Raw genomic sequence first — 53,911 nt, 5'->3', positions numbered from 1 at the left:
TTTGTCTGGCACCGGCTGACCTGCCCGTTGCGCTGAATCTGGACGATACCAAGCGACAATAAGGCAGAACGCCCCTCGGAAATGACTCAATTGGGAAATGACTGTGAACAGCTTATTCAGAGTATTTCCGATTGCCGTGGTTGCTCTGGGCAGCTCAACGCCATGCCCCACCGTTCATATCTGGAGATGGACGAGACTCGCATCCGTAAACAGGCAAAATCACATTGTAATACGCACATTCCGCATGACGAAGTGGCTTCGGGGTAGTGCCGGCAATCGGTCCCAGGTGATTGATAGATCTTGTTCGGGAACCTCATATTGGAGCGTGCGAGCCAGAAAACGGGCAGCAACGCTCATCAAGGCGACGGCAACGCCTTCTCCTGGACAGCGATGGTTAACATGCGGGTCGCCTGGTCCTTGCGGGATGAAGCAGTATGGCGACGGAGAGTTGGATCGAAAACGCTCAGGCTTGAAGTCATCTGCGTCTTCCCAGAGGAGGGAGTCGTGATTGGTTCCGTATAAATCCAGCAGAACTGGGGTGCCCCTATGAAAGGCATATCCTTCCCATAGAAAATCTTCTCTCACGCGAGCGCTCACCGCTGGGAAGAAGGGATAGAAACGCCGTACTTCCTGCACAAAGCAATCTATATCTCTTTCATCTCCCGACTGCAGGTTTCTAAACTGCGCGTGGAGATAAATCGGTAAGGGTCTCGCAAGAAGGCCCAAGTACTGTCCAATCCGGTGTCACGCGGTATGTATGGCATCGCTTGTTCTCCCGTTGAGACTCCACCCGTTCTAGCTACGTGTTGCGGCTTTCATCCTGCTCTGAAGAATTGTGACCGCCCGGGTAAGCAGATGTTGGACGAAGAGGATCAATAAATTGCCCAAAATAATCTCTGGGGTAGTCCTTTTCATGCAACCCAACCTCAGCTTCGCCCAGCTTCCCGGCGCTGTCGTAGAAGGTTCCGAACATCCGATCCCACACAGTTGAAAACTCACCGAAGTTGACCTGAGCGTCTTCGAAGTCGCGCTTATGGTGCCAACGATGGACCTCAGCAACCCCGAGCACATGCCGCAGCCAACCCACGCTGTAGTCCAGGTTCGAATGCTGAAAGGCCAGATGGACGGTCAGGATGCCGAACCACGTTGCGACTACGGCAGACGGAGCCCCAGATATGAGCAAAACCACTAGCCCCGGCCCGGCCATCAACGCCGCATGCAGAGGATGTCGGCGTTCTCCGTTCATCCAGTAGAGCCGCTCAGCGCTGTGATGGATCATGTGAAAGCGCCACAACCAATGCACCCGGTGGCTGATGCGGTGCATCACATACAGGCTCAAATCGAGCACGGCGGCGACTAGTAGCAATTGCAACCACAATGGGCTCTCGATCGGAAAGAGCCGAACCGAAGCCGGTACCGCATCGCCTACCTTGGCCAGGAATTCCGCAGTGAATTGGATGACAGACAGGTTTACCAGCATGTGCAGCAGATCAGTCAGGGTGTCCTGATGATCTTCCAGCCAGGCCCGCCGAAAAGGCTGGATGCGCTCCAAGCCAGCAATGAGTAGCAGCCCCGCCGCGGCGACTATGGGTGTGGCGGGCCAATACGGTACTCCTGCATACAGCGCCCAGATCATGAAGGCGACACAGCCGCCAAACACAAGTGGATAGCTCAGCCACCGTATGGCGAATCGCAGGGAAATAGGCATCGCTCAGCTCCTGAGTAGGGAGTCATGACTGTATGTGGGGAGGTCCGTTTTTGACTTGAACGAAAGAGCTACGATTCCTGAAGATGGACTTCAGCCAGGGCAGATGAGGGATCGATGCCCAGCAGCGTCCGGAATGTCCGGGAGAAATGCGCCGAGTCAGAAAAGCCCGCCTCATGAGCCGCTTCGGTCAGCAGCCCCCCTTTGGCTAGATGCTGTAGGGCTTGTGTGAGACGTAACCATTTCGCATAGCTGCGCAGCGGCAAGCCTGTCTGTTCCACGAACCAATGGGAAAACCGTGTAGGGGATAAATGCACCAACGCGGCCATTTCTTCGCGCCCCATTTGGCCTCTATGCAGCGCCTCAGTCACCTTGGTCAAGCGAGGATCTGGAATCGGTGGATCGGGTAGCCGCAGTGCCTGGCGCACCCCCGCCCTAACCTGGAGAGCGGTGTGTCCTGTCTCGCGCAGCACGTCGATAATCGCCACCACGTCCGTCGGGGCGATCACAATCACCCCTTCGGTGCCACACAAAGCACGCGCCTCATCGGATAGCGCATCCAGATAGATCGATAGCACTCGGTTGGCGCTGAGCTGATGCTGCAATCCGGCGGGGATGAAGATGGCTGCCCCTGTTTGAATGCCCAACGGGGTTTCAACCGATACAGGTGAATCGAGGCCAACTGAAGTCTGATGCGCCTGATGGTGGTGCCAATCCTGGTGGCCGGCACGACCATGAAAGATGCCGATGCCGGGCCCCACCCAGGCATGGCCTGCCCAGCGCACCGTATCCGTTGAAGGCGAGCCTTTCATTCTCTGGCTCGGCCGGCTTCCGCATTTGGGTTCAGCAAACTGCTCAGGATCAACATGGCGGCGCCACCGACGATACCAATATCCGCCAGGTTAAACGCAGGCCAATGCCAGGACTGCCAGTAAAAATCCAGGTAGTCGATTACATGGCCTCGAAATGCGCGATCGATCAGATTCCCAACTGCCCCGCCCAAGATAAGGCTATAGCCCAGGGCTTCGCTGTTGGCTCTGGGTTTACGCAATATCAGAGCCAGCACCATCGAAACGACCAGAGCTATGACGATGAAGAAGTAACGCTGCCAACCGCCCGCGTCAGCCAGGAAGCTGAACGCTGCACCGGTATTCCAGAAATGAACCAGATTGAAGAACGGGGTGAGAGGAATCACGGTGCCAACCGAGAGTGAGCCCGCAACTGCGCTCTTGAACACTTGGTCGGCCGAGGCAACGGCCAACGATAGCGTCCACCAGAGCCAGGGAGCAACGAAAGGTGACCTTTTCGGCGAAGAGCTCATCGCGTCTCTCCTTGAAGAAGTCGCTGCAACTCCGGTGAGATGGGCATCGGCGCAAAAGCACTGACCCTGGGGCGCCCGCTGTTTCCGGGCGGCACCCAGATCTTCGAGAACAGCAGGGCCGCCATGATTCGCGGTACTTGGCTGAGCACCTCCCGAAAGTCGCGCAACTGCCAGCCGGCCCTCAGCATCAGCCAATGGCTCTGAGCATGAAGAATAGGCATTCGCTGGCTCAATATGTGGGCTCGCTCCAGCCAGGAGAAAGCCTCGGTTGGTGCCTCTTCATTGAGTGCTTTCCTAGCTCGGAAGAAGGCCTCATCGATGGTAATGCGGAGAGCGGTATTCATCTGGTTCTCACTTACGCAGCAGATGGGCCAAGTGAACACCCTATAGCCGCTATAGGGTCAAGCGCTATGGATTGAGGCGACGCGAAAAATGACTTTAAGCCGTGAACTACGAAAGTGGTTTGTCACCCTCCAGCAGGCCCGAAAGTATTCCGCAGTCCAGGCTTTGTCGTTCGTTATCGCAGCAGCCCCGCAACGTCACCAACTGGTTTTCGAGAGCATGTAAGGATGCAATCTGAGCCCTTACCTGGGCGATATGTCTATCAAGGAGCTCATTGATCGCAACGCAGGGTTGCTGCGGCTGTTCCTGATAGCTCTGCAAAACACCAATTTCTTCCAGGGGGCGCCTCAGAATTCGGAAAAAATCGTACGCTAAGCTTCGCGAGTTCTCGTAACCAATTCACTGTTTTTCAATGTGTGAAAGAAAATGGCGAAAGCTGCTTGACAAGCGAACCGTCGACTTCCATTCTACCTACCAATTAGTCGGTATATGAAAATAAAGCCATGAAACTTAATTCAGATCTTTCGCAGCGTGTCGTCGTCGAGCCTTCAAGCTTACAGTGGGTCGATTCGCCAGCGACTGGGATTCAACGCCAGTTACTGGAGCGTGATGGCGACGAAGTGGCGAGGGCCACCTCGTTCGTGCGATATGCGCCAGGATCGAGGTTCAAGCGCCATGTTCATCACCTGGGCGAAGAAATCCTCGTTCTTGATGGTATGTTCACCGATGAGTCCGGAACCTTCGGGCCTGGGACTTATATCAAGAATCCACCAGGTTCTTCGCATGCACCAAGCTCCGCGACGGGTTGCACGTTGTTCGTCAAGCTGCGCCATCTTGATCTAGCCGACAGCCAACGCACCGTGGTCGACACTCGTAACGGACCCTGGTTTCCAGGCCTCGTGCCGGGTCTGTCGGTGATGCCACTTTCTGAGTTCGACACCCAACATACGGCTTTGGTGCGCTGGGCTCCGGGGACACGATTCAATTCGCATCGTCACTACGGCGGTGAAGAAATCTATGTGTTGGAAGGCGTCTTTGAGGATGAGTTCGGAAGCTACCCTGCCGGCACATGGATGCGCAGTCCGCATTTGAGTGCTCACCGCCCCTTCAGCAATGAAGGCTGCACTATCCTGGTCAAGACAGGCCATCTGCCAGTCGCTGAATCAAATGAGGCACTTGCATGAAGCATTTCTCCGAAATCTCGCCGACCGCCGAGCGCGTGGTCGATGCCGCTGAAGGCTTGGTACAGCGGCATGGCTACAACGGCTTCTCATACGACGACGTGGCCCAGTTGGTAGGCATCAAAAAACCAAGCATCCACCACCACTTCCCCAAGAAGGGAGAACTCGTGGCCGTGGTCGCACAGCGCTACACGCACCGGTTTCGTGAGGAGTTGCTGAGCATCGAAGGGCAGCATGCGAAAGCGCCTGATAGGCTAACTGCGTATGCGGCACTTTTCGAACGCACCTTCGCCAAGGACCGGCGCCTTTGTGTCTGCGGCATGTTGGGTGCCGAGTCGGACTCGCTGCCGGACGCCGTTGTGAGCGAGGTCAAGCGATTCTTTAAAGTCAATCTCGACTGGTTGACTCTTGTCGTTGCCGACGGTCAGCGTGCCGCGCTGATCACCTCAAATTCCGCCGCAGAGGCTCTCGCAGAGGCGTTCTTGTGCGCGTTGGAGGGCTCGATGGTGGTGGGCCGTGGCATGCGATCGCCACGCGGACCGGCCGATGTTGGAAACACTTTTCTTTCTACCGTGTTGACCTAAGGTCGGCACTTTTTGCTACATGATCCTACCATTTAGTTGGTAGTTTAAGAGGTTATTATGAACACTGAATTTAATGGCAAGAAGCTGTTGGTCATCGGCGGCACTAGTGGGATGGGATTGCAAACTGCCCGCATGGTTCTCGAGCAAGGCGGAAGCGTCGTCATCGTCGGTCACCGCGAAGACAAAGCCGAAGAGGCCCGCAAGGAGCTGTCGTCGTTGGGCGCCGTGACAGCCCTGACTGCCGATCTCTCGCGGGTCGAAGATGTGAAGCGACTCCTGCATACCATCGATGAGAACCACAAGGACATCAATCTTCTGGTCAACGCTGCTGGGGTGTTCTTCCCGAAGGCGTTTCTTGAGCACACGGAAAGTGATTACGAGCAATATTTGTCGTTGAATAAAGCGTTCTTCTTAATCACACAAAAGGTCGTGGCCAACCTCGTGGCCAGCGAGCGTCCCGGCGCCATCGTGAACATCGGCTCGATGTGGGGCAAACAGGCGATCGCGGCTACGCCGTCGTCCGCGTATTCGATGGCAAAAGCAGGTTTGCATTCGCTGACCCAGCACCTTGCGATGGAGTTGGCATCCAAACAAATCAGGGTCAATGCCGTTTCTCCGGCGGTTGTCGAAACGCCGATTTACGAGGGTTTCATACCCAAGGCCGAGGTTCATGGCGCCTTACAGGGATTCAACAGCTTCCACCCAATCGGCAGGGTTGGGACGCCACAAGACGTAGCCGAGGTCATCATCTTTCTGTTGTCGGACAAGGCAGCATGGGTGACGGGCGCAATCTGGGACGTTGACGGCGGTGTGATGGCCGGGCGTAACGCATAATGGGGGAACGAGAAATGAACACAAACATTAAAGGAACGCCCGACAACGGGATCAACGTCGGTACATTGCGGGAGTTTGCAGATCAGGTCGCAGCAAAGCCCGCCGCAGGCATCGCGACGTTTGGCGTCGTGACAACCTGGAAGGGGGGCACCCGGACGCGTGCGCGAACCATGCCGCTCGTCCTGGGTGACACAGCCTTGGCGCGCGGCTTTGTCATCGACGCGGACGAACCGGCAGAATTGCTCGGTACCGACACGGCCGCTAATCCACAAGAGTTGATCATGGCTGCGTTGAACGCATGCATGACTGTGGAGTCGCACTGCCTGAAGCGCCAAGCATCCGCATCAAGGGCAGGGGCGATGTGACTTTGTATGCCCTTCAGCAGGCTGTGCTCGATCTCCGTGTCCAAGGATCGGGTGACATCACGGCCTTTGGCCAAGTGGATCTTCTGGTCGCCGAGATGGCCGGTTCGGGCGATGTCGATGCCAGTGAGCTGGTGGCTAAGTCCGCCAAGCTGTCGATGGTTGGCTCCGGCGATATCGACGCTTATGTCAGCGACTCCGTGAAGGCCAGAGTGATGGGTTCTGGCGACATCGTGATCCGCGGTAACCCACCGATCCGCGATCATCGGTTGCCGGCTCAGGCGACATCAAGTTCAAGAAGAAGTAACGCTCCAGCCGGAAGTGACTGTTACAGAACGCCGGCAGAGCATCCACTTTGTACCGACCATTGATCAGGAGTAACCCGATCATGGCAACTACCGCAAAAACCCGATCTGTCACGGCTCACGTCCCTGTGCAACTGGCCGAAAAGGTCGATTTGATGGCTGAGCGCCTGTAGCGCTCCAAGAACTGGATCGTCAAGCAGGCCCTGTCCGCCTGGATCGACCAGGAAGAAGAGCATAGTCATCTGACCCGTCAGGCTTTGGGCCAATGTGGATGCTGGCCGCGTGATTGATCACCAGGCTGTCCAAGCCTGGGCTGATAGCCTTAGCACCGACACGCCGTTGCCTGTACCGCGCTGATGGAGCTGAAGTGGACAAACAAGGCGCTTTCCGCCATTGCCAGGCTGTACGAGTTTCTGGCGGCGGTGAATCAGCCTGCTGCCGCACGCACGGTACAGCAACTCACGGCTGCTCCGACCACGCTGCAGGCCAATCCGCGCATTGGCGAACGCCTGGAAGAGTTCGACCACGGGATGTGCGCCGAATTCAGATCGGCCACTATGAAATGCGCTATGAGATTGCAGACTCTACTATTTACCTGCTGCGTTTATGGCAAACCCGCGAGGACCGCTGATGATCGCAACTGTAGGGTTGCAAGCTGCTTAGCCAGAAATTCATGCTTATTCCCAAGGATCCTCATGTAAGCTAGGCTCGGTGTTCGAAGTAGCTGCTCGTGAATACACTGTCAAAATTTGGTTTATTAGGGTTATACCATGAAAAAATTAGCTATTTTAGGTGCTGCTTTGTCAATTTCCTGTCTTAGCGTTGATGCGGCAGAGCTGACCAGTGCAGTCGGCGCCACAAGTCAGGGCGGCGGAACTGCTCGTCTTGCCCTTGGGTTCGACTGGGAAAAATCTTGGTTTCAAACTTCTATCGGGAAAGTAACTGGCTATTGGGATTTAGGATATACCTACTGGCAAGCAGGGGACCAAGCTGGCGGCCGTCATAGCGTATCCTTCGCGCCGGTTTTTGTGTATGAGTTTGGCGAAGGAAATATTAAACCTTTTATTGAAGCAGGAATTGGCGCTTCTATATTTAGCGGAACTAATGCTGGGGATCAGAATTTTGGTTCAGCTTTTAATTTCGAAGACCGCATAGGGGCTGGGTTAAAAATAGGTAATACACAAAAAATCGGTATTCGCGCTATTCACTATTCAAATGCCAGTATAAAACAGCCAAATGATGGAATCGAATCTTACTCACTCTTTTATAGTCATTCGCTTTGAATAAAACGGAGCGCAACTGACTGTACTATTGGAAGTCGTTGCGCTTCGAAATTATTTTTTCTATTAAAAGCATGCTATTCCTAGACTAGCGGCGATTAACAAAAGGATCAGGCCACTAAGGCCTGTTATTTCTAAAGGCCTAGATAGGTCGATTTCATCATAGCTGGCATCATTCTCAATTATTCTGCGTTTCATACTGTAGTCCTCTGCATTCACTGTAGATCCTTTCTTTCGAAAGTTCAGAAGAGTAGACAGCCAGGCAAAATACACGTTCGCGTTATTTTAATGGCGATTTGTTATTTTTAGTATAGCATATATAGCTTTTAGATATATGCGAGAAGAGGGAAGCCAAAGAGAGAAACTCTGTACTACAGATGCTTTTGGCTAAAGTGCTGAGGCCAGCGTTTGGCCTGAGGATTCCCCTGACGTGACCATTCTGGCTGACGTTACCTCCGCTGCCTCCGGTGCGTTCTCGACCGAGCAAACTGGCCGGATGACCGTCTTATAGAGCGCTACCTGCTGAGGCGCTGTAACAGAACCACATGGAGCATTGCCGTTCGCAATGCTTCGTGAAGGGTCAATCAGGGCTAGCAAGGAGCAGTAAAGGTAGGAGTACCGAAGCAGATTTAAAGACATATGAACCCATCGTTGTAGGCATGGGGAACTAGAGCAAAGCACAGGAATCAAAGGGTAAGAGAAAGCCGGAATCAGCCTCCATTACAAAATCAGAAGGACGCTATGAAAATTAAAAATCTTAATATAGTTGCTGTGTTTTTTTATTGTGTATTACTGGCCGGGTGTTCTACCACCACAGTGGTTACCCTTCAGGACGGCACACAATATATCACCAAAGATATACCAAAGACCAAAACAAAAGACGGTTTCTATGAGTTCGATGATGTGTCAGGTAAACATGTGAAAGTGAGATCTGATGAGGTTGCTACGATAAAAGAAGAGGATTAATCTATCCGGACTATGATGTTGTGCTTATGGCAGTAACGCTATGTGATTATAGTCGCTTCAAAGCAAAAGTCTCGCCTCATGCCTTCATTTGAGACCGGGAGTTATGCATATGAGCTATGTGGATATCCCCTGCTGGAAATGCATTTGATCGGGTGCCATCAGCATCACTCGATGGAGTCAGAAACATGTGCTGCCCCGAACGGATAGAGCGCCAGTTAAAGCTGGCGGAAAATAGTCGATGAAAGTTCGATGCTGGTAAGAAATGGCGAATCAACCAGACCCCGAGTCATGCATGTTGCACCGTGAGGTGCAGGGTGAAGCGTTGCCAGGGGAAACCGCTGGGCCAGCCGTTGAGCCGCGTAATCAGGAATCCGGGATGCCGATGCTGTTATCCGAAGCAGAAGGCAATACGGGGCATGGCGATATACGCCAGTCATGCTCTGATCCCGCGCGGTCGGAGACCCTGTGCACGTCGGGAAGTCCTCCGCCCAGGAACTGGGTGATCACAGCGGTGCCCGGTGCGCACGCACACACCGTCAGCCGAAGGCAACTCGTGCTCCGCCAGAACAGCGGACAAGCGTTTCATCACGGCCAGGCCTTGCGGCAGACTGATACCAAACACGAGCAAGAAATCATGCATTTGATTGACCGTCTTGGTGCGGTCTCGGATCAGCGATTCGCGCAGCCGATGCAATTGTCTGTTAGTGCAATTATATGCGGCATCTGGAGTTCTAGAAGGGCGCGTTGGCAGACTGGGTAAGATCGCTGCTGACATGGCGGCAATCCAACGTGGTTGCCTGCGCGCTGGCCAACAAGCTGGCCCGCATAGCCTGGGCAATTTCAGCGCACCACTCCCAATGCGAAGAAGGGCCAGACGCGCTGAACGCCTGACGCCGCGGTTGTTGCTGTACCACGATTCACCTTTCAGGTTTTGCGATAGCGGAACAACAGATGATGTGCGCGGCCAACCGGCCTGGGGAAGATCCTGGATAAACATCTGGCTTTTGAAGCCGCACGGTTTTTTCAAAGAACGCCAGGCGCGACTCTCACCGCGGCGCGGGGCTTGCCCCAACAGACGCCGGATAGATTTAAGCAAGCCACCACACCGCCCCTTAGTCAGCACTGGAAAAATGGGTGGTGACCATAGAATGTTTATGACTAACAGCAACGATAAGAGTGGTGAGCTTTTGGGCCAGGAGCGGGGACGCCGCAACCGTACGCGCGCGACGTGAAGTCGCACCTGTTATTGCTGTAGTCGGGACTTCGCGGCGTCACTAGGCCTGGTGTCTAGGCAGTACAGCAGGTGGCTAAGCCAACTTGTTGGGTATCAGCAAGCGGGGCGACAAGAACCTGCGACGTGCTGCAGCGCCTGCACGATCATTTCGTCTACCTGGACGAGCAAATCAAGCAATTGGATAAAGAACTGGCTGACAATGATCTAGGTCGTCGCTGCCTCCGCGAAACCCGGGGCGGTTCAAAACCTTTTAAAGGGTGAGAAAGGCGGTGTTATCACTAAACGCTGCCCGTTCTGGATTAGCTATGTAGATGGTAAGTTCGTTCTGAACGAACATGCAAAATCGGCGACCCCGTAGGGGGAGTAACTTGGCAGATTATCCATCAACGCACACTAGCTTGCTCGAACAAAAAATCAGTTAAGCGTCAATATAAGAATTTCACCGCTGTTCTGTATAACCACTTCTCTCCCAACTAAACGCCCAATTTCTTTGTAAAATTTAAAAAAAGATTTATCAATGAGGAAATATTTTTCCGTATGTATTTTTTGATGTTAATCGAACCGATATAATACATTGTCAATCATTGCACCTATGTCTACTCCATCTTTAACTACAAGATAAGGATTCGAGGGGGTATAGATAAATTCAATTTTCATAGCGGTCAAACCCTTTTGATTGGCTCTGATTCAACCTAGCACCCCCTTTACATAACGCACATTTTCACACAACCGCTTATCGGATCATTTGGATTTATCGCCGTTGATCAGAGCAGCATTAGCTAACCGGACCATTTCCATCCACGTCTGGTTTGTTATCAGCCCCTCTGCGTTGAGCCTGTCCGCCGCGAGCAGCGCCCGCTCATATTGACATTCGTTAAGAGTTGCTCCCTTAAGATAATCTTTCCGCCAAATTTGGAAGGTGTGTTTAGGTGGTTTGAATTCCATTTGTTTAACCACATATTTTTTATGGAAATAATGGCAATTTGATACTTTATTCGTAAGGCTTGTCAAGGAGAATGTGCATGGCACTGTGCCAGAGACTTCCACAAATTCAATCTGCTTATTGCCAACATAAACGTCTGCTATTACCTGAATATCCTATAGATCACTTCAATTATGAAAGATTGGAATGGCTATCGCGCCGTTCTTTTGATTACGTTGGCGAATACGAGAAACAACAACCCGATGTTGTGCGTGGTTGACTACACTGGACGGCGTAGCTGCCAGGACTGGCCATCCGATACCAAGACGCATGAGTGATTGTCTTGGCTGTGACAGTGACCCGCTTTGATTGCTGTATCAGCATCCACGCGAAGAAAACCGCCCAACACGATGAGCAGCGTGCGGCAGCAGGCTGATTCACCGCCGCCAGAAACTGGGGTTTGGGGAGCAATGGAACAGAAAGTGCACTTAAGCCCTACCAGCGCCGTTCAGAGCCTTCTTCCCAGGCATCGGCTTCGATAAAGCAGTTGCGCATGTCGGCTTCCTGGCTGATCTCGGTCAGCAAGTCATGCACGGTCTTGTCCAGCTCATCGTCGCTCCGATACGGAATGGCCAGTTCGTAGTTGCCCGACTCCAGCCGTTTCATACTGTAGGGCTCCAAGCAGTAGCGCTCGATATTTTCCTTGGCCCGTTTCCGGCCGCGAACGAACTTGCTGTTGTTCACCACCGCCAGGCGCAGCGTGACGGTGGCCACCTGCTCGGCGGCGGGCTCTGCCGGCGACGCGACATTGCGTTGCTGACCTCGCGGCTGGGCGCTCTTCTGGTGTGCGCCGATCTCAACACCACGATGGCGCAGGTAGCTGTACAGCGTGCTCTTGGAGATGTGTAACTTCTCGCCGATGGCGCTGACGCTCAGGCGGCCCTCGCGGTACAGCGTCTCGGCCGCCATGGAGGTGGCCTCGGCCTTGGCTGGGAGGCCCTTGGGACGGCCACCGATCCGGCCCCGCGCCCGCGCGGCCGACAAACCCGCCTGAGTCCGCTCGCGGATCAGCTCGCGCTCGAACTCGGCCAGCGAGGCAAACAGGTTGAACACCAAGCGACCTTGGGCGTGGGTGGTGTCGATTGGGTCATTCAGGCTCTGCAAGCCGACCTTGCGCTCTGCCAGCTCGCCGACCAGCTCGACCAGGTGTTTGAGGGAGCGCCCGAGGCGATCCAGCTTCCAGATCACCACGGTGTCGCCCGCTCGAACATGGGCTAGCAACTTGTCCAACTCCGGCCGGGCGCTTTTCGCGCCGCTGGCGATGTCTTGATAGATGCGTTCGCACCCGGCCTGTTTCAGGGCATCGACCTGGAGGTCGGCGTTCTGATCCCGAGTGCTCACCCGCGCATAACCGATCTTCATCAAAAGTACCGTTTACTCGACTACGTTAGTAATAGTTGAACTTTGATTAAGCGTACCAGTTATTTGAACCGTAGCGCAGGTAGGTTAACCAGCCGATTCCTGTCCACTTAAAGTTCGGCAAAACGAAGGTTTTTTTGAACCATTGCATAGCCCTTTGTGATTGGCGTATAAACACACAAACACCTACTAGCGGGGAACGCCATGAATACGATTCGCTGGAATGTCGCCGTCTCGGCCGACACCGACCAGTCGCTTCGGATGTTTCTGGCCAGCCAGGGCGGTGGCCGGAAAGGCGACCTGTCGCGCTTCATTGAAGAGGCGGTGCGGGCCCACATCCTGGAACTGACGGCCGAACAGGCCAAGGCCGCTAATGCCCATCTGAGCGAGGCAGAGCTGACCGAAGCGGTTGACGAAGCGCTCGACTGGGCACGTAAGCGCTGATGCGGGTCGTGTTGGATACCAACATCCTGTTCAGCGCACTGATCTCGCCGCATGGCGCGCCCGATGCGATCTACCGTGCCTGGCGGGCGGCGCGTTTCGAGGTAGTGACCTCGCGGATGCAGCTCGATGAAATCCGCCGAGCCAGCCGCTACCCCAAGCTCCAGGCCATCCTTCAGCCCGCCAAAGTGGGAGCCATGATCAATAACCTGCAACGGGCTGTGGTACTGGAGCGTCTGACCATCGAGGTCGAAGCCGATGATCCGGATGACTCGTTTCTGCTGGCCATGGCCCTGGCAGGCGATGCGGACTACCTGGTGACCGGTGATCGCCGCGCCGGCCTGCTGCAACGCGGGCACATCGAACGCACGCGGATTGTCACGCCCGCCGTGTTCTGCGCCGAGGTGCTGTGATCGATGCCGGTCGGTTTTCTGACCCAGGAGCAACGCGACGGTTTTGGCCGCTATGTCGATGCCCCCAGTCGTGAGGAGCTGGAACGCTACTTCCACCTGAGCGACGACGACCACAAAATCCTCCTACCGCTGCGCGGCGAGCACAACCGCCTTGGCTACGCCACCCAACTGACCAGCATCCGCTACCTGGGCACTTTTCCCGACGACTTTTCAGCCGTCCCCCAAGAGGTGCTGCAAGCGCTCAGTCGCCAGTTAGGCATTACCGATCCAACTTGTATCCTGGCCTATGCCGAAACCCGCCAACGTCAACGTCATGCCGCCGAGATTCAGGAGCGTTACGGCTATCGGGTGTTTGCTGATTCCAGCGTCGGCTTTCGACTTGCCCGCTGGCTGTATGCGCTCTGTTGGACAGGGACAGATCGTCCTGGCGAGTTGTTCAATCGGGCGACGACCTGGTTGCTGACGCACAAGGTTTTACTGCCCGGCGTCACCGTTCTGGAACGGTTCATCGCCCAACTGCGCAGCCGGGTCGAAGAACGCCTCTGGCTAACCCTTGGCCGCAGTGTGAGCGAGGCGCAACGGCAGCAGCTACAGGACTTGCTGCTGGTCGCCGAAGGCAACCGCAGTTCCCGGCTGGATCAACTGCGCTCCGGCCCGGTGATGGTCAGTGGCCCCGCACTGATTCGGGCGCTGCGCCGGCTTGATGACGTGCGCGGCATCGGCATCGCCTTGCCAGCGGCGGCGCACATCCCGCCCAGCCGTATCGCGGCCCTGGCTCGCTTCGCCAACACCGCCAAGGTCACGGCGATCAACCGGCTGCCGGCGTCGCGGCGGATGGCGACACTGGTGGCGTTCGCCCTGTGCCTGGAGGCCACCGCGCACGACGACGCCCTGGAGGTCCTGGAAGCGCTGTTACGCGACCTGTTCAGCAACGCGGAGAAGGCCGACAAGAAAGCCCGCATGCGCAGCCTGAAAGACCTGGATCGCTCGGCGGCGACGCTCGCCGCCGCGTGCAAGGTCGTGCTGGACAGCTCAATCAGCGATGACAACGTGCGCGCCCGGCTGTTCAACGACCTGCCGAGGGCCTCGCTGGAGAAAGCCCTGGAAGATGTCAATGCGCTGATCCGCCCGGTTGACGATGTGTATTTTCTCGCCCTGGAGGCGCGCTACCGCAGTGTGCGCCGTTTCCTGCCCGACCTGCTCAAGCACATCCGCTTCGGCTTCAGCCCGGCCGGCAAAGGCGTGGTCGCCGGCCTGGATTGGTTGCAGCTGAACCTGCCCCGCCGGAAACCGGAGGATGACGCGCCGCAGGAGATCGTGGCCAAGGCTTGGCAGAAGCACATTACCCGCGAGGATGGCTCCCTCGACATGGGCGCCTATGTGTTCTGCACGCTCGATGCGCTGCGCACGGCCCTGCGCCGGCGCGACGTGTTCGTCTCGCCCAGTTGGCGCTATGCCGACCCGCGTCTCGGCCTGCTCGACGGTGCCGAATGGCTGGCGGCGCGGCCGATCATCTGCCGCTCGCTGGGCCTGACCATTGACGCCGGCACCACCTTGGATGCGCTGAGCGCCGAGTTGGATGCGACCTGGCAGGCGGTCGCGGCCCGCCTACCCGACAACCCCGCGATCCAGCTGAGCGAGAACGCCGAGGGCAAGACCGAGCTCTCGCTCGGCACACTGGACAAGCTGGAGGAGCCGAACTCGCTGCTGCAACTGCGAGCAGCCGTGGCTGATCTGATGCCGCGTGTCGATCTGCCGGAAATCCTCTTGGAAATCGCCGCTCGCACCGGCTTCGCCGAGGCCTTCACCCATGTGTCCGAGCGCAATGCGCGGGCCGACAACCTGGTCACCAGCCTCTGCGCGGTGCTGCTGGGTGGGGCCTGCAACACCGGCCTGGAGCCGCTGATCCGCACCGACAATCAGGCGCTACGCCGCGACCGGCTGTCCTGGGTCAGCCAGAACTATATCCGTGACGACACGCTGTCAGGGGTTGTAAGCCGGAAACCCAGAAATTTCCGTCAGCCGATCAACATGGCTTGTCTCGCGCTTGGTCGATGAGTTCCTGCATCGCCCGCATGACTTCTTCGTGGGTGTATGTTGGCGCTGATGGAAAATTGACCCACCCTGCCGATTGAAATTTGACCCAGGGCGGATTGCTGATTTTGTTACCAGCAACTGTGGATAAGTCTACCAGCGCAGCTGCTGTTGCCCCCACTCCTTCGCTAGCCCAGTTCAGTTGTTTAAGACCTGCCACACGCAGCCATGTAGCAGGCCGTCGTCGCCATGAAATCAGAACGGCTCATCGTCCTCCGGTTCCTGGCTGCCCTTACGCTTTCGCTCCCGTGATTTGATCTTGGCCTGGGCCGCCAAGCTACTGACTGCCACATCGCCACCAACTGCGCCCGCAGAGCCCCGGTGCGGTTGGATTTACCTTACAACATTGTAATGAAGTTTTTCGAAACGGGCTCGGTAGGAGCGTGTCATAATTCAGTGTCTGCTAACAGGCTGATGAGCCGTATCGGTCAGTAGGCACCGACGACATACAACTATCGAACCCTGGAGAACGCAATGACAAACTCAATGTTCGCTTCCTGTATCCAAGCTTGTTCGAACTGCGCCCTTGTGTGCGAAACGTGCGCCTCTGCTTGCCTGCGTGAGGATGACGTAAAAATGATGGCACGCTGCATCGAGCTTGACCGCGACTGCGCGGACATTTGTAGGTTGGCCGCCATACTGATGAGTCGCGAAAGTGATTACGCTAAAGAATTTTGTGCCCTTTGCGCCAAGATCTGCCGTGCATGCGGAGAGGAATGCGCGAAACATCAAGTGGATCACTGCCAAGAGTGTGCCAAAGCGTGCATGAAGTGCGCTGAAGAATGCGAGCGCATGGCTGCGTAACATTCGCGACTTGCTGCTCTGGCAAAGCTCGTCATCTCGTTGCCAGAGCAGCTTCGCCGGAATGACCTTATATCCCAGCATGTGCAGTTGAAGCTAAGCCAGCTGACTTGCTAGCAGAAAAGGCCTAGATATCCGCTGGCCGAGCTCACCCAAACCGTAAGCGTTCATTCCACGACGTACTGGACTTACTTTACGTCCCGAAGGGGCCTTAGCAATTCCGGTGAGACCTTGTACTGTTTCGTGCCGTTCTCGGCCAGGACGATCACGCTCTTGCGGTTGATCTTGGTGACGATCCCCATAGTCAAGCCAGTTCGGCTTTCGAAGGTCACCTTCAGCCCCACGTGCAGCCGACTCAGCGCCTGCAGGTTTTCTTGATCTTGCAGTTCATCAATGCGCCGGCAGATCATTCGGTTCAGCTCCAATAGCTGATCGATGCTCATGTCTTCAATGCGCATGGAGGGTGCCCTTTGGCTGTGCGGTCTGTCGATCAGAATGGCGCGGATCGATCAGCGAGCGTAACGGATTATCGGCGAACCGGGTCTTCCAGAGCCGAGGCGTCAGGTCAGCGACCTTGCTGGCCGGGTGCTGACTGATGCGCTGCAGCACGTCCACCAGATAGGTGTACGGGTTGATGTCGTGCAGTTTGCACGTAGTGATCAGGCTCTGGATGATGCCCACGTGTTCCGCGCCGAGTTCAGTCCAGCAGAACAGCCAGTTCTTGCGTCCCATGGGAATGGGGCGCAGGGCCCGTTCCAGGTGGTTGGTGTCTGGCTGGACGTCTGGGTCTTCCAGGAAGACGGTCAGGCTGGCTTCACGGCTGAGCACGTAGTTCAGTGCTTTGGTCAATAAATCACTGGGCAGCAGACCGCCCTGTGCCAGTTGATCCCGGCACCATTGGAAGAAGTCGCTGACCACCGGCTTTGAGTGGAGCAGCCGGTACTGGCGTTTCTTTTCGCCGGTCAGTTGCTGGACGCGGATCTCTTCTTCGTTGGTGTATAGCTTGGCAATCTGCTGAAGGGCTTCGGTGGCAGTTATCGGGTGGTCCTTCTGCGCCTCAATGAAGTAACGACGACTGTGCACCCAGCACTGCGCGTGGATGATGTTCTGCTGTGCGGCGGCATAGCGGGCATAAGCAGCATAGCCGTCACTGATCAGAGTTCCGCTGAACTGTTCGTTCAGTACCTGCTCGATATGGGCTCGGCCTCGACTGTTCGAGTAAGTGAACACCACTTCATCGGCATCGCCGTATAACGGCCAGAACCAGCCGGATTTCATCTTGCCTTTTTGTGGGCCTGCCCGACCCTGGTGGCCAGCTTTAATCGGCGTCTCATCCATCGCCAACACCCGGCTGCGCAGAACATTGTCGGTCTGGGCATCCACGATCGGCCGCAGCAGATCAATAGATCGCTTGATCAGATTGGTGAGGGTGCTGCGGCTGAGGGTAATACCCGCTTGCTGGATGCGTTGGTGTTGGCGATACAGCGGTAGGTGAAACTGGAACTTGTCGACCATCAGACCCGCCAACAAGCTGACGTCGGCCAGGCTGTTGTCCAGTACGTTGGACGGGGCCGGCGTGGTCACGGGCTTGTCGCTGCCCTTGCGCCGAAATACGGGGCGTTCCACTTGCAACACCACGTAACTGGACGTCCGCTGGGCCAGCCGATAGGTCGTTTTGGTGCCAAGGATGTCGTACTGGTCGGCGTCGGGGCCGCTTAGCTCCGGCGGCAGGTGTTCAACAACTTCCACTGGCACGTCCGCTGTAAAACGCAGACCCGTATCGTTCAGGCAGTCGTCGTCCCGCTGTTTCTTTCCGGTGCCTCGCTGATAAGCCCGAACCGGGCGTTTCTCCGCATCGAGAGGCTTCTCCGGGCTAGCCGCATCATTCGATTGGAACAGGCCGCCCTGCTCCGGGAGGTCATACACCTGCTTCTCGGACTTGGGGCCGAACAGCTGCTTCTTGAACCAGTCCAACTGCCGCTGCATGACCTGTAGCTGCTCACGCAACAGGGCATTCTCCTCGGCCAGTACCGAGTAGGAAGGGGCGTTGGAATAGGACGCGGAAGCCATTGAATTCATGGCCGATATTATACCGGAACACAACCCGCTACGTGCCCCGAAAACGCTTGAACTGACGGTACTTTTGCACCTCGATACCGTCAATCAGCAACTGGAGATCAGTCAGGTTTAAGGGGCGCTGTCCCGAAGAAGACGGCCGTACCCGGAACTGCCCCTGCTCCAGTCGCTTGGCCCACAGGCAGTAGCCCGTGGGCGTGAAATACAACATCTTCATTTGGGTCTTGCGACGGTTAACGAAGACAAAATACTGCCCGCTGAGCGGATCTTGCTTGAGTTGATTGCGGACCAGAGCGCTCAGCCCCCGGAAGGATTTGCGCATATCCGTGGGCTCGGTGCACAGCCAGATCCGGGCCTGGCTATCCAGACCGATCATCTGATCTGGCTCAGCCTTAGCTCAACACCATTACCCAGGCTCAGCACGATATTCCAGCCGCTTCCGGGAGAGGCCGAGTCATCCATCAGCGATGACAGATCCAGGAAGCTGGCATAACCAGAATCCGCAGCCTCACCGACCGGCTGACTCAACAGGCGCTTGCGCCAACTACAGAAGCTGGCATAACCGAGTTTGTGCTCCTTGCAGAACTGCGTGGCCGACAGGCCGCTGTCACGCTGCTGACCGATTAGGACTTGCCACTGTTCTGCGGTGCGGTGTTTTCTCATGGGGTTGTAAGCCGGAAACCCAGAAATTTCCGTCAGCCGATCAACATGGCTTGTCTCGCGCTTGGTCGATGAGTTCCTGCATCGCCCGCATGACTTCTTCGTGGGTGTACGACTTGGCGTTGGGGTCGTCGGCCTCTCGGAGAGCTTCCTCGACCTCGCGGGTCATCCGCGCATATTCTTCCGGCCACAGCGCTTGCTCCATGCGCAGCGACGCCTGCCCAAGCAGGTGCAGCAGGCCGAACAGCCGCATGTCATTGGTGGCGACGACGTGCTCTCGAATCCGCTCCTGGATCACCTCGCAGGCCCGATGCGCCTCTGGCGTCGCCGTGCCCTCGTAGCCGGCTGGGAGTTCTGCTTCTTCAGCGATTCGCGCCCAAGCGATAGCCGGTGGACAGGTTCATTTGCTCATCCACTTGCGCAGCAGACGCTTTTTCAGGGAGGCGCGCTCTTGCGGATTGCGTCCCTTGTGGTTGGCAATGCGATCCGCCGTGGCGGCCTGGCGCTTGATGGGCCAGTAGGAGCGGCCATCCTTACCCATCGACCAGACGTTGCTGACCTGGTTTTCCAGTAGAGGCAGATGGGCGCATAGAGCTTCCGGCGACGCGCTGGCCAGCGCGGTGCGCTCGTGAGTTCGCCAGCGCTGATGCCAGAGTTTCTTGTCCTCGCGCTCGCTACGGCAGGTCGTGTGCCCAACGATGGGCGTTTTGCGGCGGCTGCGGCTCATGATGTGGTTGTCTCCAAGAACATTCAGGACAGGCTTTCTGGGTAGAGCGCCGTCAACCGGGACAGGGTTTCTTGCACTTGTTCCAGCGAGGTCATCAGATGATCAACCTGATCCTGAAGATCCACGGCGAGATCAAATAGCTCAGCCACTCGGCTGCGTGATCCCTCGTTGAACGCGGCCATTGCCAGTTGATGCAGCTTCAACAGGTCGGTGCGCAGTTGCGGAGGTGCGCCGTCTGCGCTGTCATTCAAATCGCCGCGCAGCACGTCCACGGCATCGACTGCACGCAGCAGTGCCGTGGTATCGAAATTCTCGGGAGTCAGTTCGTCCCATTCGTCGTCGGTGATGCGGGCTGCCATCAGGAGGGCTCCGATTAAGCGGTTGCGAGCGTTAGATGCCCGATCGGCTCGGCTGCTGGCCGTACCTTGATTTCGATGTCGTAGCCGAGGCGATTCAGACAATCCATCAGCTTGCGTTCGGATAGATTGGTGAAGTCGCCGCGCATCATGCCCGACACCTTCGGTTGCGGGATGCCCATGCGTTTGGCCGCCGCTTGTTGAGTCAGCCCAAGGGCGCGCATGGCCCTCCTGATCTCGACCACCAGGCCGGTCTTGATCTTGAGCTTTTCAGCGTCAGGCAGTCCAAGGTCGGCAAAGACGTTGCCCGAGCTGCGCTGAACCTCGACGCCTTCAATGATTCGTTTTTGCATTTCGTAGCTCCTGTGCCAATACCTCGGCCACCTTCAGCCGAGCGCGGATGATGTCCATGTCGGCCTTTGGCGTGGCGATTCCGCTCTTGCTCTTCTTCTGGAAGCAGTGCAGGACGAACACCGCTTCCGCAAACTTGACCGTGTATACCGCTCGATAGGTGCCGCCGGCATCGTCTTCGACGACCTCCAGCACGCCGGCACCACCGAACCCCTTGAGCACCTTTGCTGCGTCATCCTGATCGCCTATCTGCGCCAACGAGAGCGCGTAACCGAAACGGCGACGCACGTCGGACGGCAACGCCATCAAATCCTTGTGGCTGCTCGCGATCCATTCGAGCGGTTTTTCTTTGTTTGTCATGACGGAATTTTATACCTGTTCAGGTAATGATGTAAACGCGGCAACCTCAAGGAGGTGTCGTAAAACATTTGTTTTGCGACAGGCTGTCAGCCGCCGCTGTGCTACCTGTGCAACACCCCCTCAAAAATGTACGGAAAACTCTATCGCTATTCACTATTATGCGGAAACCTGTTTTTGATGGTTATCCGCCTATGTTGGTTGGCTACATGCGCGTGTCGTCGGACTCCGACCGCCAGAGCACGGACTTGCAGCGCGACGCGCTGCTCGCCGCCGGCGTCGATCCGCGTCACCTGTTTGAGGATCGTGCCTCTGGCGCGAAGGATGACCGTGCCGGCTTGGCGCGGGCGCTTGAGTTCGTTCGAGCCGGCGATGTGCTGGTGGTGTGGAAACTCGACCGGCTCGGTCGCTCGCTGTCGCACCTGCTCGCCATTGTGACTTCGCTCAAGGACAAGCGGGTGGCGTTCCGCTCGCTGACAGAGAACCTGGACACTACGACGCCCTCGGGCGAATTCCTGTTCCAGGTGTTCGGTGCGCTCGCGCAGTACGAGCGCGCCTTGATTCAGGAGCGCGTCGTCGCGGGCTTGGCCGCCGCACGCAAACGCGGCCGGATCGGCGGCCGGCCGCAGGCGATCACTGGTGAGAAGCTGGACGCCATCGTCGCCGCGCTCGATGGCGGCATGTCTAAGGCGGCGGTGTGCCGCAACTTCAATGTCAAGCGCACTACGTTGATCGAAACATTGACGCGAGCAGGTTGGCGTGGTGCGGGAAGGACGGTCGATGAGCAACAAGAATAAGCTACTCACCGTCTTTTCTGACGCAGAGCAGGAAGCCTTGTACGGCCTACCGGACTTCGACGATGCTCAGCGGCTGGAATACCTGGCGTTGACCGAATCTGAACTGGCGTTCGCCAGCAGCCGGCCTAGCCTGCAGGCCCAAGTCTATTGCGTCTTGCAGATCGGCTACTTCAAGGCCAAGCATGCTTTCTTCCGCTTCGATTGGCATGAGGTCGAGGACGATTGCGCCTTCGTGCTGAGTCGCTATTTCCACGGCGAAGCGTTCGAACGCAAGGCGATCACCAAGCATGAGCACTACAGCCAGAGGGGTCAGATCGCCGAACTGTTCGGCTACCGGTCGTGGGCGGCTAGCTTCCTGCCGCAACTGGCACAGCAGGCTGAACAGATCGTGCGGCGCGACGTAATGCCAGGATTCGTGGCCGCCGAACTGATCGTTTGGCTCAGCGAGCACAAAATCATCCGGCCCGGCCACACCACCTTACAAGAGCTGGTCAGTGAAGCCCTGTCCACCGAACGCAGGCGCTTGGGCGGCTTGCTGGCAGAAGTGTTGGACGAATCGGCCAAAGCTGCGCTGGGCCAGCTCCTGGTGCGTGACGACACCCTGTCTCAACTGGCAGCGCTCAAGCAGGACGCTAAAGATTTCGGCTGGCGTCAGATGGCAGGGGAGCGCGAGAAGCGCGCCACGCTGAAGTCCTTGCACGGGATCGCCAAGGCGCTGCTGCCCAAGCTCGGCATCTCGCAGCAGAACCTGCTGTACTACGCGAGCCTGGCGAACTTCTATACCGTCCATGACCTGCGCCACCTGAAGGCGGAGCAGACCCGGCTCTACCTGCTGTGCTATGCCTGGGTACGTTACCGGCAGCTCACCGACAACCTGGTCGACGCGATGGCCTTCCACATGAAAAAACTTGAGGACGAGAGCCGCACGGGTGCGAAACAGTCCTTTGTCGCCGAACAGCTGCGACGCCATCAGGAAACGCCGCAGGTTGGCCGCCTGCTGTCGCTGTACGTGGACGACAGCGTGGCCGATCCGACGCCGTTCGGCGAGGTGCGCCAACGCGCCTACAAAATCATGTCCAGGGAATTGCTGCAAAACACGGCGCAGCGCATGAGCGTCAAGCCACTGAACAAACTGGCGCTGCACTGGCAGGCGGTGGACGGCCTGGCCGAACGCATTCGACGCCATCTACGGCCGCTGTACGTCGCGCTCGACTTCGCCGGCACGGCCCCCGATAACCCATGGCTCGCGGCGCTGACTTGGGCCAAGAGCGTGTTCGCCAAGCAGCAGCGCCTATCACAACGGCCACTCGACGAATGTCCGGCGGCAACGCTGCCGAAACGCTTGCGTCCGTACCTGCTGATGTTCGATGCCGAAGGCACGCCGACAGGCCTGCATGCCGATCGTTACGAATTCTGGCTTTACCGTCAGGTCAGGAAACGCTTCCAGGCGGGCGAGCTCTACATTGACGACAGCTTGCAGCACCGGCATTTGTCCGACGAGTTGGTTTCGATGGACGAGAAAGCCGCCGTGCTCGCGCAGATGGACATCCCCTTCCTGCGGCAGCCGGTCAGTGCCCAGCTCGATGCACTGGCGGCCGAGTTGCGTGCGCAATGGGTGGCGTTCAATCGCGAGCTGAAACAGGGCAAGCTGACGCACCTGGAATACGACAAGGACACGCAGAGACTGACCTGGCGCAAGCCCAAGGGGGAGAACCAGAAGGCGCGCGAGCAAGCTCTCTACGAGCAACTGCCATACTGCGATGTCGCCGACGTGTTTCGCTTCGTCAACGGCCAGTGCCAGTTCCTGTCGGCGCTGACACCATTGCAGCCACGCTATGCGAAGAAGGTAGCCGACGCCGACAGTCTGATGGCGGTGATCATTGCCCAAGCCATGAACCACGGCAACCAGGTTATGGCACGTACCAGCGACATCCCGTACCACGTCCTGGAGAGTACCTACCAGCAGTACCTGCGCCAGGCGACGCTACATGTGGCCAACGATTGCATCAGCAACGCCATCGCCGCACTGCCGATCTTCCCGCATTACTCGTTCGACCTCGATTCGTTGTACGGTGCCGTTGATGGGCAGAAATTCGGCGTCGAGCGACCAACTGTGAAGGCGCGCTACTCGCGCAAATATTTCGGCCGCGGCAAGGGCGTCGTCGCCTACACGCTGCTGTGCAATCACGTGCCGTTGAACGGCTACCTGATAGGCGCACACGAGTACGAGGCTCACCACGTGTTCGACATCTGGTACCGCAACACGTCGGACATCGTGCCGAGCGCGATCACCGGCGACATGCACAGCATCAACAAGGCCAACTTCGCCATCCTGCACTGGTTCGGACTTCGTTTCGAGCCGCGCTTCACCGACCTCGACGACCAGTTGCAGGAGCTGTATTGCGCCGATGATCTGGCATTGTACGAGAAATGCCTGATCCGGCCGGCTGGCCAGATCGACCGGCAACTCATCGTCGGTGAGAAGGCGAACATCGACCGAATCGTCGCCACACTGGGCCTGAAGGAAATGACGCAGGGCACGCTGATCCGCAAGCTGTGCACCTATACGGCGCCGAACCCGACGCGGCGCGCAATCTTCGAGTTCGACAAGCTCATCCGCAGTATCTACACACTGCGCTACCTGCGCGACCCGCAACTGGAGCGTAATGTTCACCGCTCGCAGAACCGCATTGAGTCCTATCACCAGCTACGCTCGACCATCGCCCAAGTCGGTGGGAAGAAGGAATTGACCGGCCGCACCGACATCGAAATCGAGATCAGCAACCAGTGCGCCAGGCTGATCGGCAACGCGATCATCTTCTACAACTCGGCGATCCTGTCCCTGCTGCTGACGAAGTACGAGGCAGCTGGCAATGCCAAGGCGCTGGCGTTGATCACGCAGATGTCGCCAGCGGCCTGGCGGCACATCCTGCTGAACGGGCATTACACCTTCCAGACTGACGGCAAGTTCATCGACCTGGATGCGCTCGTGGCGGGACTGGAGCTGGGCTGACGGAAATTTCTGGGATTCCGGCGTACAACCCCCGACTGGTCAATCAAGGCTTGCGCGGCGTCTGGCACCGCTGCGTCCAGCGGCGTTATCTTCAGGCCCGATGCAGTGGTGATGATGGCGTCCGGTAAGTCGTTGGTCGCCGCCATGCGGTTGACTGTGGCGAGTTGCGCCTCCAATAATTCCAGTCGGTCATGCAGATATTGGTCGCAGTCGGTGGCCACGGCCAGTGGCAATTCGCTGGCCAGCTTCAAGGTGGCGAACTTCTCGATCGGCACCAGGTATTCGTCGAAGTCCTTGAACTGACGCGAACCTTGCACCCAAACATCACCAGAGCGCAGTGCGTTCTTCAGCTCCGACAGGGCGCATAATTCGTAGTAACGCCGGTCAATACCCTCGTCGGTCAGAACCAGCTTTGCCCAGCGCGGCTTGATGAATGCGGTTGGCGCATCGGCGGGCACCTTGCGCGCGCTGTCGCTGTTCATGCCGCGCAGCACGTCGATGGCATCGAGCACACCCTTGGCGGTGGGCGCGGCGCGCAGTTTGAGCACGTCCAGGAACTGCGGCGCATAGCGGCGCAGCGTGGCGTAACTCTCGCCGATATGGTGCAGGAAATCAAAATCTGCAGGCCGCGCCAGCGTTTGCGCCTCGGTGACGCTGGCGGCGAAGGTGTCCCACGGCATGACCGCTTCGATGGCGGCGAACGGATCGCCGCCGTTTTGTTTGGCTTCAATCAGCGCCTGACCGATGCGCCCATACATCCGCACCTTGTCGTTGATCGCCTTGCCGGAAGCCTGGAACTGCTGTTGATGCTTGTTCTTGGCCGCATTGAACAGCTTGCCGATGATGCGGTCGTGAAGGTCGATGATTTCATCAGTGACGGTGGCCATGCCTTCGATGGCCAGTGCTACCAAGGTGGCGTAACGCCGCTGCGACTCGAACTTGGGGTTTGGGGAGCAATGGAACCGAAAACCAACATAAGCACGAATTAAAGTTCGCTTTACTCGTCATCTGTTGTGGATTAGCGAACTTTGATTGGCGAAACGAGTTTATCGCACCACTTTTCGGGTGGTCACGGCCTTTCCTAGTGCTCGCTGAAACGGTTTCATAAAACGGTCGTTTTTCGAAACTGTCCAGACGTTACAAGGGTTTGCGGGGCAGCGACTGAGCTTAAGTGCACTTTCTGTTCCGTTGCTCCCCCAACCCCATATACGACTGGCATCGGTGATGTACGAATGCAGGCCACTGCCCCAGGGCGGGATTTGATCACCCGGAATTTGACCTTCATGCCCCTGTTTTTGGGGGGGTGAAGGCCAAATCCTGCGCACTTTTCATCGGTGAAATACGACCCATACCAGAAAATATCGGTGAAGTACGAGTCGTCATGAAATCACAATGCCATTACTGGCAATTTCGTATTGTAGGTATGCCGTAAACCCATAAATCATGCGGCCCCCGTTATTACGGGTCAGGCAAAAGGTTTTTTTGTGTTGACCGATTCCGCATCATGGTTAGAATACGGAAAACGGAGGGCCAGACATGACCAACATCAGGGACGCAGCAGCGCCGCATCTAGAACATCCTGGATCGAGGGAGGATCTCGGACGTGCAGCATACGAACAAGAGCTGATAGAAATCGCTGAAAAACTGCATCAAAACCAGGATGCAGTCGATCCTGTTGCACGTGATCTGGAAGATCGCAAGCAGTTGGCCAGCCATACGTCCAGCATCGTCAAATCAAACCTGGTCCTGTCTTGGGGACTTGCGATTTCGATTGGCCTGAACTGCGTGTTCGGCTGGTTTGTGATGCACCCTCACTACGTGTACTTCGCAGCCGACGGCCTCCGGATCGTCAGGCTGGTTCCTCTTGAAGAGCCGTACATCACCGACGCCGAGGCGATTCAATTCGCACGGGATGCGCTGAACCGCTCGATGACGATCAACTTCACCGACTACAGGCAACAGCTTGAAGACGTACGTGGCGATTGGACCAAGCGCGGGTTTGCACAGTATTTGGAGCAGCTGCAGTCAGCAGGCTATCTAGACCTCGTTAAATCCAAGCGCATGAACATGACGGTTACCACTGAAACCGGCGTGCTAGTGAAATCCGAGATTGTTGACGGTGTTTTCGTCCGCCATATCGAAGTTCCGATCGAGATCAAGCTGGTCGGCCAAACCACCGACCTTCAACCCAAGCGATTCATCGCCAAAGTGCCTGTCGCACGTATTCCCACACTGGATTCCATCGTGGGCGTAGGGCTGGACGGCATTGTCACCACGCCCCGGTAAGGAGGAACCCATGATGATGAAATCAGTCTTCGTCGCGTCAGTCTTGACGCTAGCGATCGGCACGGCTCAGGCAGAGCAACAAGGCAATGGTGCGCAAGCCCAACCTCAAGGCCAACCCACGCAAGGCCAACAGCAGCCCATTCAAGCGCCGAACGGGGGGCAATGGGTTCGGGTTGAAGGTCCTAGCAGGCAGTCGGGCTTTCCCGCCGCGCCAGGTGCTCCACAGCCTGGCGTGAATCCTCAGATGCAGAATGCTTTCCCACAGACCAACTACGGGCCAGCAAATTACGCCGTGGCAGGGCAACCCGCTGGAGATCCTCAACAGCAAAACGGTACAGCTCCACTGCCTCCCCTGAACCCGCCTGAGAATGATCATTTCGACGAAGCGATGGAGGTCGCTCAGCCATTCACCCCTGAGCAAATCAAGCAAATGCGTCAGGCGTTGGAGAACACGCGAAAGGCGAAGGCCTGGCAGCCAGTACGGGGAATCCCCCGTATTTCCAGCGTATCGGTTGATTTGAGTCCTGGCGCGTCGATGCCTGTGTTGCGCGTGATTCCCGGTGAGCTGTCCAACCTCATCGTGCTGGACTCAACGGGAGCTCCGTGGCCGCTGGCCGCTACGCCTCGTGTTTCCAACCCCGATCTCTATAGCGCGGAATGGCTGCAGGGTACCCATACAGTGGTGGTGTCGACTCCATCGGCTTACGAGACCGGCAGCCTAGCTCTGTACTTGGAAGGGGCTACAACACCGGTGATCGTCAAAATCGTAAGTGGCGAACCCGATGGGAAGAAGGATCGAGCCCGTGTGTATGACGCTCGGCTTGATCTGCGTGTTCCAGGCCGTGGCCCGCTGGCCAAGGCGGCTGTGATGGGCCCGGGGAAGATTGCCCTCTACGACGACCTCCTGCAGGCATTTCTGGATGGGATTCCACCAAAAGACGCCAAACAGGTGAAGGCGCAAGGCGCAGTGCCTTCGCATACCCTGATCTGGCAATACGACGGAAATCTCTACGTCCGTACTCGCCAGGATTTTCAAACTGCATTCGATAACACCCTCGCTGCCGGCGACGGTACTCGTGTGTACCGCTTACCCGTGACTCCCTTCATCACCCTCTCCCAGATGGGTCAAAAAGTCACCCTCCAACTCGACATTTACTGAGGTAGCGCATGAGCACTCAAGCTGACATTGGAAGGCAGACCAAGGTAACCATCCTCGCCGCAGTAATTGCTGTCGCAGCCCTCGGCTATGCCGGTTACACCTGGCTCAATAGCCGCCATCAAACCAGCTCCAACCTCGGGGTAATAAACGGTGATGGCAAGGGGGGCACCACTGAAGAGAGTGAGGCCTATCGCCAGGTCTTGGAGAAATACAACCACAACAACGCCAAGCAGGCAGAGTCCAACGGGCAGTCCTACATGTCCGTCATGTCAACCGCCCAAGCGAACCCTGCGGGAACTGCGGATAAGGCAGGTTCGGGCCAGCAGCAACAGCCTCAGGTCAACTATTACTACCAAGCTGCGGCACAGCCCCAACAGCCCGTCGAGCGCAACAAAGAAATGGACAAGCTTGTCGCGAATCAGGTGGGTGCCTTGATGACCGGCTGGACGGTGAAAACCCATGGGACCGGCACCACGACCCAGGAACAGGCGTACTCGCAGTCTATCAAACCCGCGTCCCTGAATAGCGCAGGAGGTGCTGCTGGTACCGCGAGCACTGCGCAATCTATGAACTCGCGTGCTGGCAAGGCACAGGACCAGGTTGTCGTGGACGGATTCTTCCTCACGCCTGCGCTGCTTAAAACCGAGCTCGACACTGACGAAAACTCGATGGTTACAGCTGAGATCCCAGGTGGCCGACTCGCAGGCGCCAGGGTGTTCGCGATGGGCTACAAGCGCCTCAACAAAACCATTGATATGACCTTTACCTACATGGAGTGGAAGGGGCGTAGCTACAAGATCACAGCCAAAGCGGTTGATCCTGAAAGCATGCGTACGGCGCTGTCGGGTGATGTGAACAACCGCTACTTCAGCCGAATCATTCTCCCTGCCCTGGCTCTGGCGATCGGCAAAACTGGTCAGCTGTACGAGCGCTCCGCCTCGGAGAACATCATCACGAGCGAAGGCGCCGTGATTCAGACATATCCAACGACGCCTAGTGGGAAAGCCGTCGCGGGCACCTTTGCCGGCGGTATCGGCCAACAGGCCGGGCAGGTGCTGGCCAATGACGCCGCCAACATGCCGCGGAAACAAGTGATCCGTCCAATCAACTCCACGATCGGTGTTCAGTTCGTTGGACCAGTGCTGGCCAGTGACCAGTTGGAAAAGGATGCGCTGATGGCGAACCAGAAAGCTGAGCTGAATACCCTTGGCCAACCAGGTGGCCAGCCTCAGCAGCAGTATCGCCTCTCACCAAATGCCGCAGGTGCAACCAACTCAAACGGGTTCGGTGGGTACCAGGGCGTCACGCCAGGATATGGCCAGCAGTACATGGGCCAGCCAACCATCATCGATCCAACTCGCTACTGAGTTAGGGCAGGGGACTTTCACATGACTACACAAGCAGCGGAAGAGTTGGACATTTTCAAAACTGGCGCTCAGTCGGGTAAACCGGTTGAGGCGCCGAAAGCCGAAGAGCAACAGTCCAAGAAAACATCTCCGGCTAACGCGATCCAGGGCGACCGTAAGAAGCGCATCGTTAATTTTGTCAACCGGATTGAGGCCTGGCATTTCTTGGTACTGGCGGCAGTACTGGCAGTCCTCTTCGTGATGGTGCCCAAGCTGTTTCCGAAACATCAAACCAGCGCGCAACAACAGCCCACTCCAGTGCAACAAGACGCTGTGAACAACGTTTTGACGGCCCCTGAACCGGAGCCTCAAGAGGCACTGGTACCGGCAGCGAGTCCGGAACAGTCCGCTCTATCTGCCGAACAGCTGAAAGGCCTCAATGAGCAAGTGGGGAGCCTGAGCGGAGTAGTGGTCGGTCTGCAAAAAACCATCAGTGAATTAGAAGCAAAGGTCGCTCTTCTCGAATCGGACAAAGCGGATGTGGGCAAGAAAGTTGTCCATTCGCCCGCTGTACGCCGTCAAGCTCAGGTGAGCCAACCATCGGCAATGGCTGGCTACACCCTGAATACCGTTTATTCAGACCAAGCCTGGATTCAGCACGGAGAAAGAACCTTCGTAGTCCAGGTGGGCGATCTCGTAGACGGCGTGAAGATCACAGGGATTGACCCTGTGGCGCGTCGAGTCACCACTTCTCGTGGCGTGATCCGCTAAGGAACCGAATATGGATCTGGCAAGCATGATCATCTCGGCGGCCAACTCATTGGTCGCCGTTCTGTGGGGGTTGCTCTGGTCCTTGAGCGCTCTCGCCGGGATGGTTTACGCGGGGACCGTGCTGCGTCGGATGCAGCTTGCCACCATTGAACCTGGCCACCGTCCAATCACGCTCGGCAGCACATTCGCGGTGCTCGTGATTGGCGCTGCTCTGTTCAACATGTCCGGGATGATCAGTACAACCTGGACGAGCTTTGGTAGCGGCTCTACCACCTACGGGGCCATTTCCTACAGCGGAGCCGATAGCTTTGGCAGGTTTAAGGATGCTGTAAACGCGGTGCTGACCCTTGCTTCATTTGCAGGCGGCTGCTTCTTCTTCAAAGGGCTTCTGCTGATGAAGAAAGCAGCACTAGAGGGAGAAAGCTCACAGGGGGGCGACGACGCCATTTGGCGTGGCCTCACCCACATGATTTTCGGCGCTGCGTTGACACATGTCGACAAGGTGATCGAGGCCTTCCAGGCCACCTTCCAACTCTACTGGTAACAACACAAGGAGCGTCATCATGAAATTTAACCCTATCGAGTTTGCAGTTGATGTTGTGCGTCGTGGCCATATCCGCTTGGTGACCAAAGCTGAGGAGTACAAAGCCAACCCCATGCAGCGCGGCCTCATGTTCATGACTGCGGGCCTCACCATGTCCACGTTGCTGGTCACCAAAACCGCTTATGCCGACGGTCTCGCCGGTATGGCTGAGAAGGGCAGTGAACAGGGCGACTCCGTGAAGGAAAGCCTCGGCCCGATTTTTCTTGCAGTCGGGTTTGCCGGCGCTGGCTACGGTGGCATGAACATGTGGAAAAAAACCAACGACGAGAACTCGCGTATTACTGGCAAGCAGATCTGGGGCCCGATGCTCGCCGGGGCAGCGCTGGGCGGCACTGGCTTCATGATGACCACTGCCGGCGAGACAGTGGGTATCAGCGGTAGCGAATTTGGCAAAGTTCCTAACTGATCAAGACCACTTGGCAGCCTGAAACATGGCTGCCTTGGAGACTGCATGAGCGACGTGAAACAGGATCAGACAGTACCGGTATCGGGGCTTGGCCAAAACTTCGAGAAACCCGTTCTGCCGCTGATGGCCATGGCCACGAAAGCGCGGGTTTGGGGGGACGCCACGCCAAACGCGATCGAGCCCAACCCGGATCAACTGACGGCCGAAATGCGGGCGACCATTACCCGTCAGGCGCAGGGACAGTGCTATTTCTGCGGTGTACACGCTCGTGCCGGTCATGTTCACAACATTAACCATAACCATCAGGATCTGCGGCCGGAAAATCTCCGGCTTGTAGATCCGCTGTGTCATGGGTGGCAGCACCTGGGTGAAATCGACGACGGCCAAGCCTTCATCGCCTACCTCCCGGGCTTGTCTCCCCAGGATGCGAATCATCTGCAGCGAGCCACCATGATCGCCTTGGAAACCGGGGACGAACAAACGAAGGCGGACGCGAAAAAAATCCTCAACTGGATGGCTTCCCATCGGGAATACACCGAAAAGGCCTGGGGCACCCACTCGCCCAAAATTTTCGCTGAGGCGATGACTCGCCTTGGCAAGGTTGACGCCGATGTTAACTCCCTCGTTTTCCAAGGGTTGAGCGTCATTTTCAATCCCGCTCAGTTCAGCCAGGTCGTCAAGGGCTGGGCACAGGATGCGTATGGCGCAGCTCCCACTTCTACGTGGGCCCAAGTACATCACGATGTGATGAACGCGCCGAGCTAAGGAGGCAGCATGGGACTTCTCGATAAGTGCGTAGACGCACTGGAAGGTACCTTGGAGTACCTCGCAAAACACTTCATTCACAAGGACATGACCAGTTACTGCGAACTGGCCACTGCTGTGGGGCTGACCGATGCTGATATCGAGAAATCCCCGGATCTGAAGGATCCCTACACCTTGGTCAACAGTGATTACTCGCTGCTGACAGTATTCGATCTGCAGGGCACGTACCAGATGCTTTCTGAAGCTGAGTTTTCAGAGATGCTGGAGTCCCTGCGCATCCGCATGACCGGTTATATGCGTGAAAAGGGCCATAGCCTGACGTTCAGCTTCGAGCGTGATCCTGAGCGTGCTACCGATGAGCTTATGCGCCTCGCCGAACCCTTGCTGAATACCGCCCGACGAATCGGCCTCAAAAGCGAGGACATCATTCTTGATCGAGTGAAGCGAAACGCTCCGCATTGCGCCTGGGAGCAAAACCTGCTGGTCGTCTACACGCACCTCACGTCCTTGAGCAAGGAAGAACAGGATCGCGAACTCGGCGAGCTGGCTAAAAGTGCCTCGAAGCACAAGCTTCCGCGACTCACCTATGGGCAAAATCCCGCATTTGCCCTGGCTGCTCTCAAGTACCGTCATGACACGATGATTGATCGGCTCATGGACGACTTTATCTCGTGTGGGGTTGAGGGCAAGAAAGGGATCATGATGAAGCCATTGAGCGCCCACGAGGCGATCAAGCGCATCAGGATCATGTTGAATCGGGAAGGCACTTCACAGAAGTTCCGGCCCCAAATCGTCGGCGATCGCTTCATGCTTCGCGGCTCGACCGACGCCAAAGACTATTCGGAACTAGTACCCCCGCGCCTCTGCTATCAAGTCTGCAGCAACGACGTTGAGCCAGTTGGTAACTACGTCAAGACTGACAGCCTGTGGCATGGATCGCTTGCGATGGAGCTTGGCCCGCAAGACGTCGTTCACTTCTCAAAACTTTTTGACGCCGTTGGTAAAAAGGATCCGTGGCGCATTCGTTTCGATATCTCGCCGGGCGGGCTTTCAATGATGCGTGCGCGCAAATTGATGGTCGGTTTTGTCGGCGTGTTGCCTGACAACAGGGCGATCCGCGATTCTTTCAAAGACTTAGAGGCAATTTCGAAAGATCAGGCCGTCATGTCGATGAAGGTCATGGCCTCTTGCTGGAGCAGTACCAAGACAGATCTCGAAACCAGGCTTTCCCGCCTGGAGAAGGCAATCCAGTCTTGGGGCACCTGCCAAGTACAGAAAACACATGGCGACCCCATGGCCGCTCTCGCATCCTCGATCCCAGGCTTCACGACAAAAAACACCGCTAACCGTCTTCTGCCACCGTTGAAAGAGGCCATGAAAATGTTGCCTTTGCAGCGGCCTGCGACCCCGTGGCCCGATAACGGTTCGTGGATCACTCGGACTCCGGATGGAAAGATTTATCCGATTGGGCTAGGCAGCTCGATCCAAGACACCTGGATCGAACTTGTCTCAGGCATCCCAGGCTCGGGTAAGTCGGTCGCTGCGAACTGCATGCACAACGCAACGTTGCATCGTCCAGGTGCGACCCAGCTCCCTCTGCTAACGATTGCGGATGTTGGCCCATCCTCCTCAGGTCTGATTCAAATGATCCAGGATTCGCTTCCTGATCATCGGAAGTCCGAAGCGGCGTACATCAGGCTGCAGAACAATCGCGACTTCGCATCGAATCCTTTTGATCCTCAGCTTGGGGCGCGTCAACCCACTCGCCGAGAACGCGAATATTGCGTCGACTTCTTGAATTTGCTCTGTGCCAGCGTCGCCAGTGATGGTCAAGGCGGGACTAAAGCCCGCACGCCTTCCGACTGTGCCGCGGTCAACGAAATGCTGATGACCCTTGTGTATGACGACAAAGCGGGTCGAGGCGCCAATCTGTATGAACCTGATGTAGTGCCTGCGGTGGACAAGGTGCTAGCCGAGTCGGGGATCAGCGCTGAGCATGATGAGAAATGGTGGAGTGCTGCAACTTGGTACGAAGTGACTGACATGCTATTCGCTGCCGGCTATGTGCGTGAAGCAACCTACGCTCACCGCCAAGCGGCCCCAGTACTGCCCGACTTCACTGCGATGCTGAACAACGAAGGCGTGCGTCAGACATTCGGAGATATCAAAATGGCCAGCGGCGGCGAGTCACTCCTGAAGTACATGGGGCGCTGCTTCACCTTAGCATCGACGACGTACGCGGTCTTTTCCGGCCGTACACGATTTGAAATTGACTCGACAACACGAGTCATTTCGGTGGACCTCAACGACGTAATTGGATCGAAAACACCAGAGGGCTCGATCAGAACCTCCTGCATGTACATGTTTGCCCGCCACCTAGGGGCTAAGAACTATTTCCTGCGCGAGGAAGACATCCGCCTTGTATCTCCGCCGCTGTACCTCGACTACCACCTGAAGCGTGCCGAAGATGTGGCTTCGCAGCAGAAGACCATAGCCTATGACGAATGGCACAACACCGAAGGCATGGATACCCCAGTGGAAACGCTGAAGAAGGACGGTCGTGAAGGCCGGAAGTGGGGTATCCGAATCATGGTGATTTCACAGTATCTGCGAGACTTTCCCCAGGCCCTGCTCAACGCGGCCACATCGGTCTATGTGTTGCGCGGCGGCAATGTGGATGACGAAAACGTGCTGCGCGAAACCTTCAAGGTTTCTCACGAAACGATCCAGCAGCTGCACCTGCAGTGCATAGGTCCTGGGCGCAATGGCGCAAACATGCTGGCCCTATTCAAGACGAACCAAGGCACGATCACCCAAATTTTGACCAATACAACCGGTCCGCTTGAACTCTGGGCAATGTCTACCACCCAGCAGGATATGGCGCTACGAAAAGAGTTGTACAACCGGATCGGTCCTATGGCTGCTCGCCAGGTCCTCGCTAAGCGGTTCCCTCTGGGTTCTGCCAAGACTCACATTGAGGCACTCGAGTACGCGTCTACCTCCAACGCCAAGGTGAGCGTCGTGAAGCAATTGGCAGAGGATCTGGTAACCGAGTATTACGCCGAACAAAGCCACCGGGGAGAACACGTATGAAGACCATATTCCGCATTACTCCTCTGGCCGTAGCTCTCCTGATCGGCTCCGCAGCTTCAACTCCCGCTTACGCACTTTGCGACGGCTGCGTTGTAGGCGCGATCGGAACCTCAACTGTCACGTTGACCGGGGCGATCGCCGCTACAACAGCCTCAGTGAGCGCCATGAACCTGTCGGTTAGCCAGCTGCTTTACCAGGTGGGTACCGCAACTACCCAAGGTGCAAGCAAGGTTGCCAATACCATTGAAACTGCTGCTCGGGTTCAACGGGAGTTTGACGCGAATCAGGAGCGTAGCCGTCGCTACGAGAATGCCCGCCAGAACTACTACGTGCCCAACTCGATCTGCAGCGAATCCGGTTCGGGCGGTTTCAATGAAGTCAGGGCGGGGGTTGCAGCAGTAAAAGCCTCTATCCGCACAGGTGGAGGGGGGAAAGCTGCCAGCACCAAAATCAACCAGGCTCTTACTGCTCCAGCCCAGCCGCCCTCGATCGATGCCATGCGATCGGCAAGCATCCATGCTGACTACTGCGATACCGATGATTACGCTGCATATGGTGGAGCAACAGCTTGCCCAGCCGTTTCGACTACCATGCCCGGGGCCGACAAACGCCTCGACTCGTTGACTATCGGCGCCGGCAAGGATGGCAAGGACCAGGACCTCACCTTTACTCAGGCGCAAACCGACGCTGCCAGAATGTACACGCAGAACTCCGCGCGGCGTTCAGTGGCTCCGCAGCTCAAGAAGGGGCAGGCCGAATCTGACGCTGGTGTCCAGTACATCGGCCTGATGAATCAGTACAACTCGATCATCTCCGCTGCGACGGATCCTCAAGATCAAATGATCGCCGCAAGCCAACCACTGGACTCAACTAAAGATCTGCTTAAAGAGGCACGGTCCTCAAAATCGGCTGAGTCTTACTACCAAAAGATTGCCTCGGCAGAAGCTAAGCGCACGGGAACCATGTCGGCCCGCGAATTCGAGTATTTCGAGGTGGGGCGTCGATACGCGAACACAGAGTACCAGGCTGATCTGCAGAACATGACAGGCGACAACCTGGTGCGTGAGCAGATCCGCGTCCAAACGCAGACCAACTGGTTGCTCCTCGAACTGCGCAACGATGTGACCCGCGGGAACATCATCAACGGTCTGAACCTGGCCAGTTCTGCACGGCAGGAATTCGAGCCTGTCTTGGGTGAGAAATACCGGGCTGTTAACGGTCGCATGGGGGGGGCCAACTGATGAGTGAGGAAAAGCTGCAGTCTTCCAAGGTCCGTCGGGGGCTGTCCATCGGGCTCCACCTAGTGATTCCGTTCTGGGCCATGCGTCAGACTTATCGACTGGCTAAAAACGAAGTCTCCAGGTCCAAGGAGCATTTAGAGGTCATTCGGCAATTGTCGGCCGAGGCAAAGGAAACACTGCGCGACCGTCGTGAGAAGGCAGATAGTGAGCAGCTGTCATTCAGCGAGGCGATGAAAAATCGGAAGCCTGGAGCCATGTCCATTCCTGAGCTCTATCGCTACTTTCTGTCTCGCAAGCGCGCCTGCCAGCTCGCAGCCTTGGTCCTGGGACTCTTCGCAGTGCTCGGCATTTTGCTTGGAGTCCATTTCGACTCGTCGAAAGGGGTGGTCCAGGGCTTGCTCTCGATCGCCACGGCAATGCCTCTTCTCTTCGCTATGGCTCTGAGCGCCCAACTGCGGCTATGGCAGCTCAAGACGCAGCGCCTTTCAAAGGAGGAAAAAGGTGGCTTGAAGGACTTCATTCGGGAGAACCGGAACTGGTTCCGGCAGCTGCTCGATCCTGAATACGGCCACGAGAAAGGAGGCCGGCCATGAGAATTCAACACAAAGCATTTGCCGTGATTGCTGCCATGCTCTGCAGCACCTTGGCTTGGGCTGACAGCACCACGCTGGGCGAAATCTCGGAAGCGGCCAAGCGCAGCGGCGATAAATCGCGTGAAGCGCTTGTCTCCATCTATGGCCAGGTCGTGAACAACCCGTTGGCCTCGGCCGGCGGAAGTGGCGACACCATCCTCGCGAATATCTTCCAGGTATTTAACAGCGCATTGCTTGTCGTGGGTGCGATGTGGGCCTGCTATATCGTATTCCGCAAGCTGACGCGCACTGCCCACGATGGCTCGATCTTCGACCGTCAGCAGTCCTCGTCGTGGGGACCTGTGCGACTTGTTTGGGGTGTCGTGTCGCTGGTCCCTACTGCCAACGGTTGGTCGCTCTCGCAGCTGTTGATGCTGTGGTCGGCGTCAGTAATGGGGGTTGGTGTGGCCAACCTCGGCGTCGATGCTGCGATCTCCAGTTTTGAAGATGGCCAATCGATGGTCGTGCAGCCAGTCATGCCCTCTACTGCCGCTCTGGCGCACAGTGTGTATGAAGCCAACCTCTGCTTGCACGGCATTAACGCCGGCATCGCTCAAGCACAAGCGAGCGGTGGCCTGGTCATCCCGGGCGGCTACATCCAACAGACCGCTACTAACAAAGGGTTCATCCTCAAAAACAACAGCTTCGTATGTGGTGGAGCGGACATCAGTGGCGATCTCACAGCACAGGCGGCCTCCACTAACATTATCAGCGGCACGATCGATGTCGCCGATATCAGGCAGGCGCACCTGGATGCACTGAAAGCCATGCAGGCGTCCCTGAGCCAGTCGGCCCAGTCGTTTGTGAATGCCTCTGTCCAACGAGCCAGTGGGTCTAAAACGGCACTGCCCGACAGTGAGTATGCCATCCAGATTGCAGCGCAGACCTATGAAAACTCGGTGAACAAGGTCGCCGGTACCAAGCAAGGGGACATCAAGCGGCTCGCTCAGGAACTCAGCTCAAACATTAGCAAGTCGGGATGGTGGGTATTGGGTGCCTGGTATCAGACTTTCGCTCAAGCGAATACCAAGCTTTCTGACGCCATGGCCGCAAAAGCAACTGTGTTCGGTATGTCGACCAGCGGAGATCCCTCAGTCGTTTCCGTGTACGACGAAGCCTACGCGGCCTATAAAGCCCAGCAGGAAACAACCTCCTACACCCCTACAGCAGGCACCAGTGCTACCGGCGACTACTCCAAAGGCGTTGTAGGCGCGGATGCGGGCAACATCATCGGGAGTATGTTCGCTGCGCCTGGCCAGCGAATCGTGAACTACCTGATCGACGTGAATGCCGGCGGCGAAGGTCTGGGTCAGCTCAACCCCCTGATCAAGATGAAGAACCTGGGCGACTACACGATGGTTGCGGCAGAGACGGCCATGGGCGCCTATGTGACCGCGAAGGCCATCGAGAAGGTGAAGGATGGCTGGAGTGTCGCCGGTGTATTTGCCAAGGTGGCAAACGCCGTGACATCGGTTGGTGATGCTTTGAGCGGTGTGCTTGAAGGTGTATCACCATTCATCATTGGCCTCGTCCTGGCGATGTTCATCCTGGGCGGTACGCTCTCGACATATCTCCCCATGGTTCCATTCATTATCTGGTTCGGGGCCGCGGTCAACTGGCTGGTAGTGGTTGGCGAAGCAATCATTGCGGCGCCACTGTGGGCCTTTACGCATTTGGGTAGCGAAGGGGAGGGCATGGGCCACAAAACCTCCCATGGCTATATTTTCCTGCTGAACGTGATGATCCGCCCTGCACTGATGGTCGTCGGGTTCTTCTTGGGCGGGGCCGCGCTGATCGCAGGAGGCACGTTGCTCAACCAGTGCTTCGGGATTGCCCTGGCCAACGCCCAGTTCGACTCTGTGACGGGATTGTTCTCGATCATCTTCTACTTGGCGATCTACTGCAGCATGTGTTTGACCTTGGTCCACAGCTGCTTCAACCTGATCCTGATCGTTCCCGACCAGGTCATTAACTGGGTCGGTGGTCACGCCGCGGCATCGGTGGGCCGTGAGGACAATGAGCGGATGCGCAACGCGATGAACATCTTCGGTAGCCGCCTCGAGCACTTGGCGCCCAAAGGGGGAGCTGGGGGCGAAAACAGACGCACCAAGGGAGGAGATGGGATCAAGGGATGATCAAATCGGGGGGCCTTCGGGCCCCTTATCAATTGAGGATTGACCTGTCAATGGGTCATGGTAGAATGAACCTAACCTAATTCCGTATTGTGTATCTCATACGGATTTTTGAGGGGATCGATATGAACATTATCTGGTGGGTCCTTCGTCCTTTTTATTGGCTCGGTCTGTTGCCAGTGATTGCCGTATTCCTGATCGCCTGTGCCCACTTTTCCAGGGACACAGAGGTATCGCTAGGGATCATGGCCATCGCGCTGGTCTATTTCGGGCTCGGCTACCTGCTGTTCTCGGTGGCTCCACGTTATTTCAAATCGCGCCTCGATCGCATGGTCGAGAAGGTCAAGCTGACGGGCTTCAACCCGAGCCATGAAGCCGTCTCGGTGATGTTCAACCGCTACGTCGGCTTTGATGCCGCAGCAAAGAAGGCCTTGTACGTAGACGTCAACTTAAACAGCGCGACCTTGATTGACTTTGATCAGGTGTCCAGCTGGGAGCTGGTACCCGATAAAAGCCCGCTCTTGCTGTTTAAGTTAGTCACTCGTGTTCCGAACCTGCATGAAATCGGGATACGCATCAAGGCGAACCAGTTTGGGGCCTGGAAGTCGGATATGCACACTTTGTTCGGCTGACCAAAAAATTCAACGGAATTGATGCTTTATGAACCTGAAAATGACTGCTGCAGCATGTGTTGTGATGGGGCTCCTGACTGGATGCAATGACAAGGAAGCACCTGCACCAGTATCCACACCCAAGCAGAGCCAGAACGCACAGACGCCGCCCGCGGCACCGGAAAAGCCTGCACAAGTGATCGACACTTCTGTTCCGCTGAACCAGTACCAAGACTTGGCGAGTAACAACGGCAAGCCACTCACGTTCCTGGTGCTTGCTAAGGCGCCTGGGGCCACGACGGAGGACAAGATGGGCTACCTCTCCGCCGACTACCTAGCCACCAGCGACGCCTTCAAGCGCAAGGACATCGAGTCAGCCCAGTGGCCGGCATTCGAGGCCACGCTGAAATCCTATGCTGCCAATGATTACTACTCGCTGCCGATCTCCGGGTTTGGGGTATCAAGCGTGTTGAGCATGCAGAACGTTTCTGTCGGTCCATACGATTTCAATACGCATTCGTTCCCCCTCACCAGCTACGGGCAGTACTGCTGGGCGAATCCTGTTCGCAACGCTCAAGGAATGAACCTGCAGGTTAAACCATCGGCGTTTCCATGCAGCCTGAAAGTCAATGACTCTGCCCAAGCTCGGATCATCGAAGAGGCTCGGGCAAAAGGGAGCCTTGACCTTCGAGGCACCTTGTACCTGTACATCCCGGAAGCTGATGGCAACACCGCAGTCGGTCAGATCGTGCGGGGCTCGATCGACCTGGTCGACCAACAAACTAATCAGGTTATGGCGAACTTCACCATGTGACGATCCAAAGCGAAGGAGGTGGCCTATGAAGCATTTAGTGACTCGCGAGCCGTGGTGGGCTCAACCGCCCAAACCTGGGCAAAGTGACAAAGACTGCACATGGGGCTACCTCGAACGCTACGACGATGGATCGTTTATGTTCGACCAGGCCAATCGCCCAAGCGATGAAGAAATTCAAAACCGAAAGGGATGCCGGGTGCCGCCGCACTCTACGTCGCCCTCGACCGGGATTTTACAAGGCAAGGAGACTTCGATGAGTGCGAGCTCGATTCAAGAATGGCAAGGCGTCCTGCAGGACATTGCTGAACAAAAACGGCATCGCCTGACGGGCAGCGAATACAAAGAGGTCATCGCCGCGATCGAGGCGCAGCCCAAGGACATTGAAAGCCAGCACATAGCGCGTCAGTTGGTGGCCAAGCTGGCTCAGCACCAAGGGCACGAATCCGAAGCTCCCTTTCGCGATCAAGGCCTGAATCGGGTGTTCAACGTTGAAAAGTTGCCCGCAGCGCCTGCAGAGGGCGACGAACGTCTGCGGGAACGCGTCATCGCCGGTACCACTATTTTCAAGTCACGTGAATTCGATCATACGTCCGAGCCTTCAAAGCTCAACGAACGCGGGGAGCCTGGCCGGCTTGTCCACGGAAAACGCCTCGACGTCTTCCACAATACCGAAGGCCCGGGCGACAAGTTTGAAGTGTTCCAGGTACGAACCTCCACGCACATTCCTTACAGCACTGGAATCCCAGGCAAACCAGTGGATGGTGAGCGCAAGCCTCAAGGGGTGTTCCATAGCTTTGAGGAGGCTGGGAAGAGCATCGACAAGGCAGTGGGGGTGATGAGGCATTCTGAGCTGATCAGACAGCGCCAGGCCGAGCATGGCATTCACTGGAAGGAAGCCCCACCAGCGCCGAAGCCCCGGGCTCCACGGCCAGCATAACCATCCAGAGAGGGCTACGGCCCTCTCGTTCATTTGGAGCAAGCATGTGATTCTACAATTCAAGTTTTTCAACACCGAACAACAAGAAACCGCTCTCTTCCAGACCGAAATTGATCTGAACGGGTTGGTTGCTGTTGCAGAGTCAAAACGCGAAATGATTCGGGAAAAAGGGAAGTCTTTTGCGCAGAGTGCAGTTCCGTTCTGGGCCAGTGAACTGGTCAAAGCAATGGAAGAAAATGATGAGCAGGCCATGAGTCGTCACGCCATTCAAGCCGCTATGGCCGCTTGGTTGGCTGACTCGGTATTCGACGGAGCTACAAAGGCTGATTACGAGTCGAGCTACCTGGAGTTTAACGTTCATCCGACGGGTATGGTCGTACTGAATAGACACCCAATGGCGAGGTACAAGGCGCCAAAAGGGGCGCCTTCCCCTTAAAGGATGATGAAAGGGCAGGCCGCGCTGTGGCAGATGGTTTTACCCTTTGCTTGCACCGGTTCTGCTCGGTCGATGTCAATGAGGCCTTGACCCAGCGGGACTGTACAGACCACTCCGTCGACCATGATCAACGCGCTTGATTGGCAAGCCTGGTCAGAGCGGGCCTGCAGCAGATGTGCATAGGCATTCTTGATGTCCTGAACGCCCTGCAATAAAACGCAACGATGAGTATTCATGATTTCCCCTCATGCTGCGCCGGCAATTTCTGCCGCACGCCGGGTAACGATGATCACTGGAATGGGAAGGGACATTTCGTCCCGTACGATCAGGGCTTTGCTCTGGCTGTACATCGCGCTGGCCAGCTGACGGCGGGCGAGCATCGACCCGATGCTCGACTGAGTTGATTGGGTGGTTTTGCCATTGCACGGCACGACCAGAGATTCACCAGGCTTCAACTCAGCCAGTGCTTGGGAAATATTGCCGCATGAGATTTTGAGTTCCATCGCTTGCTCCTAGAGGGGTAGCCGCCCCGATGAGTGTTGAAAGTACGTACGTACGTACTTATAATAGATCTTGCTACACGACTTGTCAGCCAAAAGAGAGAAATCTCTAGAACCAATTGGCATCACCGCCCACGGAAGGAGAAGGGAATGAAACAAGCAATCTCGGTAGGGGGAGGATTGGTGCTGTTGCTACTAGCAACAGTCACCGCTGCAGCAGAGGAGAGGGGCCCGGCGCCTATCGCTGCGAACCTAACCGCTCAGTTCTATGACGTTGACGAGGATGTGGTGGAAGTACATGTGCTGCAGCAAACAGCGCTGACCGCGACAGTCGTTGCATCTGCGCCTGGGGGTCATTCCTGTACATTTCAAATGATGCCGGCCCCTGCAGAAACAGCAGCTCCACATGGCTGGCTGATCGCACACACCAGCTGTAAGACTTGACAGACCCAAGCAAGCTATCATTGTCAGCATGAGCTGATAAACCCGGTTCAGTGGGCTAGCTCAGCTTGACGTATCTGGTATTTGACCATATGATTAGGGCCGTCAGGTGATACGCTACCTTTAAGTGCGAGCTTGAAATCGGGTGATACGCTACCCTAAGTGCGAGCTTGAAATCGGGTGATACGCTACCCTGAGTGCGAAATTGAAATCAGGCTCTCGCCGCCTCGAAGGCGAGGAAAGAAAGTGGCGATTGCCACTTTTTTTTGCTCAGGCGCGAGGACTTATGAGGTTTTACACTGTAACGGACGACTACATCGCTTTTTTGCAGCAATTCGATGGAAAGGTCCCAAACAACGGTGGGGCCGGATACAAAGGCAAAAAGGTCTATGTTGGTGTTCTGCTAGAAATCGGAAATCATAAATTTCTAGCGCCTCTGACCTCATACAAGCCGGCCCAGGATCGCATCCAATCATCATCCTGTTCGGCATTCAAGCTGCATGAGCGTACTAATCCAGACAACAAACTTGGCTTGATTGCCCTGAACTACATGGTTCCGGTTCTGGATAGCGAGTTGGTCGAGCTAGACATTGACGCCCAGGAAGGTCGGTATAAGCAGATGCTCTACAAGCAGTACGAGTTCATCAAAGCAAACCGGCAAGAGATAATCGACCGCGCAACCAAGCTCTACGAGCATGTGGTCATCAAGCGGAGCGACTTCTTTGTCAGAATTTCCTGTGATATTCCCAAACTCGTAGACGAGCACAAGAACTTCAACAAGGCCGAATGAAACCTAACCGGGCTGCTTGTCACGGGCTCGATCAGAGCCGGGATAACTTCAGATCGGCATGACGAGCGGCTTGCTCTCTTGTCAATACACGCTCGATACGTTGAAACAACCCCTGATTCTTTGCCTTGGCGGCTGGGCGTAGCCGATCGGCCTCCTCGATCACTGCCTGCAGTGCCTTTGCTGGATCTGGTTGCTTGCTCGAATAGCCCAACCGTTGCCCAAGGTCATACCGCAAGTTCTGCGCAGCGCCGTTTACCGCCTGAGTAAGTGTCTCCTCGCCACTCTCGAAACGGTCAAAATCCCGCCCGAATTGCGAGGAAAGCCCCCCCTCGTAATAGTCTTCCAGGTAGTTGCAATCGAATAAGGCCAGATGAAGCTCGGCGGCGGCAAAAACTGAGTGCAACACCTGACCTTTCCGGTACGGTGCTGCCCCTATGTCATATACCGAACTCAGCGTTGAAGAACGCGCCACCATCCAAATCGGCCACGCCCAGGGCTTCAGCCTGCGCAGGATTGCTCGCCTGATCAATAGGTCTCCTTCGACCATCAGTCGAGAGCTGCGCCGCAATCGAGATGTCTGTGGCAGCTACTCGGCCCGCGCGGCCCAGGAGCAGATGAAGGCCCGCCGCCAAGTCTGTCGACCGAGCCGAAAGCTGCTGCCGGGGAGCGAGCGCTTCGAACTGGTGGTTCATATGCTGCGTGAGCGTTTGTCTCCCGAACAGATTGCCGGCAAGCTGCGCCACATGAACATACCTAGCCTCAGAGATGCCTACGTCTGTCGCGAGACGATCTACAACGCGATCTATGCCCTGCCAGTGGGTGAGCTGCGTAAGGAGCTGATCATCTGTCTGCGCCAAGGCAAGACGACGCGCCGGCCGCGCTCTGGTGGCGTGGATCGGCGCGGCCAGATCCCCGAGATGGTCAGTATTCATGTGCGCCCGCCGGAGATTGAAGACAGGCTGATGCCGGGGCATTGGGAAGGCGACCTCATCAAGGGTAAGGCCAACGCCTCGTCCGTCGGTACGCTGGTGGAACGCACCAGTGGGTACCTGATGTTGGTGAAGATGAACGACGCGACGGCGACTTCGGCGCTGGAAGGCTTCAGCGCCGCGCTCAATAGCATGCCGCTGGAGATGCGCAAGAGCATGACTTACGACCAGGGCCGGGAGATGGCACGACACGCCGAGATCACCCAAAGAACCGGCGTGGCGATCTACTTTTGCGACCCGCACAGCCCCTGGCAGCGCGGCAGCAACGAAAACATCAACGGCCTGATTCGCCAGTACTTGCCCAAGGGCACAGACCTGTCGGTACATAGCCAGGAGGAGCTGGACGCCATTGCGCTGCAACTGAATATGCGACCGCGTAAGCGCTTCGACTTCAAATGCCCAATCGAAGTTATGGGCGAGGTGATGCAGAAGGCCATGGCTATGCGGCATGATGCTCCAGTTTCAATTCAATGACCGTGTTGCACTCAGCTCCTGCAACCGCCCTCCATTATCTCCAACAGTTGCTCAGCTCGCCCGGGACTCTCATCGGTAACTGATGGAAACCGCTTCTGGATCAGCCCGCTGATTGCTACCAAATAGGCTTTCCGCGCCTTGTCTTCTCTTTTTTCGAGTTCAACACGTACCTCTTTTGCCCGCTCAACGTGACGGTTAAGGTCACGCAGGAGAACTGCAGCCCGCTTTAGCAGGTCGCGGTCGTCCATATCCAAGAGCTCGCTAAGACTGTTGCCGCTGACCGAAAAATGACCCAGTTTCGCCCATTGTGCTGACTGAAAACTGACCCAGGTGTTCCACTGCACCTGCTCATTTTTTGAGCAGGAGAACACAGGGTGATCAGCATGGAAATGATGGGCAAAATTCGGCGGATGTATTTCCGCGACAAGCTGTCGTTGCATGAGATAGCCAAGCGCACCGGACTGTCGCGCAACACCATCCGAAAATGGATCAGAGCACCGGAGTCCAAGCAGCCGGTTTATCAGCGTCGAGCTGTGTTCAACAAGCTCAGTCCCTTTCACGAGATGTTGGAGCAGGCGCTGCGGGCTGATGCCTTGAGGGCGAAGCAACATCGCCGCAGTGCCAAGGCGCTACTGACCATGATCAGGGCTGAAGGCTATGACGGCGGCTACAGCCAGCTCACAGCCTTCGTTCGTCATTGGCGCGGAGAGCAAGGCAAGGCGGTACGGGCATTTGTGCCGTTGGCGTTCGCGTTGGGCGAGGCCTTCCAGTTCGATTGGAGCGAGGAAGGCTTGCTGATTGGCGGTGTTTTCAGGCGCGTCCAGGTCGCGCATATGAAGCTATGTGCCAGCCGAGCCTTCTGGCTCGTGGCCTACCCCAGCCAAGGGCATGAGATGCTGTTCGATGCCCATACCCGCTCATTCGCCGCCTTGGGCGGCGTGCCGCGTCGCGGCATCTACGACAACATGAAAACGGCGGTCGACAAGGTCGCCAAGGGTAAAGGCCGCACGGTCAATGCTCGCTTCATGGTGATGTGCTCGCACTACCTGTTCGACCCGGACTTCTGCAACGTAGCGTCCGGCTGGGAAAAAGGTATCGTCGAAAAGAACGTCCAAGACAGTCGGCGCCGCATCTGGCTGGCCGCCTGCGACAACACTTTCCATAGCTTCGAAGAGCTGAATGCCTGGCTTGCCCAGCGCTGTCGGGCTCTTTGGCACGAGCTGATCCATCCGCAGTACAACGGCCTCACCGTCGCAGAAGTCTTGGAACTGGAGCGCGTCGAAATGATGCCGATGCCGAGGCCCTTCGACGGCTATGTAGAGCGCACGGTTCGCGTTTCCAGCACCTGTCTGATCAACGTGGCTCGCAACCGCTATTCAGTACCCTGCGAGCGTGTTGGACAGTGGGTCAGCAGTCGGCTCTATCCCTCGCGAATCGTCGTGATTGCCGATGATGGTGTGATTGCCAGCCATGAGCGCCTGTTTGATCGCGATCAGGTCAGCTACGACTGGCAACACTACATCCCCCTCATTGAGCGTAAACCGGGAGCCCTACGCAATGGTGCCCCGTTTGCCGATCTACCCAGGCCCCTACGCCTGCTCAGACGCGGGCTGCGGCGGCATCTACAGGGTGACCGAGTCATGACCCAGGTGTTGGCCGCCGTGCCCATCGCTGGCCTGGATGCCGTCCTCGTGGCGGTTGAGCTGGTTTTGGAATCTGGCAGCCTGAGCGCTGACCACATCCTCAATGTCGTGGCCCGTCTGACCGCCCGTGAAGTACCACCCTCGGTCGAAACCAACCTGCAACTGAAGGTGTCCCCTGTTGCCAATACCGCGCGCTATGACCGGCTGCGCAGCACGGATGAGGAGGTGCGGAATGCGTGATCTCACAGAGGAACTCAAAGACTTACGCCTGCACGGCATGGCCGATGCCTGGGCAGAGCTGGCCGCACAAGGCGAATCTTCCACTGCGTCATCGAAATGGCTGATCGAGCATCTCCTTGATCAGGAGCACGCCGATCGGGCAGTGCGCTCGGTACATCATCAGATGAATATGGCAAAACTGCCCATGCACCGTGACCTGGCTGGCTTCGACTTCGGTGTATCCAGCGCTGATGCCCGGCTGATCAAGGAACTGTCCACTCTGACCTTCACCGACACAGCGCAAAATGTGGTGTTCATCGGCGGCCCTGGCACCGGTAAAACGCATCTCGCCACCGCCCTGGCAGTGGCCGGCATCACCCAACATAACAAGCGTGTGCGTTTTCACTCCACGGTCGATCTGGTCAACCTGCTGGAGCGTGAAAAACATGAGGGCAAGACAGGGCGGATCGCCCGAGGACTACTGCGTGCAGATCTGGTAATCCTTGATGAGCTTGGCTACCTACCTTTCAGTCAGAGCGGCGGAGCCCTGCTGTTCCACCTGCTTTCGAAGCTTTACGAGCACACCAGCGTGATCATCACCACCAACCTCAGCTTCGCCGAGTGGTCGAGCGTATTTGGCGACGCCAAGATGACCACGGCCTTGCTCGACCGATTGACACACCACTGCCACATCGTCGAGACGGGGAATGAATCGTACCGCCTGCAAAACAGCACCCTGGTGGCCAAGACCAAGATCCAGGCGAGGGAGCGGAGACGGCAGGATGTCGAGGAAGCGGAGGACGACCCGTTTTGACCTCTTTGGGCTGGCCTTGCTGAGTGCAGGGTCAGCACTTTTACGATGCTGTCGACTGCTAGGCTTATCCACAATTGCCGGGGTCAAAATCGGCAAGCAGCCCTGGGTCATTTTTCAATCGGCAGGGTGGGTCAACTTTCAATCAGCGCCAACACTGCAGAGGATCTTAAAGCCGCTTTTCGTCCCGCTTTATCGCCATCGAAGGCGAATGTAACGGTATCTGCGTTTTGAAAGAGCCTACGCATTTGCACATTGGTAAGGGAGGTGCCCATGGGAGCAACTGCCCGCGAATCACCAGCCTGGTGGAGGCTCAACACATCGAAAAAGCCTTCGACCACCACCGCATGTCTGTCAGCGCGGATGAATTGGCGGGCGACGTTGAAGGCATACAGCTCCTCGCCTTTATGAAAAAGTTTCGTCTCTGGCGAGTTAATGTATTTAGGCGTTCGGTCAGGGCTCTCAATAACAGATCGGCCAGCAAAGCCAACCAGGGCCCCGCCGTGGTCGTGAATCGGGATCATTATCCGGCTTCGAAATCTGTCAAATAACCGGCCATCTTCGGCTTCACATACCAGACCACAATCAATCAGGATCTGCCGGTCGTGGCGCTTCAGCAGGAGATCTGCAATACCAGTACCTACGGTGCCTAAACCGTATTTACTGATCGTGTCGGAACTCAACCCTCGCTGTTGAGTCAGGTAGCCATATGACTTTGCATTCCTCTGAATGCCTCCGATATAGAGGGTTTGGGCATCGTTGAGGGCTCGGTACATGGCTGCCAACTCTGCATTCCGCGCTTGATCTGCCGCAGTAACCTGGCTGGGCTCAGGGAGTTGGATGCCCGAAAACTCGGCAACCGCTGCAACGGCATCAGGGAAGGGCAGGTGGTGATGGTCCATCATCCACGTGATAGCGTCACCCTTCGCGTCACATCCATAGCAGCGGTAGAAATTACGCTCTGGGGAAACACTAAACGACGGCGTTTTTTCTTTGTGGAAGGGGCAACAAGCGCTAAAGTTTTTGCCCGATTTCTTCAGTGTAATGTCACGCGATATCAACCCTACCAAATCCGCTGCTTGGCGGACTCGGTCGAGAAACTCGTCACTGTATCTAACGTACTTCCCCATGGGCGATCCCTACTGAGCCTGCGTCTGTTCCAGCCACTGGGCAATAGCTGCCGCTTGGTTGGGAAGGGTGAGCGGCGTCTGCGCGCCCTGCTGGTTGATCACCGTTGGGGTGCCCAGGAACTGCAGTTTTCTGAAGACTTGGTCATTGGCCCGAACATGGGTAAGGCCTTCCTCGCATACAGGCCCATCGATCGGTCGCCCCTTGGCGATGGCTTTCCACATCGAGGCGCGCTGCTCGATCGGAGCGCAAAGCATCTGTGCGATAGGCTTGGCTGAGCCTTCACCACCGATCACCGATACAGGGAAGATCTCAACGGTATGATCCGCGGCGAGCTGCTCGAGCTCAGGTTCGAATTTCTGGCAGTGAGGGCAAGAAGGATCAGAGAAGACGTAGACAGTCCCTTTGGCCCCTTCGGATAGCTTCACTGAATACTTGCCAGTAGCCACCCCGGCCTTGATCGCCTCCCGGACAACTTTAGGGTCTGTTGGCTTGGGAAGGCCGGGGATGTTAGAGAGGTCTGGAGCAGGCTGTTGAAAGGTCTGTGGGTTTTGTGGAGCAAAGGCCGGGGTAGGGGGCTGTGGTGCCTGGAGACCGCTGCCCGAACCATACTGCGCCTCGGTAGGCGCCTGCAGACCGGTCAGTTTTGCCGCGAACATGTTCAAGCCGAGTGCAAAAATGATTGCGAAAGCGGGGATAACTCCCCACTTTACGAACCCTTTGGCCCGGGAGGTCCAGCGCCGGCGCACCCCATGCGAAACGATAGCGCTCTGGAGTGCTTCAAAGGCGTCAATAGCTAGTTGTTCGGTGCCAAAGGATTCGAGAACGACCTGCTCCAGCTTCCCTCCAAATGCGCTGGTCACGAGGATCTGCTTACCCTCACGCTTCAGAGACAGCCCGCGCTCCAAGGGCAACAACGATACACTCCGTTCTTCACCAGTCGAGCCGAAGTGAATGTGAAGGGTGTTGTCGTATTGACGAATCTTGTCTCGGTTTTTCATTGGCTATCTCCAGTATTCAGGTCGACGAGACCTAGCTTGGCCAGATATTTTTCAACCCCGTCGATTGCATCTTCGATAAATGGCTCGGTTAATCTATAACCAGTGTCATCGGCATAACTTTCCCAGTGGGTCTGCGTGTAAACTGCCCCCGCTTCCATAAGCGGAGCTTTACGCTTTCCTAGGTTCAATGCGTAGAACAAAGGACGGTCCATCCCTTTCAACCAACGAAATTGAGACGATGGCAGTTTTCCCAAGTTACTTGCTTGCTGGTGCATGGCATAAAGCATTGTTCTAGGGTAGGGGTGTTTATCTAACCAGACTTGAGCTTCCGGGTGCGCGGCATACTTCTTGAACGCATCCTCAGCCAAGCTCAAATCGGGATAGCCCTTTTTTCCCTCAAACGTGTGGTGGTGGCATGAACGATTCAGAGCGTCCAGCAGCTCCTGGGCCTTTTTCATATCGCGCCCATCCGATAACAGCCTGGCGCCGAACACTGCAAACAGGGCTCGCTCGGTAGGACTCAGCTCATTCAGGCTTTTGATCCGGCTACCCAAGTCTTTCACTAGCAGCTCCCGGCAGCGCTCCCGGTCGAGCCGTCGGTTGACGATGAGGCCATGCTGCAGAGCCCATTCTTCGGGATGGATCGCGCTGCGGTGCTCCTCAGGATCTTCATTCAAAAGCAGCGTGTGCGGATCGCCGTAATACAAGGATGGGATGATTGCGGGCGAATGGTTAGACATCACCCACGGCAGCGTTTCTACTGTGATAACTCGGCGGGTTTTGTTAGCCGCGTGCCGATGCGCCGCACGAAATCCACGTAGCGCTAATATGACGGGGATGAAAATGAAAAAGTACCCTGAAATATTGAGCAGACGCAGCAAGTCAGCAAACTTTACTTGCGAGGGGTTCATCGCAAGCTGGGCCGCTTCGTATCGCCACAGTCGAATTTGATCTGGCATAAATGACCAATCAAATACACCAAGTTGGTGCCAAGCCCACTTCAACCCCCAGTAGCTGATCGTGCCGTGCCAGCGCGACCAGCACATCCAGCCAAACACAACAGGAAGTGCGATCATCACCAACCACACAACTCCCATACCATCAGACTCACCCTGGTTATGGCGCGCCATATTCCCTCCTAGAATCTCAATGAGTTGTTATATACGCGCTGTATATAGGGATATTTGAATTTCGGAGTTCTTGAGTGGTAGTGCCCTACACCGTCCCAAAAACTCCCACCGGCCTGATTAATTTCGTACCGCAGGATGTAAGCGCCGGCCCTTGCCGCCCAGCAGAAATCGCTCGTGATGAGTTCGGGTGGGACGCCGAACTCGCTTTGCAGGCGGTTTGCCCAAATCGTGTTGATCTGGAAGGGACCGTAATCGACCGTCCCGTTCTTGTTCACGCTCTTCAACGGTTCACCGCTGCCGCTCTCGGTAAGCCATACAGCGATTAGGCCACGCAATGGCAGGCTGTAATCCCGAGCAGCCTGCACCATGCAGGCAGGTACCAGGTCTTGGGCGACATCAGGCGGTGGAGCGGGAATTGGAACCATTAGGCAATCCTTCCGTAATAACCCGTGATGGTTTATGCTTTTCCGTATGGTAGCTATTCTACGGAATCAAGGCAAGGCAAACCACACCAGTCGCTGGGTTGCTCCAGACGGCTCCAGACTCAAGGGTAAGGAGGGTTGATGGAAAAAATTCTTTGGATCGCTGAGAAAGAATCCCAGCTATCCCAGGGTGTATTCCCTGTGCTCAATGGACACACTTCTGACCGTGGGGCAGGCTGGACGAAACACGGTAACGACTGGTGCGTGTGGCTGGATGGACATGCCTTTCAACAGGCGACGCCTGATGACTATTTGCCGGACGATCTGCCTACTACCGGCAAGGGTCGGAAAATTTGGCGGATGGAAGATCTGCCAATTATCCCGCCAGAACAACAATGGAAAATTCTGCCCGATCCTCGCAAACGGCCCCGGCTCAGCAAGCTGAAAGAGCTTTTGGCCTGGTGTGACGTTGTGTACCACCTTGGCGATCCAGACAGCGAGGGACAAAGCCTTGTCGATGAGGCGCTTGAGTACTATCGCTGCCGCAAGCCTGTTAAACGGGTTTTGATCAACGACTACAACCCCAGCAAGGTCCGCGAAGCACTCGCCAATATGCGTGACAACTCTGATCCGCTGTTCAGAGGATGGCGGTTGTGGGGGCTTGCTCGGAGCCGTTATGACTGGCTTTTGGGCATGAACGGTACGCGGGCGATGACCCTTCGAGGGCGCGACATGGGCCACCAAGGATTGCTGCCCGTTGGTAGCGTGCAGAGCCCTTTGCTTTACGTCGTCCGCGAGCGGGATCGAGCAATCGAGTCTTTCAAACCTGTCCCTTATCAAGACATTACTGCCGTTTTCACGGCCGAAGCGGGGATTTCGATCCGCGGCCGCTGGGTGCCACAGGATGACCAGGCTGGCCTGGACGAGTCCGGTCGTCTGGTCGACGAAGGCGTCGCTAAACGACTTCTTGCACGCCTGCAGGATGGCGTCCCCGGGGACGCCTCAGTCATCGAGCACTCGGTCACCGACAAGAAGAAAAAGCCCCCACTTCCCTTGTCCATGAATGAACTTCAAATGGAAGGTTTCAGCCGCTTCGGCTACACCGGTGACGAGGTGATGGAGGCCGCGCAAAAGCTCTACGACACCTACAAGGTCATGACATACCCTCGTACCGATGTGCGCTTCCTTTCTGAAGCCCATCATGCCGAGGCGCCCGGCGTGATCGCCGGAATCATACAGCTGCGACCAGATCTGCAGGCCATTGCTCGTGAGCTGGACCCACACCGCAAATCAGCAGCCTTCAATGATGCGAAAATGCGTACTCCCACGGGTGAACCCACCCCGCATCACGGCATCATCCCTTCAACCCCGGAAAATCCAGTCAATGTGGCTGACTGGTCTGAGCCTGAGCGGAACGTGTACGACATGGTGGTGCGGGCGTATCTTGCCCAGTTTGCAGCCGATTACCGGTATCGGTCGATGGTGTTGCGCATTCGCGTTCAGGTTGGTGAGGTGTTCGCTGCAACTGGTGTCTGCCCAACCGAGCAAGGTTGGAAAGCTGTTTACAAGGAGCCCCCACCGCTGGATGGTGCGCCCGCCGAAGATGAAGGGCCCGAGGGTGAACTCCCTGATGTGCAGATCGGCGATCTGTTGAAGTGGTTGGAAGTGACTTCAACAGGCAAGGTAACTACTGCGCCACCGCGCTTCGACGACAACATGCTCCTCGATGCAATGAAAAATCTGCATCGGTACGTGGACGATGTTGAGTTGAAAAAGCGGCTCAAAGAGGGTGAGGGGATAGGTACTACTGCCACCCGTGCAGGCATCATCGCCGACATGAAGCGGCGTAGCCTGTTTGTGCCGGCGGGGGGGAAGGGCAAAAAGCTCATGACCAGCCCTGAAGCCAGGAGCTTGATTGACGCTCTGCCCATGCGCGTTAAAGACCCCGCACAAGCCGGTGCCTTCAAGCGCTCGCTGGATCAAGTCGCAGATGGAGCGATGAGCCTGAGCGACTTCATGCGCTACGCCGAGGAATTCGTTCGTGACGTTGTTGCCACTGCCAAGGACGCCTCTATCACGCCCCTCCCACCCGCAGCCGGCGAAGGCGTTCCCTGTCCTAACTGCAAGAGCGCATTGCAAAACCGGGGCAAGCGTACCGTATGTTCCAGCTGCGAGTTCGTACTTTGGCACGAGGTATCAGGAAAGACTCTCACTCCAAGCCAGATCGAACTGTTGTTGGTGAAGGGTGAAACACCTGTCATCAAGGGCTTCGTGAGTCGTCAAAAGCAGTCCAAGTTTTCCGCGAAGCTGAGGCTGGACACCGGCACAGGAAAAACGACGTTCGTGTTCGACTCAGCACCCAGCACCCCGGATCGTCCAGCTCCAGCTGCGCCGGCGATGTCGTCCAACAAGCTTGAGTGCCCACGCTGCTCAGGTGAGATTGCAGCGGTACCAGGTCACTTTGAATGCAAAGCGTGCCAATTCAAAGTCGGTGCAGTGATCGCCAGTCGGCCGTTGAGTGCTTCGGAAGCGGATGCGCTGTTCAAGAGCGGGATTACGGAGAAGCTCTCTGGATTTCTCAACCGTGAA

The 53,911-nt window shown here is 56.6% G+C and carries 61 protein-coding genes and 8 pseudogenes (2 of these 69 only partly in view); 41 read left to right on the top strand and 28 right to left on the bottom strand.

What is annotated here, in order from left to right:
- Window positions 1-62 carry the 3' end of a protein-disulfide reductase DsbD domain-containing protein gene (locus J5X93_RS13775; RefSeq protein WP_250033565.1) on the top strand. Its footprint begins 523 nt before the window's first position, so the window shows 62 of its 585 coding nt (coding positions 524-585); the start codon falls outside the window, past its left edge; its stop codon occupies window positions 60-62.
- A 157-nt stretch (window positions 63-219) separates the two neighbouring features.
- Here J5X93_RS13775 and J5X93_RS13770 read toward each other — a convergent pair whose 3' ends face one another.
- From J5X93_RS13770 to J5X93_RS13745, 6 genes are all read right to left on the bottom strand, one after another.
- Complete coding sequence (locus J5X93_RS13770) at window positions 220-636, bottom strand: cytochrome P450 (RefSeq protein ID WP_284454592.1); 417 nt, start codon at window positions 634-636, stop codon at window positions 220-222.
- A gap of 163 nt (window positions 637-799) precedes the next feature.
- Window positions 800-1,708 (bottom strand): sterol desaturase family protein, encoded by a 909-nt coding sequence (locus J5X93_RS13765; RefSeq protein WP_250033563.1) that lies wholly within the window; start codon window positions 1,706-1,708, stop codon window positions 800-802.
- A 68-nt stretch (window positions 1,709-1,776) separates the two neighbouring features.
- Window positions 1,777-2,517, bottom strand: coding sequence for a helix-turn-helix transcriptional regulator (locus J5X93_RS13760; protein WP_250033561.1), 741 nt, complete (start codon window positions 2,515-2,517; stop codon window positions 1,777-1,779).
- Window positions 2,514-3,026 carry a signal peptidase II gene (gene lspA / locus J5X93_RS13755; RefSeq protein WP_250033560.1) on the bottom strand — a complete coding sequence of 171 codons (513 nt, stop codon included), beginning with the start codon at window positions 3,024-3,026 and terminating at the stop codon, window positions 2,514-2,516. The genes J5X93_RS13760 and lspA overlap by 4 nt, the downstream gene beginning before the upstream one ends.
- Window positions 3,023-3,370, bottom strand: a complete 348-nt coding sequence (locus J5X93_RS13750; protein ID WP_250033559.1) for a DUF3703 domain-containing protein — start codon at window positions 3,368-3,370, stop codon at window positions 3,023-3,025. Before J5X93_RS13750 ends, lspA begins: the two co-directional genes overlap by 4 nt.
- A 106-nt stretch (window positions 3,371-3,476) precedes the next feature.
- Complete coding sequence (locus tag J5X93_RS13745; protein WP_284454598.1) at window positions 3,477-3,698, bottom strand: MerR family DNA-binding protein; 222 nt, start codon at window positions 3,696-3,698, stop codon at window positions 3,477-3,479.
- A gap of 173 nt (window positions 3,699-3,871) precedes the next feature.
- On the opposite strand from J5X93_RS13745, the gene J5X93_RS13740 reads away from it, so the two are divergent.
- From J5X93_RS13740 to J5X93_RS13700, 9 genes and pseudogenes are all read left to right on the top strand, one after another.
- The gene (locus J5X93_RS13740; protein ID WP_009399094.1) at window positions 3,872-4,552 is read left to right on the top strand and encodes a cupin domain-containing protein; all 681 of its coding nucleotides are present in this window, start codon (window positions 3,872-3,874) and stop codon (window positions 4,550-4,552) included.
- Complete coding sequence (locus J5X93_RS13735; protein ID WP_009399092.1) at window positions 4,549-5,133, top strand: TetR/AcrR family transcriptional regulator; 585 nt, start codon at window positions 4,549-4,551, stop codon at window positions 5,131-5,133. The genes J5X93_RS13740 and J5X93_RS13735 overlap by 4 nt, the downstream gene beginning before the upstream one ends.
- Window positions 5,134-5,190: 57 nt before the next feature.
- On the top strand, window positions 5,191-5,967 hold the full coding sequence (locus J5X93_RS13730) for an SDR family NAD(P)-dependent oxidoreductase (RefSeq protein WP_009399088.1): 777 nt from the start codon (window positions 5,191-5,193) through the stop codon (window positions 5,965-5,967).
- Between the two features lie 14 nt (window positions 5,968-5,981).
- Window positions 5,982-6,332: an OsmC family protein gene (locus J5X93_RS13725; protein ID WP_240160532.1), complete on the top strand. Its 351-nt coding sequence runs from the start codon at window positions 5,982-5,984 to the stop codon at window positions 6,330-6,332.
- Window positions 6,329-6,700 (top strand): GIN domain-containing protein, encoded by a 372-nt coding sequence (locus J5X93_RS13720; RefSeq protein WP_016355693.1) that lies wholly within the window; start codon window positions 6,329-6,331, stop codon window positions 6,698-6,700. Before J5X93_RS13725 ends, J5X93_RS13720 begins: the two co-directional genes overlap by 4 nt.
- Before the next feature lie 17 nt (window positions 6,701-6,717).
- A pseudogene (locus tag J5X93_RS13715) lies at window positions 6,718-6,991 on the top strand (CopG family ribbon-helix-helix protein).
- Window positions 6,991-7,265 (top strand): annotated as a pseudogene (locus J5X93_RS13710) (type II toxin-antitoxin system RelE/ParE family toxin). The pseudogenes J5X93_RS13715 and J5X93_RS13710 overlap by 1 nt, the downstream one beginning before the upstream one ends.
- A 139-nt stretch (window positions 7,266-7,404) precedes the next feature.
- Window positions 7,405-7,917 (top strand): acyloxyacyl hydrolase, encoded by a 513-nt coding sequence (locus tag J5X93_RS13705; protein ID WP_080604754.1) that lies wholly within the window; start codon window positions 7,405-7,407, stop codon window positions 7,915-7,917.
- A 738-nt stretch (window positions 7,918-8,655) separates the two neighbouring features.
- Window positions 8,656-8,880, top strand: a complete 225-nt coding sequence (locus tag J5X93_RS13700) for a YgdI/YgdR family lipoprotein (RefSeq protein ID WP_009399080.1) — start codon at window positions 8,656-8,658, stop codon at window positions 8,878-8,880.
- A 544-nt stretch (window positions 8,881-9,424) separates the two neighbouring features.
- Here J5X93_RS13700 and J5X93_RS13695 read toward each other — a convergent pair.
- Window positions 9,425-9,580 (bottom strand): annotated as a pseudogene (locus tag J5X93_RS13695) (IS110 family transposase); the annotation flags it as partial.
- 38 nt (window positions 9,581-9,618) lie between these two features.
- On the opposite strand from J5X93_RS13695, the pseudogene J5X93_RS13690 reads away from it, so the two are divergent.
- From J5X93_RS13690 to J5X93_RS13685, 3 genes and pseudogenes are all read left to right on the top strand, one after another.
- Window positions 9,619-9,771: pseudogene (locus J5X93_RS13690) on the top strand (IS110 family transposase); the annotation flags it as partial.
- A gap of 353 nt (window positions 9,772-10,124) precedes the next feature.
- A pseudogene (locus tag J5X93_RS28570) lies at window positions 10,125-10,239 on the top strand (IS110 family transposase); the annotation flags it as partial.
- Window positions 10,238-10,375 carry a hypothetical protein gene (locus J5X93_RS13685; protein WP_158487719.1) on the top strand — a complete coding sequence of 46 codons (138 nt, stop codon included), beginning with the start codon at window positions 10,238-10,240 and terminating at the stop codon, window positions 10,373-10,375. The pseudogene J5X93_RS28570 and the gene J5X93_RS13685, both read left to right, overlap by 2 nt.
- Window positions 10,376-10,855: 480 nt before the next feature.
- Here J5X93_RS13685 and J5X93_RS13680 read toward each other — a convergent pair whose 3' ends face one another.
- A complete protein-coding gene (locus J5X93_RS13680; protein ID WP_009399078.1) occupies window positions 10,856-11,059 on the bottom strand; it encodes a hypothetical protein in 204 nt (67 codons plus the stop codon).
- Window positions 11,060-11,136: 77 nt separating this feature from the next.
- Between J5X93_RS13680 and J5X93_RS13675 the strand changes: the two genes are divergently transcribed.
- Window positions 11,137-11,316, top strand: a complete 180-nt coding sequence (locus J5X93_RS13675) for a hypothetical protein (protein WP_128637350.1) — start codon at window positions 11,137-11,139, stop codon at window positions 11,314-11,316.
- Between the two features lie 215 nt (window positions 11,317-11,531).
- Here the strand turns inward: J5X93_RS13675 and J5X93_RS13670 are convergent, their stop codons facing one another.
- Complete coding sequence (locus J5X93_RS13670) at window positions 11,532-12,458, bottom strand: recombinase family protein (RefSeq protein WP_004574516.1); 927 nt, start codon at window positions 12,456-12,458, stop codon at window positions 11,532-11,534.
- Window positions 12,459-12,659: 201 nt separating this feature from the next.
- On the opposite strand from J5X93_RS13670, the gene J5X93_RS13665 reads away from it, so the two are divergent.
- The 3 genes and pseudogenes from J5X93_RS13665 to J5X93_RS13655 all read left to right on the top strand — a co-directional run.
- Window positions 12,660-12,899 carry a ribbon-helix-helix domain-containing protein gene (locus J5X93_RS13665; protein WP_004574517.1) on the top strand — a complete coding sequence of 80 codons (240 nt, stop codon included), beginning with the start codon at window positions 12,660-12,662 and terminating at the stop codon, window positions 12,897-12,899.
- Window positions 12,899-13,309, top strand: coding sequence for a putative toxin-antitoxin system toxin component, PIN family (locus tag J5X93_RS13660; RefSeq protein WP_004574518.1), 411 nt, complete (start codon window positions 12,899-12,901; stop codon window positions 13,307-13,309). Before J5X93_RS13665 ends, J5X93_RS13660 begins: the two co-directional genes overlap by 1 nt.
- A gap of 3 nt (window positions 13,310-13,312) precedes the next feature.
- Window positions 13,313-15,292 (top strand): annotated as a pseudogene (locus tag J5X93_RS13655) (Tn3 family transposase); the annotation flags it as partial.
- Between the two features lie 306 nt (window positions 15,293-15,598).
- Here J5X93_RS13655 and J5X93_RS13650 read toward each other — a convergent pair.
- A pseudogene (locus J5X93_RS13650) lies at window positions 15,599-15,685 on the bottom strand (AAA family ATPase); the annotation flags it as partial.
- A gap of 192 nt (window positions 15,686-15,877) precedes the next feature.
- Here J5X93_RS13650 and J5X93_RS13645 point away from each other — a divergent pair.
- Window positions 15,878-16,207 (top strand): four-helix bundle copper-binding protein, encoded by a 330-nt coding sequence (locus tag J5X93_RS13645; protein ID WP_032489165.1) that lies wholly within the window; start codon window positions 15,878-15,880, stop codon window positions 16,205-16,207.
- 185 nt (window positions 16,208-16,392) lie between these two features.
- On the opposite strand, the gene J5X93_RS13640 is transcribed toward J5X93_RS13645, so the two are convergent.
- The 9 genes from J5X93_RS13640 to J5X93_RS13600 all read right to left on the bottom strand — a co-directional run bounded on the left by J5X93_RS13640 (window position 16,393) and on the right by J5X93_RS13600 (window position 20,734).
- A complete protein-coding gene (locus J5X93_RS13640; RefSeq protein ID WP_003458515.1) occupies window positions 16,393-16,662 on the bottom strand; it encodes a hypothetical protein in 270 nt (89 codons plus the stop codon).
- Window positions 16,652-18,283 carry an IS66 family transposase gene (tnpC, locus tag J5X93_RS13635; protein ID WP_004423346.1) on the bottom strand — a complete coding sequence of 544 codons (1,632 nt, stop codon included), beginning with the start codon at window positions 18,281-18,283 and terminating at the stop codon, window positions 16,652-16,654. Before tnpC ends, J5X93_RS13640 begins: the two co-directional genes overlap by 11 nt.
- 28 nt (window positions 18,284-18,311) lie before the next feature.
- Window positions 18,312-18,656: an IS66 family insertion sequence element accessory protein TnpB gene (tnpB, locus tag J5X93_RS13630; RefSeq protein WP_004423345.1), complete on the bottom strand. Its 345-nt coding sequence runs from the start codon at window positions 18,654-18,656 to the stop codon at window positions 18,312-18,314.
- Window positions 18,653-18,943, bottom strand: a complete 291-nt coding sequence (gene tnpA, locus J5X93_RS13625; RefSeq protein WP_004423344.1) for an IS66 family insertion sequence element accessory protein TnpA — start codon at window positions 18,941-18,943, stop codon at window positions 18,653-18,655. The genes tnpB and tnpA overlap by 4 nt, the downstream gene beginning before the upstream one ends.
- A gap of 40 nt (window positions 18,944-18,983) precedes the next feature.
- Window positions 18,984-19,238 (bottom strand): hypothetical protein, encoded by a 255-nt coding sequence (locus tag J5X93_RS13620; protein WP_425312399.1) that lies wholly within the window; start codon window positions 19,236-19,238, stop codon window positions 18,984-18,986.
- Between the two features lie 102 nt (window positions 19,239-19,340).
- Window positions 19,341-19,667, bottom strand: coding sequence for a hypothetical protein (locus J5X93_RS13615; RefSeq protein ID WP_000091614.1), 327 nt, complete (start codon window positions 19,665-19,667; stop codon window positions 19,341-19,343).
- A gap of 23 nt (window positions 19,668-19,690) precedes the next feature.
- Window positions 19,691-20,026: a hypothetical protein gene (locus tag J5X93_RS13610; protein ID WP_000741275.1), complete on the bottom strand. Its 336-nt coding sequence runs from the start codon at window positions 20,024-20,026 to the stop codon at window positions 19,691-19,693.
- Between the two features lie 14 nt (window positions 20,027-20,040).
- The gene (locus J5X93_RS13605; RefSeq protein WP_001172026.1) at window positions 20,041-20,376 is read right to left on the bottom strand and encodes a helix-turn-helix domain-containing protein; all 336 of its coding nucleotides are present in this window, start codon (window positions 20,374-20,376) and stop codon (window positions 20,041-20,043) included.
- The gene (locus J5X93_RS13600; RefSeq protein ID WP_003151133.1) at window positions 20,357-20,734 is read right to left on the bottom strand and encodes a type II toxin-antitoxin system RelE/ParE family toxin; all 378 of its coding nucleotides are present in this window, start codon (window positions 20,732-20,734) and stop codon (window positions 20,357-20,359) included. The genes J5X93_RS13605 and J5X93_RS13600 overlap by 20 nt, the downstream gene beginning before the upstream one ends.
- Before the next feature lie 191 nt (window positions 20,735-20,925).
- On the opposite strand from J5X93_RS13600, the gene J5X93_RS13595 reads away from it, so the two are divergent.
- Both J5X93_RS13595 and J5X93_RS13590 read left to right on the top strand, forming a co-directional pair.
- Entirely contained in the window at window positions 20,926-21,528 is a 603-nt protein-coding gene (locus J5X93_RS13595; RefSeq protein WP_010465829.1) for a recombinase family protein, read from the top strand.
- Entirely contained in the window at window positions 21,512-24,541 is a 3,030-nt protein-coding gene (locus tag J5X93_RS13590) for a Tn3 family transposase (protein ID WP_010799689.1), read from the top strand. The genes J5X93_RS13595 and J5X93_RS13590 overlap by 17 nt, the downstream gene beginning before the upstream one ends.
- Window positions 24,542-24,564: 23 nt before the next feature.
- On the opposite strand, the pseudogene J5X93_RS13585 reads toward J5X93_RS13590, so the two are convergent.
- A pseudogene (locus J5X93_RS13585) lies at window positions 24,565-25,482 on the bottom strand (Tn3 family transposase); the annotation flags it as partial.
- A 595-nt stretch (window positions 25,483-26,077) separates the two neighbouring features.
- Here J5X93_RS13585 and J5X93_RS13580 point away from each other — a divergent pair.
- From J5X93_RS13580 to J5X93_RS13510, 15 genes are all read left to right on the top strand, one after another.
- Complete coding sequence (locus tag J5X93_RS13580; RefSeq protein WP_009682434.1) at window positions 26,078-26,827, top strand: DotI/IcmL family type IV secretion protein; 750 nt, start codon at window positions 26,078-26,080, stop codon at window positions 26,825-26,827.
- Between the two features lie 10 nt (window positions 26,828-26,837).
- Complete coding sequence (locus J5X93_RS13575; RefSeq protein WP_250036147.1) at window positions 26,838-27,986, top strand: DotH/IcmK family type IV secretion protein; 1,149 nt, start codon at window positions 26,838-26,840, stop codon at window positions 27,984-27,986.
- A gap of 8 nt (window positions 27,987-27,994) precedes the next feature.
- Window positions 27,995-29,353 carry a conjugal transfer protein TraO gene (gene traO / locus J5X93_RS13570; RefSeq protein WP_250036145.1) on the top strand — a complete coding sequence of 453 codons (1,359 nt, stop codon included), beginning with the start codon at window positions 27,995-27,997 and terminating at the stop codon, window positions 29,351-29,353.
- Window positions 29,354-29,374: 21 nt separating this feature from the next.
- Complete coding sequence (locus J5X93_RS13565) at window positions 29,375-30,103, top strand: hypothetical protein (protein ID WP_250036143.1); 729 nt, start codon at window positions 29,375-29,377, stop codon at window positions 30,101-30,103.
- Between the two features lie 10 nt (window positions 30,104-30,113).
- Window positions 30,114-30,647: a conjugal transfer protein TraQ gene (gene traQ, locus J5X93_RS13560; protein ID WP_009682438.1), complete on the top strand. Its 534-nt coding sequence runs from the start codon at window positions 30,114-30,116 to the stop codon at window positions 30,645-30,647.
- A 19-nt stretch (window positions 30,648-30,666) separates the two neighbouring features.
- Entirely contained in the window at window positions 30,667-31,113 is a 447-nt protein-coding gene (locus J5X93_RS13555; protein WP_250036141.1) for a DUF6750 family protein, read from the top strand.
- 45 nt (window positions 31,114-31,158) lie between these two features.
- Entirely contained in the window at window positions 31,159-31,878 is a 720-nt protein-coding gene (locus J5X93_RS13550) for an HNH endonuclease (RefSeq protein ID WP_250036139.1), read from the top strand.
- Between the two features lie 9 nt (window positions 31,879-31,887).
- A complete protein-coding gene (locus J5X93_RS13545) occupies window positions 31,888-34,971 on the top strand; it encodes a putative type IV secretion/conjugal transfer ATPase (RefSeq protein WP_250036137.1) in 3,084 nt (1,027 codons plus the stop codon).
- The gene (gene traW / locus J5X93_RS13540) at window positions 34,968-36,212 is read left to right on the top strand and encodes a conjugal transfer protein TraW (protein WP_023662981.1); all 1,245 of its coding nucleotides are present in this window, start codon (window positions 34,968-34,970) and stop codon (window positions 36,210-36,212) included. Before J5X93_RS13545 ends, traW begins: the two co-directional genes overlap by 4 nt.
- Complete coding sequence (locus J5X93_RS13535) at window positions 36,212-36,805, top strand: hypothetical protein (protein ID WP_250036135.1); 594 nt, start codon at window positions 36,212-36,214, stop codon at window positions 36,803-36,805. Before traW ends, J5X93_RS13535 begins: the two co-directional genes overlap by 1 nt.
- The gene (locus J5X93_RS13530) at window positions 36,802-38,979 is read left to right on the top strand and encodes a DotA/TraY family protein (protein ID WP_250036133.1); all 2,178 of its coding nucleotides are present in this window, start codon (window positions 36,802-36,804) and stop codon (window positions 38,977-38,979) included. The genes J5X93_RS13535 and J5X93_RS13530 overlap by 4 nt, the downstream gene beginning before the upstream one ends.
- A gap of 122 nt (window positions 38,980-39,101) precedes the next feature.
- Window positions 39,102-39,608, top strand: a complete 507-nt coding sequence (locus J5X93_RS13525; RefSeq protein ID WP_250036131.1) for a hypothetical protein — start codon at window positions 39,102-39,104, stop codon at window positions 39,606-39,608.
- 28 nt (window positions 39,609-39,636) lie between these two features.
- Complete coding sequence (locus J5X93_RS13520) at window positions 39,637-40,401, top strand: hypothetical protein (protein WP_250036129.1); 765 nt, start codon at window positions 39,637-39,639, stop codon at window positions 40,399-40,401.
- 25 nt (window positions 40,402-40,426) lie between these two features.
- Entirely contained in the window at window positions 40,427-41,338 is a 912-nt protein-coding gene (locus J5X93_RS13515; RefSeq protein WP_250036127.1) for a hypothetical protein, read from the top strand.
- A 46-nt stretch (window positions 41,339-41,384) separates the two neighbouring features.
- On the top strand, window positions 41,385-41,774 hold the full coding sequence (locus tag J5X93_RS13510; protein ID WP_250036126.1) for a hypothetical protein: 390 nt from the start codon (window positions 41,385-41,387) through the stop codon (window positions 41,772-41,774).
- On the opposite strand, the gene J5X93_RS13505 is transcribed toward J5X93_RS13510, so the two are convergent.
- Entirely contained in the window at window positions 41,771-42,010 is a 240-nt protein-coding gene (locus J5X93_RS13505) for a hypothetical protein (RefSeq protein WP_132476514.1), read from the bottom strand. The two genes, J5X93_RS13510 and J5X93_RS13505, sit on opposite strands and share 4 nt — an antisense overlap.
- Before the next feature lie 9 nt (window positions 42,011-42,019).
- Window positions 42,020-42,277, bottom strand: a complete 258-nt coding sequence (locus tag J5X93_RS13500; RefSeq protein ID WP_250036124.1) for a hypothetical protein — start codon at window positions 42,275-42,277, stop codon at window positions 42,020-42,022.
- A 147-nt stretch (window positions 42,278-42,424) separates the two neighbouring features.
- Between J5X93_RS13500 and J5X93_RS13495 the strand changes: the two genes are divergently transcribed.
- Window positions 42,425-42,718 carry a hypothetical protein gene (locus J5X93_RS13495; RefSeq protein WP_250036122.1) on the top strand — a complete coding sequence of 98 codons (294 nt, stop codon included), beginning with the start codon at window positions 42,425-42,427 and terminating at the stop codon, window positions 42,716-42,718.
- Window positions 42,719-42,920: 202 nt separating this feature from the next.
- A complete protein-coding gene (locus tag J5X93_RS13490) occupies window positions 42,921-43,505 on the top strand; it encodes a type III toxin-antitoxin system ToxN/AbiQ family toxin (protein WP_250036121.1) in 585 nt (194 codons plus the stop codon).
- A gap of 31 nt (window positions 43,506-43,536) precedes the next feature.
- On the opposite strand, the gene J5X93_RS13485 is transcribed toward J5X93_RS13490, so the two are convergent.
- A complete protein-coding gene (locus tag J5X93_RS13485) occupies window positions 43,537-43,911 on the bottom strand; it encodes a hypothetical protein (protein WP_250036119.1) in 375 nt (124 codons plus the stop codon).
- A gap of 28 nt (window positions 43,912-43,939) precedes the next feature.
- On the opposite strand from J5X93_RS13485, the gene J5X93_RS13480 reads away from it, so the two are divergent.
- On the top strand, window positions 43,940-44,968 hold the full coding sequence (locus J5X93_RS13480; protein WP_050161940.1) for an IS30-like element ISPsp8 family transposase: 1,029 nt from the start codon (window positions 43,940-43,942) through the stop codon (window positions 44,966-44,968).
- 11 nt (window positions 44,969-44,979) lie between these two features.
- Here the strand turns inward: J5X93_RS13480 and J5X93_RS13475 are convergent, their stop codons facing one another.
- Window positions 44,980-45,312: a hypothetical protein gene (locus J5X93_RS13475; protein WP_250036117.1), complete on the bottom strand. Its 333-nt coding sequence runs from the start codon at window positions 45,310-45,312 to the stop codon at window positions 44,980-44,982.
- A 39-nt stretch (window positions 45,313-45,351) separates the two neighbouring features.
- On the opposite strand from J5X93_RS13475, the gene istA reads away from it, so the two are divergent.
- Window positions 45,352-46,851, top strand: a complete 1,500-nt coding sequence (gene istA, locus J5X93_RS13470) for an IS21 family transposase (RefSeq protein ID WP_182943259.1) — start codon at window positions 45,352-45,354, stop codon at window positions 46,849-46,851.
- Window positions 46,844-47,644, top strand: a complete 801-nt coding sequence (istB, locus tag J5X93_RS13465) for an IS21-like element helper ATPase IstB (RefSeq protein ID WP_064305084.1) — start codon at window positions 46,844-46,846, stop codon at window positions 47,642-47,644. Before istA ends, istB begins: the two co-directional genes overlap by 8 nt.
- 131 nt (window positions 47,645-47,775) lie before the next feature.
- Here the strand turns inward: istB and dnaG are convergent, their stop codons facing one another.
- Genes dnaG through J5X93_RS13445 form a run of 4 tightly spaced genes read right to left on the bottom strand, consistent with a single transcriptional unit; the run spans window position 47,776 to window position 51,325 of the window.
- Window positions 47,776-48,771 (bottom strand): DNA primase, encoded by a 996-nt coding sequence (gene dnaG, locus J5X93_RS13460; RefSeq protein ID WP_250036115.1) that lies wholly within the window; start codon window positions 48,769-48,771, stop codon window positions 47,776-47,778.
- 9 nt (window positions 48,772-48,780) lie between these two features.
- Window positions 48,781-49,770, bottom strand: a complete 990-nt coding sequence (locus tag J5X93_RS13455) for a DsbC family protein (RefSeq protein ID WP_102642976.1) — start codon at window positions 49,768-49,770, stop codon at window positions 48,781-48,783.
- The gene (locus tag J5X93_RS13450; protein ID WP_250036113.1) at window positions 49,767-50,900 is read right to left on the bottom strand and encodes a secretion/conjugation apparatus DotM-related subunit; all 1,134 of its coding nucleotides are present in this window, start codon (window positions 50,898-50,900) and stop codon (window positions 49,767-49,769) included. Before J5X93_RS13450 ends, J5X93_RS13455 begins: the two co-directional genes overlap by 4 nt.
- 8 nt (window positions 50,901-50,908) lie before the next feature.
- Window positions 50,909-51,325: a lytic transglycosylase domain-containing protein gene (locus tag J5X93_RS13445; protein ID WP_250036111.1), complete on the bottom strand. Its 417-nt coding sequence runs from the start codon at window positions 51,323-51,325 to the stop codon at window positions 50,909-50,911.
- A 138-nt stretch (window positions 51,326-51,463) separates the two neighbouring features.
- On the opposite strand from J5X93_RS13445, the gene J5X93_RS13440 reads away from it, so the two are divergent.
- Window positions 51,464-53,911 carry the 5' portion of a type IA DNA topoisomerase gene (locus J5X93_RS13440; protein WP_250036109.1) on the top strand. The gene runs 81 nt beyond the window's last position, so only the first 2,448 of its 2,529 coding nucleotides appear in the window; its start codon is at window positions 51,464-51,466; its stop codon lies off the right edge, out of view.

The organism is Pseudomonas sp. BYT-1, assembly GCF_023611805.1.
GTDB lineage: Bacteria > Pseudomonadota > Gammaproteobacteria > Pseudomonadales > Pseudomonadaceae > Aquipseudomonas > Aquipseudomonas guariconensis.
This window is presented reverse-complemented; position numbering and strand designations above follow the sequence as displayed.

Excerpts from the sequence above, each read along its gene's own strand:
- J5X93_RS13765 (WP_250033563.1), bottom strand. The coding sequence starts at position 1,708 with ATGCCTATTTCCCTGCGATTCGCCATACGGTGGCTGAGCTATCCACTT.
- J5X93_RS13760 (WP_250033561.1), bottom strand. The coding sequence starts at position 2,517 with ATGAAAGGCTCGCCTTCAACGGATACGGTGCGCTGGGCAGGCCATGCC.
- lspA (WP_250033560.1), bottom strand. The coding sequence starts at position 3,026 with ATGAGCTCTTCGCCGAAAAGGTCACCTTTCGTTGCTCCCTGGCTCTGG.
- J5X93_RS13750 (WP_250033559.1), bottom strand. The coding sequence starts at position 3,370 with ATGAATACCGCTCTCCGCATTACCATCGATGAGGCCTTCTTCCGAGCT.
- J5X93_RS13740 (WP_009399094.1), top strand. The coding sequence starts at position 3,872 with ATGAAACTTAATTCAGATCTTTCGCAGCGTGTCGTCGTCGAGCCTTCA.
- J5X93_RS13735 (WP_009399092.1), top strand. The coding sequence starts at position 4,549 with ATGAAGCATTTCTCCGAAATCTCGCCGACCGCCGAGCGCGTGGTCGAT.
- J5X93_RS13730 (WP_009399088.1), top strand. The coding sequence starts at position 5,191 with ATGAACACTGAATTTAATGGCAAGAAGCTGTTGGTCATCGGCGGCACT.
- J5X93_RS13725 (WP_240160532.1), top strand. The coding sequence starts at position 5,982 with ATGAACACAAACATTAAAGGAACGCCCGACAACGGGATCAACGTCGGT.
- J5X93_RS13705 (WP_080604754.1), top strand. The coding sequence starts at position 7,405 with ATGAAAAAATTAGCTATTTTAGGTGCTGCTTTGTCAATTTCCTGTCTT.
- J5X93_RS13700 (WP_009399080.1), top strand. The coding sequence starts at position 8,656 with ATGAAAATTAAAAATCTTAATATAGTTGCTGTGTTTTTTTATTGTGTA.
- J5X93_RS13680 (WP_009399078.1), bottom strand. The coding sequence starts at position 11,059 with ATGGAATTCAAACCACCTAAACACACCTTCCAAATTTGGCGGAAAGAT.
- J5X93_RS13675 (WP_128637350.1), top strand. The coding sequence starts at position 11,137 with ATGGCACTGTGCCAGAGACTTCCACAAATTCAATCTGCTTATTGCCAA.
- J5X93_RS13670 (WP_004574516.1), bottom strand. The coding sequence starts at position 12,458 with ATGAAGATCGGTTATGCGCGGGTGAGCACTCGGGATCAGAACGCCGAC.
- J5X93_RS13665 (WP_004574517.1), top strand. The coding sequence starts at position 12,660 with ATGAATACGATTCGCTGGAATGTCGCCGTCTCGGCCGACACCGACCAG.
- J5X93_RS13660 (WP_004574518.1), top strand. The coding sequence starts at position 12,899 with ATGCGGGTCGTGTTGGATACCAACATCCTGTTCAGCGCACTGATCTCG.
- J5X93_RS13645 (WP_032489165.1), top strand. The coding sequence starts at position 15,878 with ATGACAAACTCAATGTTCGCTTCCTGTATCCAAGCTTGTTCGAACTGC.
- J5X93_RS13640 (WP_003458515.1), bottom strand. The coding sequence starts at position 16,662 with ATGCGCATTGAAGACATGAGCATCGATCAGCTATTGGAGCTGAACCGA.
- tnpC (WP_004423346.1), bottom strand. The coding sequence starts at position 18,283 with ATGAATTCAATGGCTTCCGCGTCCTATTCCAACGCCCCTTCCTACTCG.
- tnpB (WP_004423345.1), bottom strand. The coding sequence starts at position 18,656 with ATGATCGGTCTGGATAGCCAGGCCCGGATCTGGCTGTGCACCGAGCCC.
- tnpA (WP_004423344.1), bottom strand. The coding sequence starts at position 18,943 with ATGAGAAAACACCGCACCGCAGAACAGTGGCAAGTCCTAATCGGTCAG.
- J5X93_RS13615 (WP_000091614.1), bottom strand. The coding sequence starts at position 19,667 with ATGAGCCGCAGCCGCCGCAAAACGCCCATCGTTGGGCACACGACCTGC.
- J5X93_RS13610 (WP_000741275.1), bottom strand. The coding sequence starts at position 20,026 with ATGGCAGCCCGCATCACCGACGACGAATGGGACGAACTGACTCCCGAG.
- J5X93_RS13605 (WP_001172026.1), bottom strand. The coding sequence starts at position 20,376 with ATGCAAAAACGAATCATTGAAGGCGTCGAGGTTCAGCGCAGCTCGGGC.
- J5X93_RS13600 (WP_003151133.1), bottom strand. The coding sequence starts at position 20,734 with ATGACAAACAAAGAAAAACCGCTCGAATGGATCGCGAGCAGCCACAAG.
- J5X93_RS13595 (WP_010465829.1), top strand. The coding sequence starts at position 20,926 with ATGTTGGTTGGCTACATGCGCGTGTCGTCGGACTCCGACCGCCAGAGC.
- J5X93_RS13590 (WP_010799689.1), top strand. The coding sequence starts at position 21,512 with ATGAGCAACAAGAATAAGCTACTCACCGTCTTTTCTGACGCAGAGCAG.
- J5X93_RS13580 (WP_009682434.1), top strand. The coding sequence starts at position 26,078 with ATGACCAACATCAGGGACGCAGCAGCGCCGCATCTAGAACATCCTGGA.
- J5X93_RS13575 (WP_250036147.1), top strand. The coding sequence starts at position 26,838 with ATGATGATGAAATCAGTCTTCGTCGCGTCAGTCTTGACGCTAGCGATC.
- traO (WP_250036145.1), top strand. The coding sequence starts at position 27,995 with ATGAGCACTCAAGCTGACATTGGAAGGCAGACCAAGGTAACCATCCTC.
- J5X93_RS13565 (WP_250036143.1), top strand. The coding sequence starts at position 29,375 with ATGACTACACAAGCAGCGGAAGAGTTGGACATTTTCAAAACTGGCGCT.
- traQ (WP_009682438.1), top strand. The coding sequence starts at position 30,114 with ATGGATCTGGCAAGCATGATCATCTCGGCGGCCAACTCATTGGTCGCC.
- J5X93_RS13555 (WP_250036141.1), top strand. The coding sequence starts at position 30,667 with ATGAAATTTAACCCTATCGAGTTTGCAGTTGATGTTGTGCGTCGTGGC.
- J5X93_RS13550 (WP_250036139.1), top strand. The coding sequence starts at position 31,159 with ATGAGCGACGTGAAACAGGATCAGACAGTACCGGTATCGGGGCTTGGC.
- J5X93_RS13545 (WP_250036137.1), top strand. The coding sequence starts at position 31,888 with ATGGGACTTCTCGATAAGTGCGTAGACGCACTGGAAGGTACCTTGGAG.
- traW (WP_023662981.1), top strand. The coding sequence starts at position 34,968 with ATGAAGACCATATTCCGCATTACTCCTCTGGCCGTAGCTCTCCTGATC.
- J5X93_RS13535 (WP_250036135.1), top strand. The coding sequence starts at position 36,212 with ATGAGTGAGGAAAAGCTGCAGTCTTCCAAGGTCCGTCGGGGGCTGTCC.
- J5X93_RS13530 (WP_250036133.1), top strand. The coding sequence starts at position 36,802 with ATGAGAATTCAACACAAAGCATTTGCCGTGATTGCTGCCATGCTCTGC.
- J5X93_RS13525 (WP_250036131.1), top strand. The coding sequence starts at position 39,102 with ATGAACATTATCTGGTGGGTCCTTCGTCCTTTTTATTGGCTCGGTCTG.
- J5X93_RS13520 (WP_250036129.1), top strand. The coding sequence starts at position 39,637 with ATGAACCTGAAAATGACTGCTGCAGCATGTGTTGTGATGGGGCTCCTG.
- J5X93_RS13515 (WP_250036127.1), top strand. The coding sequence starts at position 40,427 with ATGAAGCATTTAGTGACTCGCGAGCCGTGGTGGGCTCAACCGCCCAAA.
- J5X93_RS13505 (WP_132476514.1), bottom strand. The coding sequence starts at position 42,010 with ATGAATACTCATCGTTGCGTTTTATTGCAGGGCGTTCAGGACATCAAG.
- J5X93_RS13500 (WP_250036124.1), bottom strand. The coding sequence starts at position 42,277 with ATGGAACTCAAAATCTCATGCGGCAATATTTCCCAAGCACTGGCTGAG.
- J5X93_RS13495 (WP_250036122.1), top strand. The coding sequence starts at position 42,425 with ATGAAACAAGCAATCTCGGTAGGGGGAGGATTGGTGCTGTTGCTACTA.
- J5X93_RS13480 (WP_050161940.1), top strand. The coding sequence starts at position 43,940 with ATGTCATATACCGAACTCAGCGTTGAAGAACGCGCCACCATCCAAATC.
- istA (WP_182943259.1), top strand. The coding sequence starts at position 45,352 with ATGGAAATGATGGGCAAAATTCGGCGGATGTATTTCCGCGACAAGCTG.
- istB (WP_064305084.1), top strand. The coding sequence starts at position 46,844 with ATGCGTGATCTCACAGAGGAACTCAAAGACTTACGCCTGCACGGCATG.
- dnaG (WP_250036115.1), bottom strand. The coding sequence starts at position 48,771 with ATGGGGAAGTACGTTAGATACAGTGACGAGTTTCTCGACCGAGTCCGC.
- J5X93_RS13455 (WP_102642976.1), bottom strand. The coding sequence starts at position 49,770 with ATGAAAAACCGAGACAAGATTCGTCAATACGACAACACCCTTCACATT.
- J5X93_RS13450 (WP_250036113.1), bottom strand. The coding sequence starts at position 50,900 with ATGGCGCGCCATAACCAGGGTGAGTCTGATGGTATGGGAGTTGTGTGG.
- J5X93_RS13445 (WP_250036111.1), bottom strand. The coding sequence starts at position 51,325 with ATGGTTCCAATTCCCGCTCCACCGCCTGATGTCGCCCAAGACCTGGTA.